The sequence below is a fragment of the Butyrivibrio sp. INlla18 genome (assembly GCF_900103635.1).
GTDB lineage: Bacteria > Bacillota > Clostridia > Lachnospirales > Lachnospiraceae > Butyrivibrio.
The window spans coordinates 1-57,671 of record NZ_FMXK01000018.1; the positions used below are offsets into that span (position 1 = coordinate 1).

Sequence of the window (57,671 nt, forward strand, 5' to 3'; positions counted from 1 at the left end):
ATGGCTTACGCCATTTACATCTGGCCAATAATAAGTAACAACTGAAGACATCTTGAAAGGGCTTCGGCCATTTCAAGGTTCGAGCTATCTACGAGCAAGCTATGTCGGCACAGAGAAATCTGTGATCCACGCCGCTAGACGGTAGAGCTCACGGCGGACCATTGACCTGTTGGTAACCAATCCACGTATATCAGAGTGGCCAATGCCGGGAACTGATACTCCGAGGCTCTTTCAAGATGCCTTCAGAAACAATTAAATACATTTGTAGTGATTCCTGTCATTTTTTACTTGACAGGAGGTCATTACATATCAGCTTGCTAAGGAAGATCGTACCTGCACTTGCTGCCTCAGACATTAGTAAATACCTAGACTCTCTTGTTATGTCTTTTTCTAGCTTTGAATCCACAATTGCAATAACGTTATCTATCTCATACCATCTATCTAATGGCTCCTCATATAAAACATCAAAAAATTCATCAAGATCAAATATTCCTGAAGGCTCTATTATTACTCTGTCATATCCATTCATCCCCATGGCAATAAGCTTTGTTTTTAATCTTCTTTGGTGTGCCTCACGTCCATCTCCGCCAACTATCATCTCCAAATTGCATTTTTCACCCGCAATATCCTGGAGAATTACCATGTCGACATTTATAGCTCCAAAATCATTTTCAATTATGCAGATTCTTTCGCCCTTATCTAATAGATACCTAGCATATTTCTTCAAAAAAGTCGTTTTTCCTGCGCCTAAAAATCCAGTTATAAGATCAATCTTTATCATTTTCATACCTCATTTGAATCTGGCCAATAGTCCTTTCATTAAAAAAGGCCGCAGCAATCGGCCTTTTTATCACTTAGCAATATCTTTTTTTATTTCCAATAACGATTTTCCTGATTTTTTTGCAGCCTGTACTAAATCATCATATTCAGGCTTTACCCTATCTACTCCATAGCCGTATGATCTCTTTACTCTAATTTCTCCATATGGAGTATCATTCTTCTTTACCTCTCTTGCCAAAACATACCTGTTGCAGACACTTTCACGTATTCCTATCGTTGTAGTGTTCTTAAATATTTCCGCCACAACTTTATCTCTATCTTGGCTTCTGCACATACAAGTTAGCAGTATCCCTGGTCTGTTCTTTTTCATCCCTATAGCTGTTGTAAACACATCCAGTGCCCCTACTTCAAAAAACCTATCCATAGCAAATCCGATTTCTTCCGGAGTCATATCATCTATATTGCAGGATAGTTCAAGCACCTGGTCCTTGTCTTCTTCGGTTTCTCCTAAGATAGTTCTTACACAGTTTACCTGTTCAAATTCTTTTTTCCCCATTCCATAGCCAATTTTACTAACTTTCATAACAGGTTGCACACCGCTATCCGTGGCAAAATACTTAACTAGAGCTGCTCCTGTTGGAGTACATAATTCTGTTTTTATTGTCTCGCTTTCATAATATGGAATACCTGCTAAAAGAACTGCTGTAGCTGGCGTTGGTACTGGTAAAATACCATGTGCTGCCTTAACCGTTCCACTTCCAACATTGATCGGTGAAACAATGATTCTATCTACAGACAGACAGTGTATAAGATAGCATGCAGCAGTAATATCTGCGATTGCATCTAAGTTTCCTACTTCATGAAAGTGAATCTCTGGCACAGCGACGCCGTGCACCTTGCTTTCAGCTTCTGCAAGAAGCTTATATACTTCTTTTATGTCTTTTTTTACATCTCTATCTATAGATAAGCCTTCGATAATCTGCTCAATATCCGAAAGGTGCCTATGATGGTGAGAATGTGCCTTAGAATCATGTTTATGATCATCCAATAGCTCTCCTTCTTCTTGACCATGAACCATCACCCTCATATGCTTACCCTTGATGCCTGCTTTGTTAGAATCTTCAAGAACATAATCCACATGAGGAATCCCCAACTTATTTAGTTCATTTACCATTTTGCTAGCATCGTCATAAAGGTCAATGAGAGCTGCCGTCAGCATATCTCCAGCAATTCCCATCTTGCATTCTATATACAAACTCTTCATAAGCGCCTCCGCTTATATAACATATATTCTTGATATATGTTATATATCTTCTATAATAATATTCTTAAGTGTTACACCCTTGCCTTCAATAATGTGCGCCTTTCTTCCACCGCAATGTGTACAGAGATATCGGTTTTCACTAGTTGGATAATATTCCTTGCCACATTCTTCGCATAATGCTTTTACTGGTACTTCTTCGCATACAAGTTCGGCCCCTTCTAAACGGGTTCCCTTTACTACATCAGGATAATACTTATACATATAATACGGCATTACACCGCTTGTTTTTCCTATTTGTACTACAATACTCTTTATCTTTACGCTTGCATCTTCCTTGACAACGTCCAATGCCATTTCAACCATTCTGGTTATATAGCTCATTTCATGCATATCTCTTACCTACATATTTTTATTAAAAATTTTAAAGGATTTTATTGATTATATATTTTTTTCTAGCATAATTAAATATATAGGAGGATATTATGGCTCACAATATCGAGAAAACATGTGTAGGATGCGGCAGAACCTTTATAGCACGAAATAGTAGCGCCCCTTTTTGCTGTAAGGCATGTAAAAAGAGGTATTCCTATCACTATACTTTTAAATGCAGTGAATGTCGTAATGCTTCTTGTGAAGTACGAAACAATTCTCTTAAAGGATGTGCTCCTAACTGTCCTAATTTAAAATGGGATCCTTAAGTATTTGCGCCAGCAAGATAATTAATAAATTGCTGCGCGCATCTTCCCGATATCCCTCCATGGTTTAATTCCCATTTATCTGCTTCAGCAAGGAGTCTTGATTCTTCAAGATCTATTCCACTCCTTTTGGCTAGTACCTTTACTATGTCGTAAAATTCCTGTCTAGACGGTTTGTAATACCCAATTGTCACACCAAATCTATTTGCAAGCGACAATTTTTCTTCCATGGTATCTGATCTATGAATATCTCCATCCTGTTCAACATCTCTTCTATCTTTCCAGGTCTCTTTTATCAGATGTCGTCTATTTGATGTTGCATAGATCAAGATATTGTCAGGTCTTGTTTCGACTCCGCCCTCAATGACAGCCTTCAAAAACTTATAATCTGACTCATCTTCTTCAAAGGATAGATCATCCATGTAAATTATAAATTTGTAATTTCTGTTTTTTATCTGTGAAATAAGCTGCGAAAGCAGTTTGAACTGATGCTTATAGATTTCAATCATCCTAAGACCATCACCATAGTATTCGTTTACAATAGCTTTTATACTTGTTGACTTTCCTGTTCCACTATCGCCAAATAATAGCACATTGTTTGCTTTTTTACCTTCAATAAAGGCCTTTGTGTTCGCTATAAGCTTTTTCTTTTGTATTTCATAACCTACGAGGTCATTTAGGACCACTTTGTCCATGTTATTTATTGGAGCAAATCCTACAGTTTCGTCATTTCTTTCTCTGATCCTGAAAGCTTTATTCAGACCAAATTCACCTACGCCTATATTTTTATAAAAAGACGTGATCACATTAAAAAATTCTTCATCAGACGAAGCGTTCTCTAGAGCTTTACTTAATTCTCTTACTTTCTCGCTTACGTTACCGTTATACATAAGCTCAGGTTTATCTATAGCCTTATAATTAGTCAAACAACTAAAGCAATCTATTCCAAGTTTTTCTTCGATTTCAGCAAAGTCGTAATCAAATAAACTTCTAAACTCATGGAAATCATTGAGCGCAAAATGATTAACACTGCCATCTTTACTTCCAACCTTCTCGCAGCACAAGCTAAAAGGATTTTCATCCATGACCAATAAATATGCGAGGTAGTTATGCCAGAGATTATTATCAAAAGCATTATCTGTTCCAAGCACTAAAAGACGCTTTACTTGTTTATACGTTCTCGATATGAGGTCTTCTTTGTTATAGTTCCCACTATGCAAATCTTCAAAAACCTCTGCTAGCTGCATTAGAATTGTATCCTTTGGACGATCTCCATAAATTAAGAGCTTTGACACAATCTTTTCCATGTTATACCTCGCATTTTACATATATGTTATATAACATATATTAGTTATCTAGTAATTGCTTTTCAAGTTCCTCGAAGTCGTAATCTGTCTTCTGTTCAAAATTATTAAATTTATTCTTAGCTTTCAAAGGTTTAGATTTGCTATTATAATACTCGTTTTTAATGCATTCTTTCATAAATGCGATTGGAACATCCACATCGTTACTATAATTTTGCATGTACTCATAAGCTTTTCTTATCTTTTCAAAATCATAGGACGCAGCTTCAGCAATTTCCCTGATTTCTTTTATCTTAAAAGTGCTATGCATAAGCTCAATAAGATCATCCAATACTTCATCCTTATTGATCTTCACTTCTTTCTCAACTTCTTTACCATTAACATCCTTTTTATCAACATAAAAACGAATACCTACAGTTTTTCTGCCACTCTTGATAGGATCATAGTCTACTATAAGACTAGTCTTCTTGTTTAGTTCTTCTTTGGCTTTTGCAAGTACATTTCTATTAAAGATTTTGTACTCTTTATATTTTGTTTGTCCTGTTTTTTCAACCAGTTCCTCTAACTTGGCATAGTCAGGATGCTTCTTTTCAAGTTCGGTTTTTATTTTGTTATCTCCACCGGAATTGATAATTCCAAGTTCAAACTTAAGATCTATCAAATTGTAGTCACAAACTTGCTCGCCTGATTGCTTTGTAATTGCCTTTCTGTAATCATATGCAGATTTAAGCATTTCATAAAGGCGCAAAGAATAGACACTCTTTAAACTAAGTGTGTCTGCTAAGCTAAGTACTGTGTAATCCTTTTGTAAATTGACGATCTTATCTGTGAGGGAGTTATTGTACCTTAGAGTAAGCGTTCCATTTTTAAAAGATGCATCTGTAACTACCTGGTGAACTTCAATCTTGCCGTTTTCCTTATCTTTCATCAGAAGATTCCAGTCAAATATAGTTGCACCCTTTATCTGCTTGTCACAAAGTGCCTCGATATGCTCGTATAGAGAACCTGATGATGACTTAAACATCTTTCTTAGCTCGGTTCCATAAATGGTTGCTACAACGTTATTAGTATCATCAACTGTAATATTCTGCATCCCTATAGCAAAAAGCTTTTGGCTAAGAGCTGTACCCTTGCCCATGGCATTTATAAGTTCATTAGACTTCTTATATGTATGTCTAACTATAAGTTGCTCACGATTTTCTTCTTTCATTGTTCCCCCATATTTTCTTCAATCTGCAAATATTCTTCCTTTTTTGTACACCTTTATATATATGAAAACTTCCCTTTTATTTCACCTTTACAAAATGTAGCCAAAATTCTATTCCCTTTTTATAAACCTTTTCTTATATTATATTCCTTTTTTTGTCACCTTCAAGTAAATTTTCGCTAGATTTAGCGGTTTTGTCAACGTTTTGGTACAATAATTAGTTGACTGTTGTGGTTAATTTTTCCGTTCCCTATTTATGCACCTTTAGAGCCCGTCATTCCCCTTTAGTATACCTTTGACTCATTTGCATTGACCACCACGGTCGTTTTTATTCCCTTTTCTGTCACTTTTATTATTAACATTTCCATAAATTATATTTTCTAAGCGTCATTTTTCATCTCTATACTTTTTCTTTTCTGCCCTATTAGACTATTCGATGATCTGATTAGATAATTTGTTGCTGCATAATAGACTTTATTCACATTCTTGTAATCTCTAACAAATATATGCGGTGTTCTTGTAGTATCATTCTTTATACATTCTTATTTACTAATTCTGTGGTAATCCCTTTTTGTTTATATCTATTCCCTTTTTAGTCACCTTTAAATTATTATCCAATTTATAAGGCCTAAGTACTTAGGTTTTCAGCTCTTTTAAAAATGTAATACTATTCTTCCCTTTTTGTTCACCTTACAATTCCCTTTTTAGTCACCTAAAGAAACACCTGCCCCAGAAGCCTTGAATTTACTGGCTTTATGGAACAGGTGTCCTGATTATAAATTAAAATGCTTAATTCCCTTTTTAGTCACTTTACAACCTTTTTTTGATGCTTTTTGTTCCCTTTCTGTACACTTTTCTTATATTTTTCAGAATCCCTTTTCTGTCACTTAACCATCCAGAAATATTTACCTTTTAATCCCTTTTATAGCACATTATAATCCCTTTTTTGTCACTTTAAATCTTGTAATACCTCATATTATCTAGCTTTATAGGTATAATTAATTAATAAACAATTGTTGTAATTAATTAATTTAACTAACAAACACTCTGGTTGTTTAATAAAAGATTTGATCTTGTTATTTAAAGCTTTAAAGCAAAATAAATATAAATATATCTATATCTTCTTTGTATTTTAATTATCAAATCTTTTTAATTTCTAACATTTTTTCTTATATTTTAATTGAAATATTTTGTTATTTTATTTTTTAACAAATAAAAAACGTATATATTATTTATATTAATTTTAGTTTTAATATAAATATATATATACGTTTCTTACATAGTATTTTAATATATTGTTTTGTATTTTATCATTTCAGACTTTATTTATTTCTTGTTTTTTCTATTTAGCGCAACTAACGTTTGTTATTTATTTCGTGAACATATTAACTATAATGATTATATGTTGTATAAAATCTATTATTCTTTTCAGTCAATTATTTTTATTGTTTGGTCATTTTTTCTATAAAATATCTATTGTTGTTATTTCTTGAATTAATTATGCTATTTCTTTCAGTATTTTTGCGTACTTATTTGCTATATAAAACCCCTTGATATTTGCCTGTTTTTTACTTATTGCAAGTCTAATTGCATTCTATGTTTATTTCCTTGCAATATATTTAGAGAATGCTGTTTTATGAAGGTTTATTATACTTGGTTAACTTGCATCTTTTTGATTTCTTTTTTTATCCTTTTTTTATTTATGCTTCATGATTTTTAATTGTTTATTTATGTGTTTCTGTTTATTGATGATATATGAAAAATTAAATATGTTCGTTTTGATTAATTTCTATACGTATATTGATTAAAATTAATGTAACTATTCTTTTGGTCCAGCGATTCTTCCTTTTTCCTTGGCTTAGGATCTAGATCCTACATTTTCGTGTTTAAGAGCTGTTTTTCTTATGTATATTTTATTGATAATATTTAAATTACATACTTATTATAGCATATTTAATATATATGTATCAAGTAGTATATATTGCTTATATTTTATATAATTCATATTGATGGCATATCAACTATATAGCGTCTATTATATATTTGATATATCTAACAAATATTACTTAAATTATATAGATAACAAATACACCATAAATAATATATATAACATATATATAATATTCTGCGCATATATGTTATCTATTAAGCATGATGATAAGTATAATAAATTAAATAAGTTATATAACAGATATAAAATAGTGAACGTAAATAGTTTATATACCTATATAGAAAATATATCATATATTTGATATATAACAATAATAACATATATTATAGATCTTATTTGGACCAAAATGCGATGCAAAAAAGAACGAGAAAAGGATATCAATTATATATGTTATATAACGATGTACAAATTAAGGCACTGCCAAGGCTTAGCGCAAGCGGAAAGTTAGGAAACATAAATTCCTGAGAATAATATATAATGTGATTTGATAATGTGTTATATAACATATATAAATACATTAATGGCGTGATTTTATTTGTAAATGAATGTTGTACAAACATTATAGATAACATAAAGAAGTGATATAAGTTATATAACATGCAAAAATATATTTATAGGTGAGAGATATATAACAAATATATAATCGATAACAGATATAGGAGATAGAACAAAAATAAAAGATATAACATATAAAGTGGATATAAACCATATTATATATTGAAATTGAATATAAATAGAATTATAATAACTAAAGACCAAATATGTTATATAACTGATATATGTTATAGGGAGGAAATATGCGAATAGTAGCATTTAGCAATCAGAAGGGTGGAGTAGCTAAAACTACATCAAGCTATGCAATGGCTGTTGGATTATCCAGAAGAGGATATAAAGTATTAGTAGTAGACGCAGATCCACAGGAAAACTTATCAATGACTGCTGGAATTGACTTAAATGAGATCGATCCCGATCCAGAAGATATCGAGCTTCTTACAGAAGAGCAACAGGAATACTTTTATAGAAATGTACCTGCTAAACTATTTGAAGTAATGGCAGGTCAGAAGGATATAAACAAAGCAATTATCCCAATAGCTGAGAATCTGGACCTTATCGTAGGTGGAATTGATCTAGCATCAGCTGATATGAATTTTGGAATGGTTGGAAGAGAACGTCTTATCAAAGAAGCATTTACAAAGCTAAAAAAGGAATATGATTTCTGCATCTTTGACTGCAGCCCTGCGCTAGGTGTAGTACTTATGAATATCTTAACAGTAGCTGATGAAGTTATCATTCCGCTTGAACCAGGTGCTTATTCTTTGCAGGGACTTTCAAGATTATATAAATTTATTGGCCAGATTCATGATTTTACTAATGATAAAGTAAAGGTTGACGGAATCCTTGTTACAAAAGTAAGAAATACAGCAAACGCCAAAATATGGATAAATGATATAGAGGAAAAAGCAGCGATTCTCGGAACTAAGGTGTTCAAATCTAAGATAAGACTTAATGTTTCTGTTGAAGAGGCACAGACTATGAAGATGGATCTATTTGAATATTCAGGTGGTTCTAGTGCAGCGAGAGATTACGATGATTTCATTGATGAATTCTTAGAGGAGGGTAAATGATGGCTAGTAAAGCAAGCATGTTAAAATCTGGAGTAAAAAAGACTGGAACAGGACTTTTTGCTGGGATGAGCCCGATCAACGATGAAAAGAATAACGTCAAATCAAAAGCGGTAGTCCAAAAAGTTGAAGAAATAGTAGAAGAAACACCAATTCCTGAGCCTATAGTAGAGACAAAGGAAGAACCAGTCAAAAAGGTAGTAGAACAAAAGACAGTTCAACCTCAGAACATTCAGCAATATGAAGAGCCTGTTCAAAGAGTTGCCCGTGAATATATTGAAAAACAGGTAGAAGAAGCCCCACTTCCAGTTGCTAAAAACGTAGAATCTAAGGCTAAGAATAGTAGATATGAAAAAGAAAAGTTCCTTTTGCTTGATATAAGAGGCTATAGAGATTATGTAGAACATATGGCTAAAGCAGCTAATACATCAGCCACTAAGTACATAAGAGAACTGATCGAAAACGATATGAAGCAAAATATGGATATCTACATTGCACATAAGCAATTAGAAGAAAGATTAAAAGAAAGAAAATAAATAAAAGCAATAAAAACGGTGGTCGTAAGACCACCGTTTAATATTTCTAAAATTATTTCTTCTTGCCGTTAACAGCATCCTTAAGAGCCTTACCAGCTTTGAACTTAGGAACTGTAGCTGCAGGAATCTTGATAGCTGCACCAGTCTGAGGATTCTTACCTGTTCTAGCTGCTCTCTTAGCAGTCTCGAATGTACCAAATCCAACAAGCTGAACCTTACCCTTTTTCTTAAGCTCCTTAGAAACAGCTTCTGTGAAAGCCTTTACAGCCTTCTCTGAATCCTTCTTTGAAAGACCAGTTTCCTTTGCAATAGCATCAACAAGTTCTGTCTTATTCATGGTATAATACCTCCCTCAAATTGAGTATTTTCACTACTAGAATAAATTTTAAACCCATTTTATGCACATTACAAGTACATAATAGCGAAAAAGTGCCAAAAATTATGATGTTTTTTAGTGCACTATTATGAAATAACGAGTATATTACAGCGTTGAAACAGTTTGCTTGTAAAGTTTCCTGAAAAATATGGTAGATAACGCAAGTGATGCAAGTTCAGCAATAGGAAATGCAAGCCAAACAAGATCAAGAATTCCAGTTTGTGAGAGCAGCCATGCAACAGGGATTAGTACAACGAGCTGACGACCTACTGACACTATAAGAGAATAGAAACTATGCGCAAAAGCCTGGAATATCGAACCCATAGCAATGCAAATACCTGCAAGAGGGAATGATAAGCAGATTATCCTAAGTGCAGGTACGCCAATCTGTATCATATCTTCAGAAGCATTAAACAAGTTAAGTAAAAGCTCAGGAACACTAAGGAATACAAATGTTCCAAAAACCATAATAGAAACAGCAAGAGTAAGAGCGAACTTTAAAGCTTCAGAAATACGCTGTTTATTACGTGCTCCATAGTTGTATGCAAGGACTGGAATAAGTCCATTATTTAAACCAAATACTGGCATAAAGAAGAAGCTTTGTAACTTAAAATAAACTCCAAATACAGCGGTTGCAGTTGATGAGAATGTACCAAGAATGCGATTCATCAGGTAAGTCATGACTGAACCAATAGACATCATAAGTATAGAAGGAACACCAACAAAGTAGATGTCTTTTACTGTATTGATATCAAGATGGAGAATCTTTTTAATAGAAAAGCAGATCTCTTTGTTAAATTTAAGGTTACAGAACAAACCGATACAAGAACCGATTATCTGACCAAGAATTGTAGCATAAGCGGCTCCTGCAATGCCAAGAGCAGGGAAAGGACCTATTCCGAAAATGAGGAGCGGATCAAAAATGATATTGATGATTGCTCCAGTACCTTGTGAGATCATGCTGTATATAGTCTTTCCAGTTGATTGAAGTAATCTTTCAAAAGTCAGCTGGAAGAATAACGCAATTGAGCAACAGTTGATAATTCTAAGATATGTTACGCCATAAGAGGCGATAACATCTGAGGTTGTCTGAGAATGAATAAATCTCTCTACAAAAAATATTCCAATTAAAAGAAACAGCAGATAATTAAAAAATGTAAGTAGAATACCGTTGTTCGCTGCTAGGTCGGATTTTTCATAGTTCTTTTCGCCAAGAGATCTAGAAAGAAGAGCATTGATACCAACGCCAGTACCTGACCCAAGAGCAATCATGAGATTCTGCATTGGAAAGGCAAGTGTAACAGCGGTAAGAGCATCCTGACCAGCGGTAGCGGTTTCTCCGACAATCTGAGAAACGAAGATACTATCTACCACGTTATATAAAGCCTGTACAAGCATAGAGATCATCATAGGCAAAGACATAGAGATGATCAGTTGTTTTACGGGCATAACACCCATTTTGTTTTCTTTATTCATAAGTAAATCCTCTTTAAAAAATTAAATTGCATACGGCATATGAGTATAACATTACTTTACGCATATGAAAAGGTACTTGTAATATGTATGATTTTTCTCTTGATCGTAAAGATTAATGAGACTGATAGAGAAAAGATCAGAACATGCGGTTAGTTTGTTTCTTTTTATATAGGAAACAATCTTCCTATAGGTCTTTTCAATATCCGGGGCATTATGGTCATGATAACATAAAACCGCTTTGGTACCAGGAAGCGGGAAAGTACCGACATTATCAGCAGGTAAGAAAGATAAACTTATAATTTTATCGTAAACGTATTTTTTATTGATCAGGTCCTCGTAAGTAATGGTGACACCTGAAGGAAAAGCAGATAATGTATCGCTTTCGGCTGCTTTGGCAAGATGAACGGAAATGTCTGAGGCTATATCAGCGGTATGAAAAGAACTATTCTTGTCAGCAATCTTTGTTTCTGCAACGCTCATGGCAGGAAGAGAGTCCATAAAAGGAACTCCAGGCTTGTGAGCTTCAAATTTCCCAAGTACCCACATTCCTAGATGTAGAGAACTGATCTTTTTATTAATAAGATAAAGTTCCTGTTGCATGGAAAGAATCTTGGAATTCACTAATTTAACGATGCCATCTTTAGTTGAATTATGAATGATATCACTTATTTCTTTAATTGAGCACCCTGCTTGTCGCATGGTGCTAATAAAGTAAAAAGAGCTGATCTGAGATGCGGAATAGTAGTGATATCCATTATCTGGGTCTACCCATGGAACAATAATGTTCTGTTCATAATAATATCTCAAAGTATCTCTTGTGGTGCCACATAGTTTTGCGAACTGGCTCACGGTAAGTGAATATTCCATTTCTTTGTTTTCAAAATTATTAAATGTAGTCATATAATTCCTCAAAAAATCGACAAAAAAAGTATTGACCTGGGGGTAAGCCCCAAGATTATTGTATCAAAGAATTCAAATTGTACAACCCGATAGAACGGGAGAAGGAGAACGAAAATGAAAGACGTAAAGGGAACAATTATCAAAATAATCGCAGAATATCTCGACAAGGAAGAAGCAGAGATTTCTTCAACAGCAACATTTTCAGAAATCGGACTTGACTCATTGGACATTATGGAGCTTGTTATGCAGATGCAGGAAGAACTTGACTGCAAGATCGAACTTTCACAAGAAATTACAACAATTGATAAACTAGTAGAACTTATTGAGAAACAGTGATTTTGGAGGAAGTTTTGATGGGCAAAAATCCAATATGTGAAATGCTTGGAATCGAATATCCGGTATTTCAAGGGGGAATGGCATGGATAGCGGATGCTGAACTTGCTTCAGCGGTATCGAATGCCGGAGGATTGGGAATAATAGCAGCAATGAACTCTAACAAAGAGCAGCTTAGGGAGCAGATAAGAAAGGCAAAAAAGCTTACAGATAAACCTTTTGGCGTCAATCTTATGCTCATGAGTCCTTATATAGAGGAAGCCGTTGATGTAGTTTGTGAAGAAAAGGTTCAGGTTGTTACAACTGGTGCTGGAAATCCTGCGAGATTCATGCAAAAACTAAAAGACTCAAACGTAAAAGTAATCTGCGTAGTAGCAAGTGTGGCGTTAGCTGTAATGGTAGAAAGAATGGGAGCATCTGCGGTGATTGCAGAAGGATGCGAATCAGGTGGCCATGTAGGAGATACAACGACGATGGCCTTAGTGCCGCAGGTTGTTGATGCTGTGAAGATACCAGTTATTGCAGCAGGAGGAATAGCAGATGGAAGAGGAATGGCAGCATCTTTTATGCTCGGAGCTAAGGCTATTCAGATGGGAACAAGATTTCTTACAGCTAAAGAGTGCAATGTTCACGAGAACTATAAAGAGAAAGTCTTAGGGGCAAAAGATAGAGACACCATCGTGACGGGTAAGTCGTTAGGACATCCAGTGAGAGCATTAAAAAACAGGATGACTAGAGAGTTTATACAAAAGGAACAAGATCCAAGTACTACGCCAGAAGAACTTGAGGCAATGGGAGCCGGAGCGCTTCGAAAGGCGGCCATTGATGGAGATGTTAAGTATGGATCATGCATGTGCGGACAGATAGCAGGATTAGTAAACAGCGAAGGAACATGTGAAGAGATAATAACAGGAATATGTAAAGAAGCATATTCTCTGCTAGGTAGTTTATAAAGGAGTGTTGATGGGAAAAATCGCATTTTTATTTGCCGGCCAAGGAAGTCAGTATCCAGGAATGGGAAAAGATTTATTTGAAGAAATAAATGAGGTTCATGACTTTTTTGGAATCGCTGAAGCTATAAGGCCGGGAACATTAAGCCAAATGCTGGTAGGGACAGAGGAAGAATTAAAAAGAACAGATAATACTCAGCCATGTCTTTTCCTAGCTGATATAGCGAGTGCCTTGGCACTTGGCGCTAATGGGATAACACCAGATGCTGTAGCAGGCTTTTCTCTTGGCGAAGTTGTTGCCTTGGCAGTTTCAGGAATTCTGTCAAAGGAAAATGCCTTTAAGCTTGTGTGTAAGCGAGGCGCTTTAATGCAAGAAGCTGCTGAAAAAGAAAAGGGAAGTATGGTAGCTGTGTTAAAGATGGATAAGGGTGAACTACAAGAATTATGTTCTGAAGTAGGTGTTTATCCGGTTAATTACAATTGTCCTGGACAGATTGTTGTATCTGGAAAGGAAGATAAAATTGAAAAACTAAAAGAAAAGCTAAGCGACAAGAAGGCAAGATTCATACCGCTTTCAGTTGGAGGGCCTTTTCATACGCCTTATATGAAGGAAGCTTCAGAAGAACTAAGAAAAGAAGCAAAGGTAAATATGTTATATAACATAAATAAACCATATATTCCTCTCTATTCTAATAGAACGGCTAAGCCTTATCCAGTGGATAAAGAGGGAATCATACAGTCTTTTACTGAGCAGATATCGAATAGTGTGAATTGGGAAGACACTATAAAGAATATGACTGAAGAAGGGATAGATACATTTATTGAGTGTGGACCAGGAAAGACTCTTACTGGATTCGTTAAGAGGATTGTTCCTCAGGCGCAAACATATAATGTATGCGATCTGGATTCGTTAAAGTCCGTGGTAGAGGAGTTAAATAAATGATACTTGATGGAAAAGTGGCAGTGATTTCAGGTGGTACAAGAGGAATTGGTAATGCAATCGCTTGGAAATTTGTTGAGCAAGGGGCAAACCTTGCAATAATCGCTACCAGAGATAATGAGAGAAATAAGAAGGCGATAAAAGAGCTTTCTGAAACCGGGAGAGATGTAAGGCTTTATATATGCGATGTAAAAGACCCTGAGCAAGTAGTATCAGTTGCAGAAGAAATACTAGCTGATTTTGGCACAGTAGACGTGTTAGTAAATAACGCAGGTATAACCAGAGACAATCTTTTGCCAAGCCTAAGCGTAATGGACATTGATGATGTAATAGATGTGAATCTTAAGGGGACCATCTATTTAACAAGGGCTTTTGTCAGAAGTTTTGTAAAACAAAGACATGGAAATATAGTGAACATCAGCTCAGTTGTAGGACTTATGGGCAACAAGGGGCAAGCAAATTATGCCGCGTCTAAAGCAGGGATAATAGGATTTACCAAGACGGTTGCCAAGGAATACGGACGTAGAAACATACGGTGCAATGCAATAGCACCCGGGTATATAGCGACAGAAATGACGGCAACACTAAATGAAGAACAGACTAATGAAATTGCAAAGCAATTACCTCTTGGAAGACTTGGCCAACCAGATGATGTGGCAGATCTTGCACTGTTTTTAGCTGGAGATAGCTCTAGATACATTACAGGAGAGGTAATAAAGGTTGATGGAGGTATGTATGTGTAGAGTAGTTGTCACCGGAATGGGGGTAATAAGCCCAATCGGTAATTCGGTAGATGTCTTTTGGAAGAATCTTACTGATGGTGTGTGTGGAGTTGATAAGATAAACAGATTCGATGCATCTAACCTAAAAGTAAGCCTGGATGCTGAAGTAAAAGATTTTGAACCAAAAGTATATTATGACACCATGCAGGAAATAAGAAAATCAGATCTTTTTATGCAGTATGCCATGGGTGCAGCAAGGCAAGCTGTAGACCAGAGTAAGATTCTTGAAAGTGATATAGATAAAGAAAGGCTTGGAGTATATGTGGGATCAGGCATTGGCGGAATCAATACAACTTTACGAGAAGCCAAGAAGCTAAGTGAAAAAGGTCCTGATATGGTCTCACCTTTCTTTGTGCCAATGATGATAAGTAATATGGCTGCAGGTGCAATTTCTATAAAGTTTGGAGCAAAGGGGCCAACACTTCCAGTGGTAACAGCCTGTGCAACGTCAACACATACTATCGGCGAAGCCTACAGGACAATAAAGCACGGATATGCAGACGCAATCATTGCAGGAGGAAGTGAAGCCTCTATTAACGAGCTTGCGATGGCAGGATTTATAAATTGTCAGGCACTCAATTTAGCTGAAGACCCATCACAGGGAAGTCTTCCTTTTGACAAGAGAAGAGGTGGATTTGTCATGGGTGAAGGAGCTGGAATTCTGGTGCTTGAGGAATATGAGCACGCAAGGAAAAGAGGTGCCAAGATCCTGGCAGAAGTGGTTGGTTATGGAAATACTTCTGATGCATACCACATAACAGCACCAGACCCAGAGGGAGATGGAGCAGTCAGAGCTATAAAAGCAGCTGTAAATGAGGCGCATATTCAGGATAGGGATGAGATTTATGTTAATGCTCATGGAACAGGAACACATTTAAATGATGCTATGGAGACAAAAGCTCTTAAAGAAGTATTTGGTAAAAGAGCTTACGACCTTCATATAAGTTCAACAAAATCCATGACGGGACATATGATGGGTGCAACAGGTGCAGTAGAAGCTATTGCCTCTGTGCTTGCGCTTTATAACGGAATAATTCCGCCAACGATAAACTACAAAGAAAAGGATGAAGAATGCGATCTTGATTATACGCCAAATAAAGCATTAGAGGCTGATATTAACTTTGCCATCAGCACCTCTTTAGGGTTTGGCGGACACAATGCATGTATAGCTTTTAAAAGGGCATAAGTGGAGAAAAATATGAGTAATTCTTTATTAGAATACGGTGAGTTATTTAAAGATCTTGGATTAACGGAACTTTCTGTAGAAGATGGGGATTTTAAGTTATGTCTTAAAAGAAAATTACAAGCTGGATCAAGCATAGGACAAATGAAATTAGAAAATGTTGATCCAGATGAAAAGACAGTTGACTTAATCGAATCCGAAAAAAAGAGTGGTGATACAGTCAAAGCACCTCTTTTAGGCATATTCTACGGAAAAGTTGGAGAAAAAGAAGCATTAAAGATTGGAGACAAGATAAAGAAAGGCGATGTTTTGTGCATCATTGAAGCTATGAAAATGATGAATGAGGTCAAAGCTTCAAAAGATGGCACCATTGCCGAAGTTCTTGCAAAAGAAGGAGATCTTGTGGAGTACAATCAGGATCTTTTCGTTATCAAGTAGAAGGGGACTTTATGAATAGAGAAGAATTAAAAACGATCTTACCCCATAGAGAACCTATGCTTTTGGTTGATGAGGTGATTCTAAATGAGGATGGGACTGCAACGGGATATTATACTGTTCGCGGAGATGAATACTTTTTGCAGGGACATTTTCCGGGTAATCCAATAGTACCAGGTGTTATTCAATGTGAAATGATGGCGCAGTCTGCATGTATTATGTTTGCAGATAACATGCGAGAGAAAGGCGTGTTACCAGTATATACAGGGCTTGATAAAGTGCGTTTTAGAAATATGATAAAGCCGGGAGATACGATAAAAATAGATACAAAGTTGGTGCGTGAATATCATCCAATGTATGTGCTTCACGGAGAACTAAGTGTTGATGGCAAGAAGTGTATGAGCGGAGATTTTTCTTTTGCCATCGTATCTGATGAGGAGAATGCTAGTGGCTGAAATGTTTTCAAAGATCTTGATAGCTAATAGAGGAGAAGTTGCGGTAAGAGTAATAAGAGCATGTAAAGAGATGGGCATTGAAACTGTAGCAGTTTTTTCTGAAGCTGATACTGATGCCCTCCATGTGGAAATGGCTGATGAAAGTTACTGTATAGGCGGCCCTTTAGCTAAGGACAGCTATCTAAAAATTGACGCGATCATTACTTTGGCAAAAAAAGTAGGAGCGAAAGCGATACATCCAGGATATGGGATGCTTTCAGAAAATCCGGAATTTGCAAAGGCCTGCGATGCCAATGGAATAGTTTTAATAGGCCCCGGGGCGGATGTTATGGAAAAAATGGGAGAGAAAGAAAGGGCGAGGGAGATAGCAATATCATCAAATGTTCCCGTGGCACCTGGAAGCGACATTTTAACTGACATTACTGATGCTGAGAAAAATGCGGAGAAAATAGGTTATCCCGTAATCCTAAAAGCAAGAGCTGGTGGAGGAGGTAAGGGCATTCGTGTTGTACGAGAAAAAAGTGAGCTTTCGGGATTGTTTTCCCAAGTCCAAAAAGAGGCACATAACTCCTTTGGTGATGATGGCATTTTTATGGAGAGATATCTTGAAAATGTTAAACATGTGGAGGTCCAGATCCTCGCTGATCATAACGGCAAAGTAATTGTTCTTGGTGACAGAGATTGCTCAGTTCAGCGCAAAAATCAAAAGCTTATTGAAGAGTGCCCTGCACCTGTATTATCGGATGAGACTAGGAAAAAAATGTATGAAGCGGCTGTCAGGCTTGCTAGTGCTGTAGGTTATGTCACTGTTGGAACTATTGAGTTTTTGGTTAAAAATGATGATTTTTATTTTATGGAGATGAATACAAGGCTTCAGGTAGAACACTCTGTAACAGAAATAGTTTGCGGAATTGATATTGTAGAATGGCAGATCAGGACTGCAGCGGGAATAGATATTCCTTTTAGTCAGGATGACATATCAAATAGCAGGCATGCTATAGAATGTAGGATTTGTGCAGAAGACTCAAAAAATTTCAGGCCTTCTACAGGCCGCGTTGAACTTCTCCATATTCCAGGTGGAGTGGATGTACGATTTGACTCAGCTTTGTATCAAAATTGTGAAGTAACCCCTTTTTACGATTCGATGCTGGGGAAGTTGGTTGTATGTTCAGATACCAGAGATGGAGCAATACGCAAGATGAAATGTGCATTGTCTGAGTTTGTGCTAGTAGGTGTTGAGAACAATCGCGAAATGCATATGAGATTTATGGAAGATAGCAAGTTTTTGATCGGTAATTATGATACCAGTATCTGTCAAAAGGTTTTACAAGCATGGAATTAAAAAAACTATTTTTAAAAGCAAATAATGAGCTGGAATATGGTGAAGTAAAAGTAAAAAGCAGGCGAGTAGTCTGCAAAAAATGCCAAAAACAGATTCCAGTATATAAGATAAGAAAAAACGACTTTGTTTGTCCAGAATGTGGGCACTATTTTCCTGTCAGAGCTAGAAGAAGAATACTAATGCTGACAGATAAAAGGAGCTTTATAGAACATGACAGAGATCTGGAATCTATTAATATTCTTAGATTTCCTGACTATGATGAGAAGCTTTCTTTGGCGAAAGAAAAAAGCCGCGAGAACGAAGGTGTAATATGCGGAGTTGCTACTATTGGTGGCTACAGAACCTGTATATTTGCCATGGATGCAAACTTTATGATGGGATCCATGGGGGCAATAGTAGGTGAAAAGATTACTCGATTATTCGAATATGCAACTAGCATGAGTCTTCCAGTAATAGGAGTAACTGTTTCTGGTGGCGCAAGGATGCAGGAGGGGATGATCTCCTTAATGCAAATGTCTAAGGTTTCAGCGGCAGTCAAGAGGCATAGTAATAATGGCAATCTGTACATAGTTCTTTTAACCAATCCTACAACAGGCGGTGTGGATGCTAGCTTTGCAATGTTAGGAGATATTACGCTTGCTGAGCCCGGAGCTAGAGTTGGATTTGCAGGGCCAAGAGTAATAGAAAAGAGCCTTAATCAGGAGTTGCCTAAGGATTTTCAGAAGGCAGAACGAGTATTAGAGTGCGGATTTGTGGATCTTATTGTTCCAAGGAACAGGCAAAAAGAGGCGCTTACAGCGATTCTTAGGCTGCATAGTTAAAAGCTTTTTTGAGAGGAAAAGAATGGAAGATTACGAGATTGTGCTTGGCGCAAGAAAAGATAACAGGTTAACGGCGATAGATTATATATCATCTATTGTACAGAATTTTATTGAGTTTCATGGAGATAGATATTACGGTGACGACAAAGCTGTTATTGCAGGAATAGGACAGATTGGCAACATTCCTGTTACAGCTATTGGAATAGAAAAAGGAAAGAACACGGAAGACAGGATAGCTCATAACTTTGGAAGTGCACATCCGGAAGGGTATAGGAAAGCCCTTAGACTGATGAAGCAAGCAGAAAAGTTTCATAGGCCTGTCATTTGCTTTGTCGATACTGCAGGGGCCTTTTGTGGTATTGATGCGGAAGAAAGAGGTCAGGGAAGAGCTATAGCTGAAAACTTGTATGAAATGTCTGATCTAAAAACGCCGATTCTTTCAATTGTTATAGGTGAAGGTGGTAGCGGAGGAGCTCTTGCCCTTTGTCATTCAGACAGGATATGGATGATGGAAGATGCGTATTTTAGCGTGGTATCTCCAGAAAGCTGTGCCAATATCTTATGGAAGAGCACAGATAAGGCAGACGAGGCAGCAAAAGCGTTGGGGCTTACTGCAGATAGGCTTTATAAGCTTGGACTAATAGATAAGGTGTACAAAAAGGGAAGACTTAAAGAGTTGAAGAAGGACATTGAGGCGGAAATAGAAGTTCTTTTATCAATGACTTCAGATCAGCTGATTGATGGAAGATATAGGCGTTTTAGAAAGGTTGGATATTAAGGACCATGGGACACATATATGAAGATTACTACAGGGAAGTAAGGGATTCAAAGGGTGAAATAGTAGAGATCAAGACGACGTGCCCTCCAAATTTCAATTTTGCTTATGATGTAGTAGATAGGTTTGCATTTGAAAATCCCGATAAATTGGCTCTTGTTCATAGAAGCGCCGAAGGAAAAGAGACAAGGCTAAGCTTTGGAGAGCTCAAAAGGCTTAGCAACAAGGCAGCGAACGCATTTAAGAAGCTTGGAATTAGTAAAAACGATTCTGTTATGCTTCTTTTGAAGCGAAGGTATGAATTTTGGATCAGCATCTTGGCACTTCACAAACTTGGAGCAATCGCTGTTCCTACCTCCCACATGGTGTCTGCCGAAGACATTAGTGAGAGAGCTGCGGTAGCTGGCACTAAGGCAATAATCTGTGTTAATTCAGAGAGTATATGTGACAAGGTAAAAGAAGCTATAGATAAGAATGATATCATTCAGATCGTGGTCGGGGATAAATATGAAGATAAAGCAGATTTTAATGAGCTTATTGCTGATGAAAGCGACGTTTTTGAGCGAGTAACTACAAGCATAGATGATAGCATGCTCTACTATTTTACGTCTGGGACAAGTGGGGCTCCAAAGGCTGTTATTCATGATTATTCTTACCCGATTGCACATATTTTTACAGCCAAAAACTGGCATGGGATGCACGATGGAGACCTTCATTTGACAGTTGCTGACTCTGGTTGGGCTAAATCTGCATGGGGAAAGCTATATGGTCAGTGGTTCTTGGGTGCAGCAATCATGGTATATGACTATGAACAGTTTTACGCTGCGGATCTTCTTAAGCTCTTAGAAGAAGAGAAAATAAACACCTTTTGTGCACCTCCTACTATATATAAATATCTAGTCTTAGAGAATCTAAGGAAATATAATTTAAATAACTTGCGTTATGCTACAACTGCAGGAGAGCCAATGCCTAAAGAGGTGTCACAGCGTTTTACTTCAGAGACAGGAATAGTTATCAGAGAAGGTTTTGGGCAGACAGAAACAGCGTTGCAGATATGCGCAACGATAGAACAAGGCTCTTTTCCTGGATCTATTGGAAAAGCATCTCCTTTATATCAGATTAAACTTATGGATGAAGATGGAAGGATTGTACCGGAAGGGGAAGAAGGAGAAATTGTTATTGTTCCTAATGGAGATAGAAAGCCTATTGGTATATTTAAAGGCTATCTTGGGGATGAAAAGATGTATGAAGAAGTGTGGAGCGGCGGAGTCTATCACACTAAAGATAAAGCGATCGTGGACAAGGACGGTAATTTCTTTTTCCTAGGAAGGAATGATGATGTTATAAAATCTAGCGGATACAGGATTGGACCATCTGAAGTTGAGGATATACTTATGAAGCATCCTGCGGTATTTGAGTGCGCAGTTACCGCGTTTCCATCTAAGAACAGAGGCGCTGTAGTAAAGGCTAGCATAATCTTAAATAAGGGGTATGAAGCTAATGCCAAGCTTGGAACGGAACTTCAGGATTTTGTAAAAAAGAGAGCTGCAATTTACAAGTATCCAAGAATAATCAAGTTTATTGATAAGTTGCCTAGAACAAGTAACGGAAAAATAAGCAGAGCTAAGATCAGGCAACAGGATTATAAAAAAGCATTGGAACACTTATAAGTGTCCCAATGCTTTTTAAAAACATATTTAAAGGGAAGTAAACTTCTGCGTTGTATCACTAAGCTGCTCAGTGATTTCATTGTTTTTATTGATCGCATCTGAGATCTTTTTGATACCGCCAACAATCTCCGAAGAATTCTCTGCGGAAGAAGAAATGGCGATAGAACTTTCCTTTATTGAATCTGTTATCATCCTTACAGATTCAACCATTTCCTGCATTGTGGAATTAAGGCTCTCAGCCTTATTATCAAATGCAGTAAGCATATCGTTCATTATATCGGCTGTGTGCTCGTATTTTTCTCCTGTCTGAACGAAATCGTCGTAGTCTCCAAGAACAGTTCCATTTATATAATCAAGAGCTTCCTGGGCATTTTCAGCAAGCCTGTTAACAGCTTCAGTTACTTCATTACTTATATCTTGGATATTAGAAGCAGTAGAGCGGCTATTTTCAGCAAGTGCACTTATCTCTGTAGCAACAACGGAGAAACCTTTACCAGCTTCGCCTGCTCTTGCAGCTTCAATTGAAGCGTTAAGGGCAAGGAGATTAGTGTGTTTTGCTATATCAAGAATTACATTTGTAAGCTCATTGATCTGGCTGACTTTTTCAGAATCCTGTACTGATTGAGTTAGTACATTAGAAAGCTGAGCAACTTGGTCGCTAGCCTGCATCTTTTTCTGAGTAACTCTTTCTTTAAGTTCGTTAGCCTCCTGCTTGATAGAAATAGCAGTTTCTGTTCCGGATTGTGCCTGCTCTGTTATTTCCTGAGCAGCAGCTTTAACTTCTTCAACCTTTGTGTTGATAGATGAAACAGTTCCAGAAACTGTTTCCATATTTGCTGAAAGCTCTTCAAGAGCTGCAGAAGTATTTGTTACGCTATCATCAGCAATCTGGAGCTGAGAGATAACTTCCCCTGAAGAACTTGTAAGGACTACGGAACCATTCTTAACATCGCGCATGATACCTTGTAAAGTCTCGATAAAGTGGTTGATACCAGTTGTAATGAACAACAACTCAGATTTTGTCTTGGTCTTTATTCTAGCTGTAAGGTCACCATTGCCTTTTTCAATGTTAGTGATCATAGTATTGACTTCAGAGCTTATGGATTTGATCTTCTTAACTATATTGATATAGCTGATAAGGAAGTTGAGTACGATGAGTACCAGAATGATAGCCATTCCGATCACTGCGACGACTACACCTGAAACCATCAGTGAATTCATCTGGTCCGTTGTTGCATTAGCCGACTTTGTGATTGCTACATCCAGGGCTTTTGTCGAATGGAAGATGGCTATTTTTTGAATTTCAGCTTTATCAAACAGGATAGAATATGCAGCTGTCTGGTCACCGGCATCACATCTTGTTATAGCGTTGTCGATAAGGGCGGAGAGTCTAGAGTATTGTTCTGAGATCTCTTTTAGCTGAGCAGTTGCTTCTTCATCATTATAACCAGCGAAGTCATCGTTTAAAGTCTTGATATCTGCGGAGATTGTTTCTTTTGCGATATTTATCTGTGGCAAAAGAGCTGCTTTAGTTTCATCAGCATCTGCTGCAATATAGCTAGTTGCCTGGTCAAACAGTGACATTACGTCTGACTTTAAGTTGGCTTCATGGGTGGTAAGGTCCATCATAGAGCCAAACATCGTGATACTGCTTGTGGTAGATGTTTGCATTGCAGACATTACCATGACCATAACTACTACGAATGCTACTAAAATAAGCAGATTCAAGGCAGAAAGCTGAAATACTATGGAATCTTTCTTTTTTACATTAACGCCAACATTTTCTTTCACGTTTCTACCTCCTTATAGTTTTGAGTACCAGTCTTTTGCAATTGACTTGATCTCTTGTATAAAACCAGCAGTATCAACTTCTCCTGCGGCAAATTTATGGAAAGCGAATGCAAGGCCTTTTTGACCTAGGCCTTCAGGCATATCCATCCAGTGCCAGCTGGAAGTCTTTCCTGCCGAGATATAATCTGAAATTACCTGCGCAAATGGATCAGAAGCCACATATTTGCAGTCCTTGAAAGGACTAATGAATCCAGCTTCTTCAACTAGGATCTTCTGTGCTGAATCCTCAGAGCACCACTGAAGGAAGTCTTTAGCGGCATCAACCTGGCCTTCTTTTGGAATAGCCCACCAAGAAGGTGCACTTGTAAGAATTGTCTCCATCCCGTCCTGGAATGCATATGGAACCATTCCTACTGGAAAACTTCCGGCTGCCTGGTATTCGCTAGCATCATCGCCTACTAAAGTTGCTCCAATCCAAGAACCTTGGGTTACGAAAGCATACTTTCCTGATGCAAATCCAAGAACCTGATCGTTGTATGTACCTGTTGTTAACAGGTCTGGATCTGAATATTGATTGAAAAGATTTATCATTTCTGCATAATCTGCGAAACGGCTGTCATCTACTTGGCCACCATCATTTAGAAGATCAATGTATGTAGTGTCAGATCTGTCGAGACCAGAGTCTATATATGCACCAAAGATGTGGTTTCCTGATGACCATCCCAAGTTTTCAGGCTCTGCGCAGTAACCTATGACTGCCTTAAGACCTAACTCTTCTTTTTTGGCATCAATGGCTTCGAAAGCAGCTTTCATGGCATCTGGTCCTGTGATAGATGCAGGATCAACTCCGCATGCTGAAAGGATGTTTGCATTATAAGCAAGACCAATAGCCTCGGTTGTATATGGAAAACCGAGGGTTCCATAGGTCGCATCTTTGTATGCTGCGTCTGTTCTGGATGCCCAGCCTTGGTCACTTAGATCCACCAAAAGACCATCCCAGTTAGCAAAGCTTGATGCTTCACAAGCGATGATATCTGGCATCTGATCAGACAGATAGTAGCCTTTTAACATAGCCTGCGCATCTGCACCTGATTCAACCCCCAGAACTTCGACTTTGATTCCGGTTTCCTGCTCGTATTTTGCAGCAAGGTCGTTTATTTGTGATGCAACCTCGCTTTTAATATTGAGGAGGGTCAGTTTTTCTACGGAAGTTGCCACTTCTTCTGGAACTTCTACTGACTCTTTCCCGCAACCATTGATTATTGCTGAGGAAACCAGTATTGCGACTAATATTAATGCTTTCCAGTTTTTCATTTTGATCGCCCTTCCCTTCAATAATAGAAACATTAAATCATACATTAATTATCGAATATATACGAATTTATGCAATTAAAAAACTATTAAATCGTATTATTTTTGTTTAATTCTTAAATAATCAATATTATAGTTGTATTAGAGGTCTTTTTACTGTCATAATATAAGTGCTACATTTCACATTATTTCAGGAGAAAAATTATGCGAAAAAAAATATTGATAGCCGATGATACAAATTTTATGAGACAAATGTTGAAATCTGCTCTGGATCCTGAGAAATATCAGATTGTAGGCGAGGCGCTTACTGGTGTGGATGCTGTAGAGCAGTATAAAGAAAAAAAGCCAGATCTGTTGATTCTTGATATCAATATGCCTAAAATGAATGGTATTGATGCCTTAACGGAAGTAATGGAGTATGATCCAAAGGCTAATGTAATCATGTGCTCAGACCAAAAGTATGAGAACATGATCATGCTTGCCCTTAAGAAGGGAGCGAAGGACTTTGTCGTAAAGCCATTTACTTCAGCAGATGTAATTAAGGCAGTCAAGAAGATTTTAGGAGATGAGTAATTTTTTTGCTAGCTTTGTTGGACAAGGGAGGATGTAATGCTTAAACAGGTATCTATTTACGCCGAGAACAAGAAAGGATGTTTACAGAACATCACAGGTATTTTATGTGAGAATGGAATCAATATTTTAGGATCAGTAACTAATGATTCTGCTGAATATGGCATTGTTAGAATGGTTGTTTCTGACCCTGAAAAGTGTATTGAAGTTCTTCAAAATAATAATTATATTTGTAAGACAACTCCAGTTCTTGCTGTAGAATGTCAGGATGAAGTAGGAGCGCTTGATAAGATACTCAAAACTCTTTATTCATCGAATATTAATGTTAATTACACATATCTTTCATTTAACCGTGAATCAGGCAGACCTATCATGGTGATCAATACAGATGATATTGAGGCGGTTGAGAATATTCTCGTTAATAAAGGATATAACTGTATCTGATAAAAGAACTTTTTAGGAGCCTTTTTATGTATGATTTTGTGACTAATCCTGTAAGTAGCGCTAAAAGTTCCTATAAGTATAAGGATATGTATGATAGAAATCCGGACGTTCCAGAAGGAATAGTACCTCTTTCTATTGCAGATATGGAATTTATCATAGCGCCCGAGATCAGAGAAGGAATCGGAAAATACTTAGCTGACCGGACTTTGGGTTATACATTTGCTTCCGAAGAATATTATGAAGCAGTCATAGAATGGATGCAGAAAAGACATTCATATCATTTAGAAAAAGAGTGGATCGCGCCATCTGATGGAGTTGTTACTGCGCTAGGAGATTTGATCCTTAGTGTAACAAAACCAGGGGATGGCGTTATTGTCTTTTCACCTTCTTATAGGCCATTTAGAATAGCAGTGGATGTAAAGAATAGAAAGCTTGTTGATATTCCATTGATTTTCGATGAAGATGGTTACAGAATTGACTTCGATGCATTCGAAGAAGCAGCAAAAGAAACAGCGAATACATTATTGATCTTTTGTAATCCTCATAATCCAGTTGGACGCGTGTGGACAAAAGAGGAACTACAGAGAGTATGTGATATCTGCCTTGCTAACGGTGTATTTATCATTGATGACGAGATCCACAATGATCTTATTATGCCAGGTATTACGCATACTGTTATGAGTACCGTTTCTGAAGAAGCAAGTATGAACATGGCAGTGTGTACTGCTCCAAGCAAAACTTTCAATTTATCTGCGCTTCAAACTTCGAACATAATAATACGAAACCCAGATGTCAGGGATAGATTTGTTAGTTCAAGATTGGATGGTTTTAGATCCGGAACCAACGCTTTAGGAATGGAAGCTTGTCGTATAGCTTATAGTAGCTGCGAAAAGTGGCTTGATGAATGCATAGCTGTTATTGCAAGTAATGCTATGTATGTGAAAGATTTTTTTGCAAAGAATATGCCAGAGATCAAAGCACTTCCCTTAGAGGGAACATATTTGTTGTGGTGTGATTTCAGGGCCTGGAGATTGTCAGATAAGGAACTAGAGGACTTTATGGTCAAAAAGGCATATATATTTGCAGATGAAGGCTATGTATTTGGCTCATCGGGAAGCGGATTTGAAAGGCTTAATCTGGCATGCCCGGAAAATGTGATCAGAGACACGATGGAACGGTTATTACGAGCTAGAAATAAATATATTTACAAATAGGAGAAAAGAAATGTCTACAAAAAAGTTTAAAAAACCAGTAGCGATAATGGCACTTATTTTGATAGCAGCAATGGTACTTGGGACTATAGCTAGCGCACTTTTATAATTGGAGCAAAAATGAACTATACGTACATAGTTGAATGTGCAGATGGTACGCTATATTGCGGCTGGACAAATGATCTTGATAAAAGGATAGCAGATCATAATGCAGGTAAAGGGGCCAAGTACACAAAACCTAGGCTTCCAGTAAAGCTTGTATATTATGAAACTGCAGATACCAAAGAAGAAGCCATGAGTAGAGAATGGCATATAAAAAGGCTAAGTAGAAAAGAGAAACTTAGGTTAATACAAGGGAAAAAGGATAGATAATTGGAAGAGAAAAAGCACAAAAGAAGAGTACATTACTCCGGTAAGTATCCCAAAAAATTCGAGGAAAAATATAAGGAGCATGATCCTGAAAAATATGGCGACACAATAGCACATGTTATTTCAAAAGGCTCCACACCTGCTGGGATGCATATTTCTATCATGGTAAAAGAGATTTTGGATTTCCTCCAGATCAAACCTGGCCAGCAAGGTCTTGATTGTACTCTTGGCTATGGCGGACACACGAGAAGAATGCTTGAAAAACTAGAAGGAAAAGGCTGTGTATATGGTCTGGATGTGGATCCGATAGAATCAAGTAAGACCGTTGAAAGGCTTAGGAACGCGGGATTTGATGAAGATCAATTTAAATTTAGATTGATCAATTTTGCAAATATCGACGAAGTTGCTAAGGAAGCTGGCAAATTTGACTTTGTATTAGCTGATCTTGGTGTCTCATCTATGCAGATAGATAATCCTGAAAGAGGCTTTTCCTATAAGATAGATGGGCCATTAGATCTAAGACTTGATCCAGCTCATGGTGAATCAGCTGCAGAGAGGCTTCGAAACATAACAAAAGAAGAATTTGTGGGAATGCTGGTAGAAAATTCCGACGAACCATATGCAGAGGAGATTGCTGACAAAGTTTTTTCACTTATGAGAAAAGGAAAAAACATTGATACCACCACTGCGCTTAGAGAGGCCATAGAGCAGGCACTATGGAAGGTTCCTAAGGAAGAAAAGGATCAGGCTATCAAAAAGAGCTGTGCAAGGGTATTTCAGGCACTCAGAATCGATGTTAATAGTGAATTTGAAGTTCTTTATTCCTTTTTAGAAAAACTGCCAACAATCTTGAATCCAGGAGGAAGGGTGGCAATCCTAACTTTTCATTCTGGAGAAGATCGATTAGTAAAAAAGGCTTTTAAAGAACATCTTAAAGAGGGAGCGTTTAGCGAGATTTCATCTGATGTTATCAGGCCCTCAGCCGAGGAATGCAGGATAAATCCTAGAAGTAAATCAACTAAAATGCGATGGGCAATAAAGTAATTTCCATTATGTGTGATTAAAGATGACAGAACAAGAATTGTACAAGAGCTGTACCTTGTGTCCAAGAAAATGTTCTATAGATAGGACTGTGACCAAGGGTTATTGCAATGAAAAAAGTGAATTACATGTAAGCAGGGCTGCTCTTCATATGTGGGAGGAGCCCTGTATTTCAGGAGAACACGGATCTGGAACCGTGTTTTTTTCTGGTTGCAACATGGGCTGTGTCTTTTGCCAGAATAAGGAGATCAGCCGTGGTGAAGTGGGTAAGGTGATAACTACTGAGAGACTGGTTGAAATTTTCTTTGAGCTTCAGGATAAAGGCGCAAATAATATAAACCTGGTCACAGGAGACATTTTTATTCCTACTATAAAAACAGCCATTGAGATAGCTAAAAATAGAAATATAAAGATACCTTTTTTACTGAATACTTCGTCATATATTGAGGTAGGCACACTTAAGATGTTAGATGGTCTTATCGACATTTATCTTCCGGATTTTAAATATATAAGGGAGCAGGATGCAGTTAGATATAGTAAAGCAAAAGGCTATGTTGATGTGGCAAGGGCTGCGATAGATGAAATGGTAAGGCAACATCCAAGATGTGAGTTTGGAGCGGATAACGGCAAAGAAAACCTTATTAAAAAAGGGGTAGTGGTTAGGCATCTGTTGATGCCTGGAATGCTTATTCAGGCCAAGATGATCGTAAAATACCTTTATGATAAATATGGTGACAATATTTTTATCAGCCTTATGAACCAATATACGCCTAATGGACAATTGCAAGATTATCCAGAGATTGATAGAAAGGTCTCAGAACGAGACTACAAGAGTCTCATTGAATACGCAGCATCTATTGGAGTTGTTAACGGATATATGCAGGTCGGAGAAACCGCCAAGGAAAGCTTCATTCCAAGCTTTGACTGTAGCGGAGTATAAATATTCTTCCAAAAAGGAAAAATATAAGATGAAAAGACGCTAAAGACGTGATTTTTATGGATGTGAGTAACATATAGAATTATCACATAAGGAACCGGTAAACAAAGTGGTTCGTTTATGTGGCACATAAAGTGCTCAGAAAGGATGATGAATATGTTATTCGACACAACAACAATTTTAATCGCAGCAGTAGTTGTTATCGCAATTATTGTAATTGCAGCGGGGTACGTAAAGGCTCCCCCAGACAGAGCGTTTATCATATCAGGTATTAGAAGAAAACCTCGAATTCTCATCGGTAGAGCCGGCGTAAAGATCCCATTCTTTGAAAGAGTCGACAAATTGTATCTTGGACAGATGACTGTAGACATCAAGACAGAACAGTCAGTTCCTACAAACGATTTCATTAACGTTAACGTTGACGCGGTTGCAAAGGTAAGGATTGGTACAACTCCTGAAGCAATTCAGCTTGCTGCCAAAAACTTCCTTAACAAGGATCCAGAGATGATCACAATGGACCTTCAGGATTCATTACAAGGTAACATGCGTGAGATCATTGGTACTCTTGCTCTTAAGACTATCAATACTGATAGAGATAGCTTCTCAGATCAGGTTATGGAAAAAGCTTCAAAGGATATGAACAAACTTGGTATTGAGATCCTTTCCTGCAACATCCAGAACGTAACTGATGAAAATGGACTTATTAGTGATCTTGGTATGGATAATACAGCTAAGATCAAGAAGGACGCAGCTATTGCAAAGGCGCAGGCTGACAGAGACGTAGCTGTTGCAAAGGCAGAAGCTGATAAAGCAGCAAATGATGCAAGAGTTCTTGCTCAGACTGAGATTGCTGAAAAGAACAATGCTCTCGCTATAAAGCAGGCAGAACTTAAAAAAGAGGCTGACACAGCAAGTGCTGTTGCGGATGCCGCTTATGAAATCCAGCAGCAGGAGCAGCAGAAGTCAATTCAGACAGCTACAGTTAATGCTCAGATCGCGAAGGCAGAACGTGAAGCAGAACTTAAGCAGAAAGAAGTAGTAGTAAAACAGCAGCAACTCGCCGCTGAAATTGAGAAACAGGCTGATGCTGAGAAGTATCAGGCTGAAAAGAAAGCTGAAGCAGAACTTGTTCAGAGACAGAAGAAGGCCGAAGCTGCTAAATATGAGCAGGAAAGAGAAGCTGATGCAAAGAAAGCACAGGCTGAAGCTCAGAAGTTCGCTGCAGAGCAGGAAGCAGCTGGTATCAAAGCAAAATATGATGCTGAAGCTGCTGGTATTGCGGCAAAAGGTAAGGCTGAAGCAGAAGCAATCAAGGCAAAAGGTATTGCAGAAGCTGAAGCAATGGAAAAGAAAGCAGAAGCTTATAAGAAGTACAACGGCGCTGCTATGGCTGAAATGATGATCAAGATCATGCCTCAGATGGCTGCTGAAATTGCTAAACCTCTTTCACAGATCGATAAGATCAATATTTATGGAACTGGTGATGGTACAAATGGCGCAAGCCAGATTTCAGGAAATATGCCAATTGTTATGAAGCAGGTTTTTGATACAATGTCAGAAGCTACAGGTGTAGATTTTACTGAGATCATGAAGGCTGGTACATATGATGCTAAGGTTAATAAGAATATTAACTTAAGCGGAGATGGTGTTAGCGTAAATGTTGATAAGGCAAACAAATAAGTAATAAATTAAATGAGCCGCTTGTTCGTATTGACATCGAACAGGCGGCTTTTTGATATAGGTCTTTAACACAAAAACATTATTGCTATGGATATAGCGATTAAAGTGGTTAGTATTGCTGTTACAGAGATGATTTTCCTTTTTAAAATGCTTGGATCCATATATTTGCCATTACAGTTAACGGCGTCAATAACCTTAGCAGGTTTTTTAACTTTGCTACTGATATCTGTGTGATTAACATCCATCGCAAACACCTCCTTGATGAATAATAATATAAGTTGAGGCAACTCTATTTTATTACTATAACTCACAAATATTTCTTTTTCCTAACTTGGTTATAAATCTTTTATAAAAATTACCAATAATACGCAAAATCCTGTATTACGAAGCTTTTTTTGCTGAGAAAAAGCATATAGACATGAGATGCACTCATAACATAAAATTGTATCGTTATGACTTATTTGACAGATGAAGAGTTTTTTGAAAGATACGGAAATAAATTAAATGATGAACAAAAAATGACAGTAAAGGCTGTTGAAGGTCCGGTACTTCTTTTGGCGGTTCCTGGAAGTGGAAAGACGACAGTTCTAGTAAACAGATTGGGCTATATGCTCTTTGTAAGTGGAATTGCACCGGATAATATACTAACTCTTACGTATACAGTTGCAGCAACAAAGGACATGAAAAACCGCTTCGTAGATATATTTGGTAACGAAGGAGCAACTAACTTAGAGTTTAGAACTATCAATGGAATTTGCGCTAAGATAATAAGCCATTATGGGCGGCTTATTGGTAAGAAATCATTTGATCTTTTAACGGATGATAAAGTTTCAGGCAAGATTCTAACAGATATTTACCTAGATGCAATGCAAGAGTATCCCACAGAGAGTGATATCAAAAATATCCGGACTCTGATAACTTACTGTAAAAACATGCTTCTTACAGAAAAAGAAATAACAGAGATTGGCAAGGATCAAGGGATAGAGCTTTTTAAGATTTATGCGGCGTACAATTCAGAGTTAAAGAATCGTAGCCTTATGGATTATGATGATCAGATGATATATGCATATAGGATGCTTAAGGGTTCCAAGGAACTTTTGGATCATTACAGAGATCAGTACAGATATATATGTGTTGATGAAGCGCAGGATACTTCCAAGATACAGCACATGATCATATCTCTTTTAGCGGGGAGAGATGGCAATCTTTTCATGGTAGGAGATGAAGATCAGAGCATATATGGTTTTAGAGCAGCTTATCCTGATGCGTTACTGAACTTTGAAAAGGATCATCCAGGAGCAAGAGTTCTTGTAATGGACAAAAATTACAGATCTAACGCTAGAATTGTGGAAATGGCAGATAAGTTCATCCAAAAGAATTTTAATCGCCATGATAAGCATATGAATGCTACAAGAGAAGCGGGCGAAGCAATCAGGTTTGATGTACTTAAGAGTAGAGAGTCGCAATATGATTATCTCTATAAGATGGCTTCCACGGTAAAAGAGCAAACGGCAGTCTTGTACAGGGATAATGAGTCTGTTTTACCACTTGTTGATATCCTTGAAAGAGGTGAAGTTCCGTATAGGATTAAAAGCGCGGATATGAGCTTCTTTTCTCATAGAGTGGTAGTAGATGTGACAAATATCTTGAGTTTTGCATTAAGTCCTATGGACCCGGAACTTTTTATGAAGGTGTTTTATAAGTTCCAGACCTATCTTAGCAAGGCTGATGCTGAGAAAATGTGTTATATAGCCGATTATAAGCACATTGGGATTCTTGATGCAGTAGAGGAACTTGAAATAAACAAAAGAATTTTAGGAAATGTTAGAGATCTGCGGATTAACTTCAGAAATATGGCATTGGAGAACCCTGTTAAAGCTATAAGTCGCATAGAAAAAATGGGATATGGAGATTATCTAAAGAGCAACAATATTGACGATAATAAGCTCTTTATCTTAAAAATGCTTGCCAAGAATGAGACCACGATAGCCGCATTTCTAGACAGACTTGTTCAGTTAAGGAACATTCTTGCTAACAAGGAAGAAGATTACACGTCCAAATTTATCTTATCTACGATTCACTCGAGTAAAGGGCTTGAATATGAGAATGTGGTTCTTATGGATGTTGTTAATGGTGTTTTTCCAAGCAAAATCATTAAATCCTTCAAGACAGCAACTGTACAAGAAAAACGAGATTATGAGGAGGAGCGCAGAATCTTTTACGTTGGAATGACTAGAGCAAAAGATACGCTTACTATCCTTAAATATAGTGATAAGCCGTCTATTTTTGTTGGAGAACTATGTAAAAAAGAGGACATGCCACTAGCAAAGAGTAAAGTAAAAGCAAAGCCTGGCGCTATTTCTTCGTATAAAAAGAAATCGCAGGCAAAGACTTCCAGCGAGAATGTTCCTGAAATCCTTAAGCTTGGTGACAAAGTTAATCAATCCAAGTATGGAGAGGGCGTAATTACTGATGTGACTCTTGATGACGACGAGATACCAACGAAGTTTGTGGTTAGATTTAATGATGGGACGGAAAAAATATTTATGTTTCCATTTGCATTCATTACAGGAATGACTATTATTAAGCAAAGATAGTCATTGATAGAAAAAAGAAAAGGTTCAGTTCCAAATAGGGAATTGAACCTTTCATAATTACTTCTTTTCAGCTTTTTCTTCTTCCATTTTCTTTATAAGTTTATCTATCTCAGCCTGAGACAGCATAACATTATCATTATTTGTTTCAGCCATATTCTCACCTCTATAAAAAAATCATTTGAGATATTTATAACATAATGAGTAAGTGAAATAAATAACAAAAGTAAAAAAATCTAGAATAAATGAAATAAAACTACAAACTGAAATCGGTTTCAATGAAGCGATTTTATTTCTTGAATTATATGGTCAAATTACAGTATTTTTTTGATCTTAAAGAAGATAAGACTTCCTACTACGATTAATACGCTAAGGAGTATTACAACAGGATATCCCATTCTTGACTCGAGTTCAGGCATATACTTGAAATTCATTCCATACCATCCAACAATCAGTGTAAGTGGCATGAAGATTGTTGTAACCACGGTAAGGACAGTCATTATCCTGTTTTGCTTAACATCAAGCTGTGATTGATATAGGTCATTTAACTGGATGGTGTAATCTCTTATGTGAGTTGCAGCTTCGTACAGTCTTTCAACTCTACTTGAAAACATCCTGAAGTATCTGAGGTTTTCTTCATTAAAAAAGCCGTTTTCGTTTTCTTCTAGCTCCTGACCAAGGTCAAGGAGCTGCTCATAATGAGTTCTAAGATCTCGTATATCGCTACGAATGTCATTGTTTCGGCTCATATCTGCAGCTTCTGTATCTGTCATTATCTCTTTTTCCAGATTATCAAGCTCCATCTCATAGCGCTGCATTGTAGAGAGGTCGTCATGTATGATAAGTTCCAAAAAGTCATAGAAAAATCTTTCAAGAGAAGGCTTTTTCCATTTTTTGAATCTTTGAATGCGCTTAACGATATTCTCTACAGTATTTCCGTTATCGATGAACACAATACCAGTCTCATCAAGTGCATATGAAAACTTTTGAGGTTCATCTGTATGGGATGATTGTATCGGAATACAGAAGGTTCCGGTTAGGGAGTCATAGTTAACTTCTGCTTTAGTAGTGAAGATTTCCTCATTGCTTATATCAAAGTCAAGTCCCATATCAAAGTTTTCACTTTGTTCTGCCCATTGTGCAGGAGTCAAGATAGCAACATATGGGGCAGCGGCATCATGACACTGTTCTGCGCTACATTCTTCTAAAGTATTATTGATCAGAAAATACATATTTTACCTCCATATGCGTTAAAATCTATGATAACAAGAATCATCAGTTTTTATTGATCTTGTTTAGCTCACTAGTTTCTATGATAACAAGTAATGTAGTGTCTTTACTAAGTTTTCTTTGAGGATCAATGAATCCCCAAGGAGTCTGGCTATCTTTAACTGCAACTACGTTTAATTTGTATTTTTTTCTGAGCTCTAATTCAATAAGATTTTTACCGATCCAATTCTCTCTAGGTTTGATCTCTACTAAAGAAAGAGTATCGTCAAGCTGGAAGTAATCCATAAATGTGTCAGAGAGCAGGATTCGAGCTGATTGATTTCCGCCAAAATCCTCAGGAATTATGATCTTGTCTGCTCCCACCTTCTTTAGTATTGAAGACATTCTTTCTGAAGAACTTTTAGCCACAACAAGAGGAACTCCAAGTTCTTTTGCTACGGCTACTACCATGATACTTGCTGACATGTTTCGTCCCATGGCACATACTACAATGTCCATGTTTTTTAGATCTAATGCCTTGATCTCTTCTTCGTTTTCTAGATCAGCAACCACAGCAACTGTGCAAAAGCCAGCCATTTCCTTTATGGTATCTTCATCTTTATCAGCAACAAGGACATCTGCCCCCATGTCATAGAGGCTCTTTGCCAAGCTGATGCCATATCTTCCAAGGCCTAAAACTGCAACTGATTTTTTCATTTTTTCTCCTTTATCCTACATAAAATTCGCCTTCAGCGAATTTGCATGAATTCTTATTAGGCTTACGATTAGCAAAAAATATTGCCATTGATATTGGTCCAATCCTTCCTAGATACATTGCTATGATAATTATAATACGACCAGCAAGATTAAGGGTTGGAGTTACATCTCTTGTGAGTCCCACAGTGGCAGAAGCACTTATTACTTCGAAAAGTGAATCTACTACCGTGATCGCGGGATTGGTTGCCAGTAATATTAGAGTAAGGATGATTACAGTAAAAGAGCTAACCGCTAGTATGACAGAAGCTTTTCTCATTAGATCTTCGGTTACTCTTTTGTGAAAAACCAGATTCTTTTCATCTCCATTTATGTAGTTGATTATATTGATGGCTGCTAGGAAGAAGGTGACAGTTTTTATACCACCTGCAGTACCTACTGGTGATCCGCCTATAAACATAAGAACATAGGATATCACGCAGGATATGTCAGTCAGTCCTTTTTGCGAAAAGCTTGCAAATCCAGCGGTTCTAAGAGTTATAGACTGAAAAAAACTGTTTAGGATCTTGTCGGAAAGTGACATGGTTCCTATTGTTGCTGGATTGTTATACTCGGCAAAGAAAATGATCAAGGCACCCAAGAATATCAGCGAAAGAGTCATCGTAAGGACTAACTTGGTATGCTCTGTGAAGCGCTTTATTATTGTTAATGGTGAATATCTTTTCTTGATACCATTTTTAATTCCGGACATCAGGTCAAACCAAACTACGTAGCCCAGACCACCAAGCACAATAAGTGTCATGGTGATCAAAAGAACTGCTGGATCTGAGTGAAATTGTCCCATACTCGTTGGACCTATGATATCCATTCCTGCGTTACAAAAGGCAGATACTGAATTAAATATTGATGCCCATATTCCTTTTGCAGGACCTAAAAGTGGTACTAGACGAATTGAATAGAGTATAGCGCCAAGAAGCTCTACGATGATTGTTCCTCGAATGATCCTGACAAGTTTTCCAAGGATACCAGATCGGGTATTAAGATTTAATGCGTCCTTAAGCATCATTCTTTCGCCCATAGTGAATTTCTTTTGGGATACTAGTAAAAATGTTGATGTGACGGTTATTATTCCAAGTCCGCCAATTTGAGCCATGACCAGGATAACTGCTTGACCAAAGGTGCTCCAGTGATTAAATGTATCTGTAACTACGAGGCCTGTAACACAGACTGATGTGGTCGCGGTGAAAAGAGCTGTGATCAAGTCAGTAGTTTCACCGGCTGCAGTAGATATAGGAAGTAAAAGGAGTATTGTTCCTACAACAATTGCTCCTAGGAAGCTTAGTGGTATTAAATGTTCAGATGAAAAATTCCACTTTTTCAATGATACTCCTCCAAATAAATTCATTAACAGTAATAATATAATAATACAGCCCTCAAAAAGCAATAAATATTGTATTTGTGGTAATTGCAGGAGTTATTTTGCTGATGCATAGAAATAAAACAGGCAGGTCATTTGACCTGCCTGTTTTGATCCCTCAAGAAACCACATCCACATTTTTATGCTTCGGTAAAGCTACGCTACCATCGCTAAAATGCATATTCCGATTTTCATAAAGAGATTATACCTTATATGTATGATTGAATGCCTAAAAAAAATAAGAAAAATTTATAACTAATTTATAAACTAAATGGTAGTATATAGAGTGATTTATTTATTTTGGAAGTATGAAAGGGAAATCTTATGAAAAAATGGGTCAGAGCAAATTATCAGCCAGCTATGCCACTTTACGGTGATACAAGGGTTACAGCAGGCGCTGAGCATATTGAGTTGTCAAAAAACGCTGCTCTTGAAGGAATGGTACTTTTGAAGAACGAAAATGGTGTTTTGCCATTATCAAAAGGCAAGAAGATAGCTCTTTTTGGAAAAGGAACCTTTGATTATGTAAAAGGTGGTGGCGGTAGTGGTGATGTTTACACCAAATATATTCATAACATCTATGATGGATTTAAGATTCTTGGAGTAGATGTATATGAGCCAGTCTGCGATTTTTATAAGGAAAATGTGGAAGATCAGTATAAAAATGGTTCAGCACCCGGAATGACAACTGAGCCAGTCATAGGGGATGAGCTCATAAAGGGGGCTAAAGCATATACAGACACAGCAATAATTAGCATCAGCAGATTTTCTGGTGAGGGCTGGGATCGTTCAGATGTAGAGTATGACGGAGAATATAATCCTTGGGGCAATGAGGTAAGCATGCCCAAAACAGCAGGAAAAATATTCCCTGAAGGAGATTTTTATCTTACAGAAAACGAAAAAAAGCTGATTAATGCGGTAAAAGAAGCCTTTGCAAATACAATAATTGTGTTAAATACAGGCGGTATTGTAGATACAAAGTGGATAAAGAACGACACTGCTATAGAAGCAGCTCTTTTAGCTTGGCAAGGTGGAATGGAAGGCGGATTAGCTGCTGCTGAGCTTCTTATGGGATATGGTAATCCATCAGGTAAGCTCCCGGACACATTTGCTGCAGATGTAGACGACTATCCATCAACAGCAGGGTTCCATGAGTCTCCAGAGTATGTTGATTATACAGAGGACATCTATGTGGGTTATAGATATTTTGAAACCCTTTCTGGTGCAAAAGATAAGGTAGTATATCCATTTGGCTATGGACTTTCTTATACAAATTTTGAAAAAGAGATTGTTAAAGTAAAAGAAAATGGTGTGGACATCATTTTTACTGTTAATGTTACAAATACTGGAAAAGTTAGTGGCAAAGAAGTTGTATCCATTTATCTTTCAGCACCACAGGGTAAGCTTGGAAAAGCGGCAAAAGTATTAGTCTCTTTTGAAAAGAGCCGACTTTTAAGAGCTGGAGAATCACAGGTAATGGAGCTTTCGGTTAATAAATATCAGTTAGCTTCATATGATGATCTTGGAAAGGTAGAGAAATCTTCTTACGTTATTGAAAAGGGAGAATATAAGTTTTTCCTTGGCGGAAGTGTAGCCGAGGCCGTGGAGATTGACTATACATATTCACAGGATGAAGATCAGGTATATGAGAAACTTTCTGAGAAGCTCAATCCAGTTTCATTAAAGAAAAGACTTCTTGCTGACGGAACTTATGAGGAACTTCCTACAGGCCCAGCTAGAGACAAGGATGAATGCATTTTTGAAAAGATGGTGCCAGGAACAGAAGAGGCAATGGTCCCAGCGGAAAAGGGAAGAGCAATGTATCTTCTCATGAATCCATATAAAGAAGGAGTTAAGCCTCTTATAGATGTATATAATGGCAAAATGTCTGTTGATGAATTTGTTGAGCAGCTTGATGATGATGACCTTATAGATATTCTTGGTGGTCAGCCTAATAGAGGTGTTGCTAATACATGGGGAATGGGCAATAAGCCTGAATATGGCATTCCAAATGTTATGACTGCAGATGGACCTGCAGGTGTGAGAATCAGCCCGGAATGCGGTGTTGCGACAACAGCATGGCCATGTGCAACCCTTCTTGCTTCTACATGGAATAAAGAGCTGCTGTATGAAGTTGGTGTTGCAGGTGGAGAAGAACTCAAAGAAAACAACCTTCAGATATGGCTTACACCAGCTGTAAATATTCACAGAAGCCCACTTTGTGGCCGTAACTTTGAATATTATTCAGAAGATCCTTATTTGGCAGGAAAACTGGCGGCACAGATGGTTAGAGGTATTCAGTCAAACAATGTAGCATGTAGCGTAAAGCATTTTGCTGCAAATAATAAAGAAACCAACAGAAAACACAGTGATTCAAGAGTTTCAGAGCGTGCGCTTAGAGAAATATACCTTAAGGTATTTGAAATCATCGTTAAGGAAGCTGATCCATGGACAATCATGTCATCATACAATGTAATAAATGGACAGAGAGCGTCAGAGTCAAAAGATCTTTTAACCGGAATTCTTCGAGATGAATGGGGATTCAAAGGCATGGTAACAAGTGACTGGTGGAATAGATCAGAGCAGTATAAAGAGATCTTGGCCGGTAATGATGTTAAGATGGCAAATGGATACCCAGAAAGAGTAAAAAAAGCTATGGAAATGGGAGCTATTACAAGAGAAGACCTAAAAAGGTGTGCTAAGCGTGTGGTTGAGATGATTCTTAAGCTGGATTGATACATTGCAAATAGAACAATCATATCTCGCAACAAAATCGAAATATGGCATATAACTTTTCTGTTATGAATATATATTTATGAAGTCCTATTAGATACAATATTTTCAACAACAGATAACATTGGTTTTTATTTTAGAAAGGATGGTGAGGATCATGTTATCAATGCTGTTTATCATATTTTTCCTTATGATCTTTGGAAGAATGCTTGGCTTCGCAATTAAAGCTACTTGGAGCATCATGAAAGTTTTGGTGTTTCTAGTATTTCTGCCACTGATATTGATAGGTTTGTTGGTGGGTGGATTAATTTACATCGCATTCCCAATTCTTATCTTGGTTGGAATTATAAGTTTAATTGCAAAAGTTGTAGTTGCTAGTTGATTTGAAAGGAGAATACAAATATGGAAATCACATTAGAAGCTGTTGAAAAGGTAATGGATCAGACAGGTGTTGAATTCAAGGTTGCAAAAGAAGCGCTTCAGAAAACTAATGGCGATGTTGACGCAGCAATCAAGCTTATTCAGCCAGATATGAAAGATATAGGAGAAGATACAAAGGCTATCATTGATAGACTTAAGAAAAAGGTTGAAGAAGGCAATGTCGATAGGATTCAGATCAAGAAGGACAACGAAGTGGTATTCAGCGTTCCTGTAAATGTAGGAGTTGTTGGTGGAATCCTTGGATTTGCCGCAGCACCATGGGCGCTTATTGCAGGCGCTGCAGCTGCATTCGGACTTGGTTGTAAGCTTGAAGTTGTAAAAAAAGATGGAACTACGGACGAAGTAAAGTAACCGCTAAAGGAAAATATGAAAAAACAGGTCAGATGGTTTAAAATGTCTGACCTGTTTTTTTTCAAGATTATTGTCTTTTTTCGTCAGCAGAGTAAATTGCTTTAAGAACAATTGGCGTCAAAATAGAGCTAACTACGATCAAAAGAATTACCGAAGTAAAATATTTACTATCGATGATCTCGGCCTTAAGCCCCCTTTGAGCAACGATTAGTGCAACTTCACCTCTTGTCATCATTCCAACGCCAATCTTAAGTGCGTCAGAGTTATTGTACTTTAAGAGTTTGGCAACTAATCCGCACCCAATTACTTTTCCCAAAAGACCGACCAAAACAAAAGCCACGGAAAAAGCTAAAATTGAAAGATCTACGGTTCTAAGGTTGGTCTGTAGTCCGACACTTGCAAAGAAAATAGGGCCAAATATCATATATGAACTAATATCCATTTTTCTGTCGATATAAGCAGAATCGTCAAGAGAACTTAGTATAATACCAGCAACATAAGCACCGGTGATATCGGCAACTCCAAAATATTTGTCAGCAACATATGCAAGAACAAAAGCCAGTGCCATTCCTATAATTGGAATTCTACGAGTATGAGGCCATCTGCGAACAAAACGTTGCATGATCTTAAAGATAATAACACCGGCAACAAGTGAAAGTGCAAAGAACGCTACAGTTTTGATGCACACAGCACCAAGATCAGCATTTGGGTCCTTAAGACCAAGAACAGCGGTAAGCACAACGATACCGATTACATCATCGATAATAGCTGCACTCATTATTGTCGTACCTACATCAGTTGATATCTTGCCGAGCTCCTTAAGGGCCGAAACAGTGATGCTAACAGAAGTAGCAGTAAGAATAGTTCCAATAAATACAGCTTCCACAAATGTAGAAGTTCCAGGAGCAGAAAATCCATAAAAGCACATATACATAATTGTTCCGAGAATCAGAGGAAAAGAAACTCCAGCAATAGCAAGTGCTGTAGCCTTTAAGCCAGATTTCTTGAGGTTGTCGATATTGGTTTCAAGACCAGCGCTGAACATTAGGAGTATTACACCAATTTCAGCCATTCCTGACCAAAAATCATTGTCAACAACTATATTAAAAAGAGAGGGTCCAATAAGTAGACCTGCGATAATTTCTCCAGCTACTTGTGGAGCCTTGAGTTTACGGGCAATAAGACCAAATAGCTTAGCGCTTATAACAATGATAGCCAGATTTCTTAATATTTCTAATGTATCCATTTTATAAACCCTTCCGAATCTAAGTAATTTAATGCAACGCACTAAATTATACTTCCGACTATTATCAATAACAAGCGGCAAAATGCAACTTTATTTTCATAAGAAATGTGTTATAACTGTAGGGTATGCCCAAAGGCATTTTATTTAACAGGAAGGGAGTTCATATTATGAAAAAAATTGTTGTATTAGCACTTACTGGTCTAATGATCATGAGCTCAATGGGATGCGCATCAGATAATAAAGAAAAGGAAGCAGACATAGAATTTGAATCGATAGAAGCTAATACGCAAATATCTTTTGATGATGATTTTACAGACGGATCTACTGAATTTGCTACAGGATCTTCTACAGAAGAATTGACAAATGAAGGGAAGAAAGCTTCCAAAGAAGGCAATGAATTATTTCAACAATTCCTCAATGATGAACTTACAGTTAATGGAAGTAAATTTACTGAGATATTTGCTGAAGGAATAGATTTTGATGGGATTCCTAGGGCATATTACATTGATCTTGACGAGGATGGAGAAGATGAACTTCTTGTAGATGGCTTCTACTATGGTTGGGAAATATATGACATTATTGATGGCGAGGTCAAGCATATTGATGGAGGCTGCGGAACAGCAGATAATGTTAGTATCAAAAAGGGAAATGGGCATTATTACGTAGCACATACAGACTTCATGCATTCAGGAAGAAAGTTCATGGAGCTTGTAAGGTTTGATGAAAAAGGCGAAGTAATTGAAACCATCTACATTATTGCAATCTATGAAGGACAGGATGACTATGACGAAAACAGTACCTTCTATTATTACGAAGGCGATATAGAGAATGCCTATGATGACGCTAATCTCATAACAATGAAGCAGTATGATGATTACATGGATAGTTATGTTTCTCTAGAAGAATCGGAATATAAATCAGCTTGGGAAGAATAAAAAAGTCATATAAATAGGATACGCCTCGAAGAGCAGTGCTCCTCGGGGCGTATTTATTAGGATTATAATTGGTTGTTTTTGATAAAAGAAATTAGATATCAGCTGCTATGTCGATGTTCTCGCCTGTGATTCCAATCCATGCGCCGTTCTTGGCTTCTGATGATTCAGCATGAGCAAGGAGCCACTTATTTGTAGCTGTCATAAGCTTGTCTTCCTGATTTGCGGGTGTGAAGCTAGGCATTCCTACGTTTGTGCCTTTTGGCAAACCAACAAGAACCTGGAAGCCTGAATCTTTGCTAGCCTGACATGGAGCATAATGAAGCGCTGTAGCGTAAACTTCGATCATTGTTCCTTTAGGGCAAAGGAAAGCCTTAACCTTACTGGAATCAATCTTGTGGTCTACAATCTCTTCTCTTTTTGCAAGAAGAAGGATGAAGTCTGTAGCACCAAGGTTGATCTCACTTGAACGATGATATTCAAGGCAGTTAAGTTTCGTGTTGTGACCATTGCACCATCCAAACTGCATTGGTGAGCCGCCAAAAAGAGAGTTAGCGATTCTGTCAGCTGCTGGAAGCTCCTGAAGAACCTTTTCCTCAGCTACATAGTCTGTTCCCTCCGGGATTGGAGTTTTATCTCTTAATGCTTCTTCAATCTGCTTTTTTTCTTCTTCGTAGCCTTCAATGATTCTTCCATAGTTTGTAAACTCTGGATCTGTTACTTTTAATATTTTCATTTTGCCCTCCTATAATAGTCAAAATACATTCTCTGATCTTAATGATACATCTTATAGATGATCATTTCTTATCATTATGTAGCGAAAACAGTTCAAATATTGCTGAGAGTTATTTCAAATATTGCTCGGCTATATAGTAGGATATATTAAATCTTCTAAATCCAAAGCATTTTTTGCTATCTATGTAAATCTCTGAGTCCCTAGAATAATGAGCAGTTTTAAAGGCAGTCATTAGTTCTTCATTATCTGCAATTGCAGGAACAGCATCATAAGATAGATTGTAGCAAATGTAACTTTTGACGGAGTCGTAATCATCAATCTGTTCTTCTGCAGCAGCAAGATCATAGCGGGCAATCTGATAATCTGGATTGCTATAAATGAAGGCTAAAAATGCGAGGGTGATCGCTACCATGCAAGCTCTGAATACAGGAAAGTTCTTGACGTACATGCTTGCAATAAGAAACGCGAGCCAAAAGCATAAAACTACGAGGAACCATAAAACAAAGAGTCTAAGGAATGTTAAATGATATACTTCAACGTAAAGGATCATTCTCATGGCAGATGAAGCGATCATTATATATGTGCAGGTTGCAATTAAGGTCAAAAGAATCTTCAACACCTTGGATTTGCTGAAGAATGCCTGGCAGATTGAGACCATTATAATGTTTAAGATACATACTGCAAGAAGCTGGTAAAAGCCTTCGTGGGCATATTCTGCGTATGTATATCCCTCGGGAAGAGCTATGCTTCCGCTAAAGAGATAGAGAAGCTGAATGGCGCAAAATAAAATATAAACAAGTCCTATAATGCTAGTAAATGTGATAGCTATTACTGGATTTGTTGTACCTTCACCTTTAACTTTGATTCTAAGCTCTTTTAAAACCATGGAAGTAATAATGGTATATGCGCTCCAAAATCCCAAAAGGGCTGTCAGAAACATCATGATTTCGTGATATACGTCTTCAGATATATCAAAGTCAAACTTAATGCTTGAAAGGAAGTTTTCAAAAACAAGGTCAGCAGAGCACAGTAGTGGAATAATAATTATCAAAAGTGGAATGGCGATAGCAATACCAAGGAGCACTGCTGTAATTGTTTTTTTCTTTTCTGCATTGACGATCTTTCCATTAGAATTTTTGTAAGCCCTATGATCTGAAATAGGGCGAACAAGATGCTCAAGGGGCTTGATAACAGTACATAACAAACTTAAGAACCACGCACCAATGTCAAAGCCTGTCGTATCAACATATAGATAAACGATAAAGCTAAAGAACAAAAGAATAATAGCAAGTCTTTCTAAAAATTCGAGAGCAGAGCTGGTTGTCATGCATCTGTGTGTAGAAAGAAGCATCAAAGAAACAACATAAAATACTCCTAAACCTTTTTTACCATGGCAATCTGCTAATAATGAAAATCCATCTTTAGCTCTAAACAGCTTGAGAATGATAAGAGCTCCAGCCATAAATATAGGATATGTAATGCTCGCGTGATTATTGTACAAGCAAAATCCGTATACTAAGCCAAATACAAGAGATAATAATCCGTACTTTTTAAAATGCTCAGCATTTCCTGTAGGTACAGATGTAGGTGGCATAGGTGTAACGTTGTTGAATTGAGGTGCCTGTGCACTAGAACCATTATTGTACTGTGGCATTTGATTATTGTTGGTTTCCATACTTATTCCTCCTGATCATCAACATATTCTAGGATATCTCCCGGTTGACAATCCAAAGCTTTACATATTGCATCAAGGGTCTCTAAACGAACCGCTTTTGCTTTGTTGTTTTTTAAAATAGATAGATTAGCCAAGGTAATTCCTACTTTACCGGCTAGCTCCGTCAGTCCTATTTTCCGTTTTGCCATCATGACATCTAAATTTATCACTATCATATTTCTACCTACTCCATTAAATGGTCAAATCATTTTCCTGTTTGTATCTCACAGCCTTATCAAATACTCTTGCCAGAACCTTGCTAAATAGCCCTGCGAAAAGAAATACTCCTGCAATTACAAAGGCTGAAGGTGTGAAATAAACAAAGCATCTAAGTAGCTTTACTACAGTTACTACAAATGCGTAGGTACCCATACGATATAAGCTTTTTACATTAGCATCAACGAAGCAGTCATCATCTATAACAGTCTTCATCATCTTGCGGAGCTCATACAAGATCATAAGTGTTGCGATTCCAACAAGCATTATTGAAACAACTGCATACCAATAGTGGTCGTTGATTGCGGCATATTCCGTTGTTTCCCCCAACACTTGTAACGCAAGCTGTACGGCGTGCTTTAACAGAATAGGAATGGCGATAACTGCCACAAGGCCAATATAAAAACAAAAATCTAAGATGGCTTTAACGAAATTATTTAGTTTGCTATCCATGTTAACCTCCAAGTACTTGTATATTGTCTTTATAACATGGATTTTTTTGATTTGCAATATAAATTTATTGTAATTCAATAAATATTTTTTGAATTACAAAAAGAACCATAAAAAAATGAAACACCTTTTGGTGTTTCATTAAGCATAATTGAAAAGACATTTATTTGTTATGTTGTCATCGAGAAGATAGCGATGTTTAATCTATCAATTCTAGAAAGATAAGTTTTATTGGTCGGTATATGAATAAACCTCTTTTTTGGCGTTACTATAATTTATTCCCGCACGCTTAAACAGTTCAGTGATCGTCACAAATTCGTATCCCTGCCTTTTAAGCTCCGGGATAATAGTATCCAAGGCTTCAACAGTAGCGTCATTACCTTCTAGATCGTGAAGCAGTACTACAGCACCATCTTTTGCGCCTTCAATAGCTTTTTTGGCGCGCTCTGCAGCTCCAACTTCAGGAACCCAATCATCGCAGCCATAGCCACTTATAAAGATAAGTGGAATTGATTCCATCATTAGATCATTTACATAGATGTAAGGTGGTCTAAAAAAGGTTGGTTCCTTACCTGAAATGGCAACTATTCTTCTGGTTGTTTCATCTATTTCAGCTTTTATTGTATCAGCGTCAAAGATTCTCATGTCAGAGTGAGTAAGAGAGTGGTTTTGTATATCACATCCGTAATCAAGTTCCTCTTTTACGATATCTTCTCTTCCAGGAATATAATCGCCAATAAGAAAAAAGCTTCCTATAACGTCATATTTCTTGAGTTTATCAAGAACTTTTCTTGTTGTTGTGTCAGATGGACCATCATCAAAAGTAAGTGCAATGTATTTTTTATCGCTCATGGTCAAAAAGCCTCCTTACGTCGAGTTATATAAACTATATAACTGTATTAAGACAAAATCTACTTAAAAAAGCATCTTCATTTATCAAAAAATGGCAATGTCCAGGGAGCCTTTCTTGCTATACAGAATATGAAAAGCTGTTTCTCCGCTTAAAATCTTGAATACGTGGTATGCAACTTATATAATGCTAGAAGAATAGTCAATATTATAAGTAATCAGGCTGCGGCTTTTGTGTAACATCAGGAGGATAGACATATGAGAATAGTATTTGTAAGACACGGGGAACCCAACTATGAAAAGAACTGCTTGACCGAAACAGGTATTGTTCAGGCTAAGCTTGCTGCTGATAGGCTAAAGGAAGAAGGAATAGAAGAAATATGGTCATCTCCTTACGGAAGAGCAATGGAAACCGCAGAAGCTACCGCTAAAGTCTTAGGACTACCAATTAAGACACTTGATTTTATGAAAGAGCTCGATTGGGGCGGAATAAATGACGTTCCAATCTTTTCAGATGGACATCCTTGGGATATAGCCGATGAAATGGCAAAACGTGGAATGGATCTAAATGATGATAATTGGGAAAAGAATGAGTTTTTTGCTCAAAACAGGGTTGTAAATTCAGTTCATCAAGTAGAAAAAGGCATTGATGAATGGCTTTCAGAACTAGGATATGATAGACGCGGCCTTTATTACGATCATAAAATTGCTGAGGATGAACACAAAACAGTGGCACTATTTAGTCACGGAGGATCGTCAAGTGCTGCACTTGCGCATATTTTGAACCTTTCATTTCCTTATATGTGCTCTCTTTTACACACAGATTTCACAGGCATTACAATAGTGCGTATGGATAAAAAACTCGGTATCGGATCGATGCCATGTCTTGAGATCGCAAGTGATTCAAGACACATTCAGAAATGATCAACGATAGGATAAATAAATGCTTACATGGATAATTGCTACAATAGCTGCATTTTTTATTAAAGGACTTTGCGGCTTTGCCAATACCTTAGTTTTCAACAGTATTTTGGCTTTTGGAAATAATAATATCAATGTTTCACCAGTTGAATTGCTGCTCGGTTACCCTACAAATATCATAATGACTATACGGGAACGTAGATCAATCAAAAAAGCCGTATTCATCCCTACGGCATTATTGGTGATTGCTGGTAGTATTCCTGGAGTTTTTTTACTAAAAAATTTAGATGCGGTCATCGTTAAGATCATTTTCGGAGTTGTTGTCGTGCTGATTGGCCTAGAAATGCTTATAAGAGAATACTCCAATAAGAAAACAAAAGGGTCAAAAGCACTTCTGACTGCTATTGGATTATTATCTGGCCTTTTGTGCGGGCTTTATGGAATAGGTGCATTACTTGGAGCTTATATCAGCCGCGTGTCAGATGATACAAAAGAATTCAAAGCCAACATATGCGCAGTTTTCATCGTGGAAAATACTTTTAGGATTGTTTTATATGCGTTGACCGGCATAATAACCTTGGAAGTGATAAAAAAAGTCATTATCCTTGTTCCATTTATGGCATTAGGATTGTTTTCAGGAATAAAATTGAGTAGTATTTTAGATGATAAAGTAATCAAAAAAATAGTAATTGTCATGCTGATCATTTCAGGGATAGCCTTGATCATCAACAATTTATAACAATTATTTAAAAACAAGCGTTATCCCAAGTTTTTTCACGCTAAAAGAAATGGGGGTCATATCTATGTTTGAAGACAAGGAACTATATGTTAAAGAATTGAAGCCATACCTTTATCTTCTGGATGAGAACCACGAGGCAAGCGCATTTGTAGTAATTGGGGAAAAGAAAGCGTGCCTCATTGACACGATGATGGGGTATCATGATTACAAGAAAGTCATCAGTGAAATCACTGATAAGCCTGTAATGGTCATTAATACTCATGGTCATCCCGATCATATCTACGGAAACATCTTCTTTGACGAAGCATATATCAATCCAAAAGACATACCAATGACAGAAATATTTATAAATGACCCTGCCTTTGCTGAACCTTGCAAGGCAATGGGCATATCAATGCCTCCATTTAAAGAAATAAAAGGCGGAGACATTGTTGATCTTGGAGGAAAAACTCTTGAAATCTATGATCTTCCAGGCCATACATATGGTGGAATACTTCTTTTGCTAAAAGAAGATAGGATCCTTTTTACCGGAGATTCTATCAATCATCATTTATGGATGCAAACACCTGGCGGGGTATCTCTTACAGACTGTGTAAAATCCATTGATAACGTACTTTTCCTAGAAAAAGAAGCTGATCTGATCTTACACGGACATGCAAGAGATTATGATGACATCTCACTTATGAGATGTGTAAGAGATGGAATACAAGAGATCATCGATGGTAAAACTCAAAATGATAAACCATATGAATGGTTCGGAGGAGTGTGCAAGCAACATGCATTTACGGTATTAGAAGGCAAGCATTATCAACAAGATGACCATGTGATCGTGTATCAAGAAAATAATATTTAAAAATTTAGGCCGGCTTTTGAATAAAAGTCGGTCTATTTATTTTATTGTGCTATAATCATAGACAATTATTAGTAAACTAAGTAGCATTACAATGAAGGTGATTAGAATGAAAAAAGTTATCATAAGTGGGGGAATCTTAATAGCTTGCTTGATAATAGGTATAGCTTCTATACTTCTTTTAAATAATAAATTAACTGATGATAATGATATAAGCGCAGAAGTGATAAGTGTCGAGGATATTTCCGATATAAGTGAAGCATCTACAACTTCTACTACAATAGCAGAGACAAGCTCGGAGGCTAGCACAGAGGCAAGCTCAATTAGTAATATATCTGTTACAGAAGCAAGTTCAAGCGATCCTCAAGCTGCAAATACTGAAGAAACTGGTGAAAAAATAAACCTTTCAGACCTTGTTAATGCTAGTAGTGTAGGCGAAAATTCTTCAGTTACATATGGAATTGACGTATCACGCTTTCAAGGAACTATCGACTGGGCTCAGGTAGCTTCCAGCGGTGTTGAATTTGCGATGATAAGAGTTGGTTATAGAGATTCATCAACTGGTGAGATCAAAGCAGACACAAATGCAAAATACAACATGCAAGAAGCTGAAAAAAACGGAATAAAGATTGGGGCATACTTCTTTTCAACAGCAGTTACTACCGATGAAGCAAAAGAAGAGGCGAACTGGGTTGCAAGTTATATTGCGCAGTACCCCATTACCTATCCAGTAGGTTATAACTGTGAAGGCTTTGAAAATACATCCAGCAGACAGTATAGTCTCACTCAGGATGAACGTAGCAACATAGCAATAGCTTTCTTAGAGCAGATCTATAATGCTGGATATACACCAATCTTCTACGCTTCAAGAAATGAATTGTCAGAAAGCGCCAAGTGGAATACATCTCAGATAGAAAAGAAATATAAGATTTGGATGGCTTGGTACAATCAGGACACTTCAAACATAGCAAAAGGCCCTGCCTATGGTGGACAGTGTGCAATGTGGCAATATACTAACAATGGCAGTGTGGCAGGAATCAGCAAACCTGTCGATGTAGATGTGGCCTATTTTGGTTACAATGGCACAGAATCAGCAAAAGACACATCTGAAAGAGAAACCGCTTCTGCCGACGTTGAAGCACTAATGAAATTTGATCCTGTAGATGAGACAGTTACTGCAAAAAACACCACAAATTTGCGAGACAAGCCAAGCCAGGGAAGCGATAGTACAGTAAAAGTAACGTTACAAAACGGGCAAACTGCCCAGAGAACAGGAATTAGCTCCAGCGGTTGGTCAAGAGTTGTATATGAAGGCAATACTTATTACGCTGTATCAAGCTTTTTGACCACAGATCTAAGTGCGCCAAAACAAGAATCATCTCAGCCTGCACAACAGACTTCTGATAATTCAGGTTTCAAAACAAAGTTTACTGATTGTAACGAAACCGTTACTGCAAAAGATGTAGTAAATCTTAGAAATAAGCCAAGTGTAACTGATGCGGATTCAGCCGTTGTGGCTACACTTAGTGCAGGTGATACGGCAGTAAGAACTGGAATTAATAATGAATATGGCTGGTCTAGAGTTGTATATAATGGAAAAACCCTGTATTGTGTTAGTAGTTATCTAAAAGTTGTTGAATAGTATAACTAGTAAATCTTATGAAAGGAGGTATGAAAATGCAGTATAAAAATTTATTGATCGACATCTATGGAGGAACAAAATATGACAGCAGAAGAATTATGGAAAGAATATTGCTCCAATAAAAATATCGATATAAATACACACTATGAAGCATGGGCTTTTGGAGATGATCCTGATGGACTGGCGAAACTTGTTCTTGAAGGAAAAAAGTTTGGAACAGCAAGTTTGTACGAGGCATATGAAATAGAAGATGCTCTCGATGAGATTCCAAAAACAGGTGACTATAGTGTCATATTAAATGCAAATGATGAGGCTCTATGCGTAATAAGAGATTATGACGTATGTGTCAGGCGTTTTGGAGACGTTTCTCCCTTTCACGCATACTCAGAAGGCGAGGGAGACCGCTCATTAAACTATTGGAGAAATGTCCATCAAAGATTTTTCGAAGAAGAGCTTAGTGAGTATGAAGACACAAAACTTACGATTAATCCAGAAACAAGGGTAATCTGTGAAAAATTCTGTGTTGAATATATTCCAGGAAAAGAGCTTGATGATGACCTGATTTATATAGAGCCTACCCTGGAACTCGCCGACGAAATAGCAGCTTACAAGCAAGAAATGCTGGATGCTGGCTCTAGTTTTGATGGTTGTTTTTCTATGAAAAGACATGACGACATCAAGGATTATATCGAGGATTGCATACATTGGGCCAACCCAAGAAGAGAAGCTGACGGCAATGGCGCATGGGGAAATGTAATCCTTGCCCTACGCAAATCTGATAACAAGATTGTAGGATGCATGCAAGTTCATAACGTTCTCACCGAAAGAATGGAGAAGTTCACTGGACATGTAGGATATTCCGTAAGACCTTCAGAACGAAGAAAAGGCTATGCCAAGAAAATGCTCGCAAAAGCCTGTGACTTCCTTTCAAGCTTTGGATTTGACGAAATAAATGTCAGCTGCCTTCCAGAAAACGAAGCCAGCAGAAAAACCATCCATGCTAATGGGGGCGAATATATAGAAACCGTCTTCTTGGAATGTGATGGAGTTAATCTTGAAAGATATAAAATAAGACTTAAATGATCAATTGAGCGCAACACTGGACTATTTTACTTAGTCCGGTGTTTTTTATTCGCAATATCTGAAGCTTAAGTGCTATAAAGTGATAAGCATAAACAAAAAGCCTAGCTTATACTTACTCAAAAGACAATGTGAAAGAAGGCATCGCGTTATGAAAAGGAAATTACTGATTGGGTTGATAACACTGGGAATAATATTGACTGGTTGTGGAAAAGGCTTTATTTCTGCCGATGAAGGAAGTTCTATAGCCTCATCTACGGCAACTGAATATGGACCTGGGATAGAAGAGGCCATTGCCTTGGAACAATCCTACACAGAGGAAGCCTCAGAAGATGCCTCACAAAGTGCCTCAACAGAAGAGCAGCATGCAGAAGTAGGTGAGATTGTACTTCCAAAGTACACAGCCATGAGAACTGGTGATGAAGGTGGCACAATAGAGCATATTACTTACACAGCGCATGATTACGCAGGTGACGGCAGCGAATATACCAAAGAAGCCAATGTTTACTTGCCAGTTGGCTATAGCACAGACAAAAAATACAACGTAATGATCATACTCCATGGAATAGGTGGTGACGAAAATGAATGGGGACTTAATAAATCAACATCTAGAGTTAAGGCAATCATGGACAACCTAGCCTACTATGGCGATATTGAACCATTTATCGTAGTTGCCGCCAACGGTCGTGCAGGAAAGGTTGGAGGGAAAGAAGGCTCTGGCGTAAATTCTTTTTACCTCTTTGGTCAAGAACTCAGAAATGATCTGATTCCATATATTGACTCTCATTACAGCACCTATGCTGACTATTCTGAGGGATATGACCTCTCAGAAGCAAGGGAACACCGTGCAATCGCAGGTCTTTCAATGGGCGGAATGCAGACCATCAATATTGGAATGGGAGAATGCATGGACATTTTCGGCTATTTTGGAGCTTTTTCAGCCGCACCTACAAGTAATACTGCTTCAAAAACAGCATCTATCCTAAAAGATAATGAATATCCTATATATTATTTTTATAATATCTGCGGACTTCAGGATAAAGTCGCTTATCCAAGTGCCTCAGCTGCCGCCAAAAACCTTCCTTCACTTTGCGATCAATTTGTAGATGGGGAGAATTTCATGTGGCAAGAAGTCGCTGGAAATCATGATTTTAGAATTTGGTATCTAGGATTTTACAATTTTGCTCAGCTAGTGTTTAATAAGTAGTGCAAATAATTAGCTGTATAAAATTGGAGTATAAGTTTTTTGATGAATGTCTTAAATGTAGAAAATGTATCTAAAACATACCTGGCAAAGCCTGTTCTTAGCGGAATTTCCGTAGGCATAAACGACACCGACAAGATTGGCGTAGTAGGTACCAATGGTACTGGTAAATCCACACTGCTTTCAATAATTGCCGGAGTGGTGGAGCCAGATGAAGGTCAGGTCGTTATCAGTAATGGTCTTAGGATTTCATATCTACCTCAGAATTCTGAATTTGATATGAATAAGACACTTTTGGAAAATATTACAGAAAAAATCTACGCCGGTAATGATCATTGGGACAAAATGGGTGAGATTAAGGCAAATCTAGCCAAATTTGGCATTAGTGACCCAGAGTGTAATCCATCAATATTATCCGGTGGACAGAAGAAAAGAGCAGCATTAGTAGCCGCCATAATGACTCCCTGCGATCTTTTGATCTTAGATGAGCCTACAAACCACCTCGATTCTGAAATGATCGAATACCTAGAAGAATTCCTTCAGCACTTTAGAGGTGCACTTCTCATGATTACCCATGACAGGTATTTCCTCGATGAAGTAACTGATCAGATTCTTGAAATTGACAAAGGCAGTGCATATCGCTATGAAGCTAACTACTCGGGCTTTTTGGAATTAAAACAGCAGCGCCTTGACTACGAGCAAGCTGCTGAGAGGAAGGCCCAATCCCTTTATAGAAAAGATCTTGCTTGGATGCTTAGAGGTGCAAGAGCCCGTTCTACCAAGCAAAAGGCCCATATTCAGAGATTCGAGTCCCTTCGTGACAGGCAGTGTCCAGAAGAGGAAAGGCAGGTAGAACTTAGCTCTCTCCCTTCAAGAATGGGTAATAAGACAATCATCCTTGATGAAATTTCCAAAACATATGGAGAAAGAGTTCTTTTTAAAAGCTTTTCATATACCTTCAACAAGCTTGACAGAATAGGAATCATTGGGCCTAATGGCTGTGGTAAATCCACTCTATTAAAGTGCATCATTGGCTCCGTTACTCCAGATTCAGGCTCTGTTGAAATCGGTCAAACTATCAAGATTGGTTACTTTGGCCAAGAAAATGAAGCTCTTGATGAGACAAAAAGAGTAATTGACTACATCAAAGACACCGCAGAATTCATAAGAACTGCAGAAGGTCTTGTTTCTGCATCAGTGATGTGTGAGAGATTTCTTTTCAGCCCAGATATGCAATATGCTCCTATTTCTAAGCTTTCTGGTGGTGAAAAAAGACGTCTATATCTTTTGCGCGTTCTAATGGAACAGCCAAACGTCATCATCTTGGATGAGCCTACTAATGACCTTGATATTCAGACATTGCGTATATTAGAGGATTATCTCGACGGTTTTGCAGGAATAATCATAACTGTAAGCCACGACAGATATTTCCTTGATAGAGTAGTAACTAGGATATTTGCCTTTGAACCAGATGGCTCGCTATTTCAGAGCGAAGGCGGATACTCAGACTATGTTTTGCATAAAAAAGATGTTGAAACACCTGATATTAAGGCATCAAACGCCAAGACTAGCACTTCACAGTCACAACCTGAAGAAACCTCTACCAAAGGAAAATATCGTGCTCCACGCGAAAAGACCAAGCTTTCCTACAATGAGCAGAAAGAATACGACAATATAGAATCTGAAATCGAAAAATTAGAAGAACGAAGTGCCGAGCTGGTTACCGCCATAACTGAAGCTGCCACAAATTATCCAAAGCTTATTGCATTAACCAAAGAAAAAGAAGAAGTCGACGCTGAAATCGAACAAAAAATGGACAGATATGTTGAGCTTCAGGAAATGGTGGACAGCTTCACGAATGGAAAATAGTTTATTTTACTGCGGAATACCCAAAGATGGTATCCTGCATCGCTTTTTCGCAAAATTGTAATTTTTCGAAAACTTATCGAAAAAATCCCCTATAAAGCCGTTCAAGTTCCAATTGAACAAATTCTTTCTTAGATACCTTAGCTTGTTTTTCAATATATTCAGTTTTCTTATCAGCCATCGATAGGATTCCGCATATTGAAGCCCAAAATGTAAATATAACTACAAATGCATCGTCTCCAAGAGCAAAAAGTTCTGAGATATAATTGTTGATTTCTTCGCCCTGAATATAAGTATCTTTTTCACTTTCAAAATACTTACCAGCAGAAAAATCTACATTTATTACATCTTGTAAAAGAGAAAAGTACATAGGATATTTCTTCTTGTAGTTAATGATTCCTTCACAGACTCCATAATAGTTTTCCTTATGCCTTGAATCTTTTGAAGTGTGTTCATATATTTCCTTTTTGAGTAAAGCCATGCTATTCAAAACAAGATAAGCCACGATTTCTTCCTTATTTTCAAAATATACATATATCGTAGCCTTGCTATATCCAGCGCTTTCAGCAATCATTGATACTGTGGTTTTTTCAATACCATATGTTATGAATAGTTTTTCTGCTGCATCTGCAATTCTTTTGCGATGAACTGAAGGTTCTTCTTTTATTCTTCTCGCCATAATTATCTTACCGATATGTAATCGGCCAAATCCCTCCTTATAGCTGCGTTTTTTCCATAATCAGCTGTATACCCTACTCTCAATATCATCTGTATATTAGCAATTCCCAGCTCTTTTTCAAGAACATTTCTGTGATTGTCGCACTCTATTGCACAGCTCATAGGCTGTACAGAAATAGAATCTTTCGTTAGATCAAGCCACAGATCAACAGTCTTCATTCCACACAAGATAAGCTCCTTTGCAGAATCACCTGAGTTAACTATAACAAAACCAGTACAACCATCCAACTGATTTTTGGTAGTTGTTATTCCTTGTTTTGCAAAGCTTTCTCCTTGAGCGCTTTCGTGGTTTGTAGACAGGTAATAAAGCGTCTTTTTGATACCGCTTATGCCTAGTTGTTCCGCTGGAAGCCCATCCTTTTGATCCAAAGCCTCTTTATCCGAAAGCCTTAGCCATGAAGACAACTCCGCCGCAACCTCTTTGTTATAGGCTTGTTCCGTGTACGCTTCTAGGGTTCCACTTTTTATAAGATCAAATTTATTATCACCTACTGAAAAGAAGTAGATTCCACGGTTATTTTCATCAATATATGAGTATTCTTTTTCGCTAATTCCTGCTGATCTGTCAAATGCCCTCTTATCTGTGTGACGCTTAGTGATAATTGAGATCAGCTCCTTATCTATCACATCCGAAGTCTTACTATACTCAAGCCTTACATAGTTTTCATCCTGGCAAATCTCATATTTAGTCTCATAACCATAAGCTGAAAAACTCTTTATCAAGGTCTCCACAAAGCAGCCTAAAGAAATGTACAATTCGCGGTCTTTTGGGTCTACTACCTTAAGCTTTCTTGATTCATCAGGACAGATAGTTAGATAACCTTTCCTTGGATAAATCTCTATCTTCCAGCTTTGAATATTGTGGGAATTTGGTGCCAATGATCCTAGATAAAGAATTTCCTGCAATTCTTCATCAAGCTCCGCTACATGCTTATTTGTTCTCACATCTACACGTTTTCCCAACAAAAACAGCACCATCAATATTATAACCACAACGACAATCACAAAATACCTCAACTTCATACTCTCCTCCGTTAATTGAACTCGTGGTTCAATTAAAACATTGAGAACTCTCTTTGTCAAGACCACAAAAAAGCTACCCATGGGGTAGCCTTTCTAAACACTGAAATATTCACTTTTTTATTAGTATCATTGCATCTTTTCCGGATATCTTTATCTCTTTTCCCTTAAAATACTCATCACCTGTTACCAGATTACAAGCATCATATGGTAAAACCAGCTCTTTGTCTTCCTGAGAGTGATTGAGCACAAATAGGAAAGCTCCATTTAAGTTCACACGCTCTGTGACCTCCAAATTCTCATCGCACTTTACTAATGGCTTCACTCCGCATTCTGTACATATGTCAGCCAAAAATTCCTTATAAAAATCGTCATTTGACAAGGTCGCACAGTAATATGCTTTACCTGATCCAAAAGAATTTACGGTAATGACTGGCGCTCCGGCGTAAAAATCTTTTTCATACTTAGTAAGCTTCCTTGCAGTTCTCAAATGGAGAACATCACAAAGAACCTGAGCTGGATACTCTTTTCCCTTGTACATAAAAAAGTTACTCTCTTCAGGAGGAAGTGCATCTAGCTCTTCTACCCATATTCCTAAAATATCCTTAAGATTTCCGGGATATCCACCTGTTACTACAAGATCATTATCATCAACATAGCCACTAAACGTGGTAGTAATAAATGTTCCTCCGTTTTCTACGAAGCTGCGAATTTTCTGATCATAGCCTTTTTTACACATATATAGCATTGGTGCGATCACTGACTTATACTTTGAAAGATCATCATCTACGCTAATGATGTCAACGTGATAATGATTTCTCCAAAGAGCATGATAGTATTTTTTTACATGATCGCAGT

General features: G+C 37.5%; 54 protein-coding genes and 1 pseudogene (1 of these 55 running past the window's edge). 32 read left to right on the forward strand and 23 right to left on the reverse strand.

What is annotated here, in order from left to right; genetic code table 11:
• Positions 1–313: 313 nt before the first annotated feature.
• The 5 genes and pseudogenes from BLS24_RS12500 to BLS24_RS12525 form a co-directional block, all read right to left on the reverse strand.
• Positions 314–781: pseudogene (locus BLS24_RS12500) on the reverse strand (GTP-binding protein); the annotation flags it as partial.
• A 69-nt stretch (positions 782–850) separates the two neighbouring features.
• Positions 851–2,044: a nickel pincer cofactor biosynthesis protein LarC gene (larC, locus tag BLS24_RS12505; protein WP_091759700.1), complete on the reverse strand. Its 1,194-nt coding sequence runs from the start codon at positions 2,042–2,044 to the stop codon at positions 851–853.
• 39 nt (positions 2,045–2,083) lie between these two features.
• On the reverse strand, positions 2,084–2,425 hold the full coding sequence (locus BLS24_RS12510) for a hydrogenase maturation nickel metallochaperone HypA/HybF (protein ID WP_091759703.1): 342 nt from the start codon (positions 2,423–2,425) through the stop codon (positions 2,084–2,086).
• A 313-nt stretch (positions 2,426–2,738) separates the two neighbouring features.
• Positions 2,739–4,046 carry an ATP-binding protein gene (locus BLS24_RS12520; protein ID WP_091759705.1) on the reverse strand — a complete coding sequence of 436 codons (1,308 nt, stop codon included), beginning with the start codon at positions 4,044–4,046 and terminating at the stop codon, positions 2,739–2,741.
• A gap of 40 nt (positions 4,047–4,086) precedes the next feature.
• Complete coding sequence (locus BLS24_RS12525; RefSeq protein ID WP_091759707.1) at positions 4,087–5,253, reverse strand: replication initiation protein; 1,167 nt, start codon at positions 5,251–5,253, stop codon at positions 4,087–4,089.
• Positions 5,254–7,998: 2,745 nt separating this feature from the next.
• Here BLS24_RS12525 and BLS24_RS12530 point away from each other — a divergent pair.
• Together BLS24_RS12530 and BLS24_RS12535 are read left to right on the forward strand one after the other, a co-directional pair.
• Complete coding sequence (locus BLS24_RS12530; RefSeq protein ID WP_091759710.1) at positions 7,999–8,826, forward strand: ParA family protein; 828 nt, start codon at positions 7,999–8,001, stop codon at positions 8,824–8,826.
• A complete protein-coding gene (locus BLS24_RS12535) occupies positions 8,823–9,359 on the forward strand; it encodes a hypothetical protein (RefSeq protein WP_143015184.1) in 537 nt (178 codons plus the stop codon). The genes BLS24_RS12530 and BLS24_RS12535 overlap by 4 nt, the downstream gene beginning before the upstream one ends.
• A gap of 52 nt (positions 9,360–9,411) precedes the next feature.
• On the opposite strand, the gene BLS24_RS12540 is transcribed toward BLS24_RS12535, so the two are convergent.
• The 3 genes from BLS24_RS12540 to BLS24_RS12550 form a co-directional block, all read right to left on the reverse strand.
• Positions 9,412–9,696, reverse strand: a complete 285-nt coding sequence (locus tag BLS24_RS12540; RefSeq protein ID WP_013282588.1) for an HU family DNA-binding protein — start codon at positions 9,694–9,696, stop codon at positions 9,412–9,414.
• A gap of 144 nt (positions 9,697–9,840) precedes the next feature.
• Positions 9,841–11,211 (reverse strand): MATE family efflux transporter, encoded by a 1,371-nt coding sequence (locus BLS24_RS12545; protein ID WP_242872296.1) that lies wholly within the window; start codon positions 11,209–11,211, stop codon positions 9,841–9,843.
• Positions 11,212–11,262: 51 nt separating this feature from the next.
• The gene (locus tag BLS24_RS12550; protein ID WP_091759715.1) at positions 11,263–12,111 is read right to left on the reverse strand and encodes a MerR family transcriptional regulator; all 849 of its coding nucleotides are present in this window, start codon (positions 12,109–12,111) and stop codon (positions 11,263–11,265) included.
• 114 nt (positions 12,112–12,225) lie between these two features.
• Between BLS24_RS12550 and BLS24_RS12555 the strand changes: the two genes are divergently transcribed.
• From BLS24_RS12555 to BLS24_RS12605, 11 genes are all read left to right on the forward strand, one after another.
• Entirely contained in the window at positions 12,226–12,447 is a 222-nt protein-coding gene (locus BLS24_RS12555; RefSeq protein WP_091759717.1) for an acyl carrier protein, read from the forward strand.
• Between the two features lie 17 nt (positions 12,448–12,464).
• A complete protein-coding gene (gene fabK / locus BLS24_RS12560) occupies positions 12,465–13,397 on the forward strand; it encodes an enoyl-[acyl-carrier-protein] reductase FabK (RefSeq protein ID WP_091759720.1) in 933 nt (310 codons plus the stop codon).
• 10 nt (positions 13,398–13,407) lie between these two features.
• On the forward strand, positions 13,408–14,337 hold the full coding sequence (fabD, locus tag BLS24_RS12565; protein ID WP_091759723.1) for an ACP S-malonyltransferase: 930 nt from the start codon (positions 13,408–13,410) through the stop codon (positions 14,335–14,337).
• Positions 14,334–15,077, forward strand: a complete 744-nt coding sequence (gene fabG / locus BLS24_RS12570; protein ID WP_091759726.1) for a 3-oxoacyl-[acyl-carrier-protein] reductase — start codon at positions 14,334–14,336, stop codon at positions 15,075–15,077. Before fabD ends, fabG begins: the two co-directional genes overlap by 4 nt.
• Positions 15,070–16,302, forward strand: coding sequence for a beta-ketoacyl-ACP synthase II (fabF, locus tag BLS24_RS12575; RefSeq protein ID WP_091759729.1), 1,233 nt, complete (start codon positions 15,070–15,072; stop codon positions 16,300–16,302). Before fabG ends, fabF begins: the two co-directional genes overlap by 8 nt.
• A gap of 12 nt (positions 16,303–16,314) precedes the next feature.
• The gene (locus BLS24_RS12580; RefSeq protein ID WP_091759732.1) at positions 16,315–16,737 is read left to right on the forward strand and encodes an acetyl-CoA carboxylase biotin carboxyl carrier protein; all 423 of its coding nucleotides are present in this window, start codon (positions 16,315–16,317) and stop codon (positions 16,735–16,737) included.
• Positions 16,738–16,748: 11 nt separating this feature from the next.
• Positions 16,749–17,189 (forward strand): 3-hydroxyacyl-ACP dehydratase FabZ, encoded by a 441-nt coding sequence (gene fabZ, locus BLS24_RS12585; RefSeq protein WP_091759735.1) that lies wholly within the window; start codon positions 16,749–16,751, stop codon positions 17,187–17,189.
• A gap of 1 nt (position 17,190) precedes the next feature.
• The gene (locus BLS24_RS12590; protein WP_091759889.1) at positions 17,191–18,531 is read left to right on the forward strand and encodes an acetyl-CoA carboxylase biotin carboxylase subunit; all 1,341 of its coding nucleotides are present in this window, start codon (positions 17,191–17,193) and stop codon (positions 18,529–18,531) included.
• 179 nt (positions 18,532–18,710) lie between these two features.
• Positions 18,711–19,352, forward strand: coding sequence for an acetyl-CoA carboxylase carboxyltransferase subunit beta (locus tag BLS24_RS12595; RefSeq protein WP_242872298.1), 642 nt, complete (start codon positions 18,711–18,713; stop codon positions 19,350–19,352).
• 22 nt (positions 19,353–19,374) lie between these two features.
• Positions 19,375–20,130 (forward strand): carboxyltransferase subunit alpha, encoded by a 756-nt coding sequence (accA, locus tag BLS24_RS12600; protein WP_091759741.1) that lies wholly within the window; start codon positions 19,375–19,377, stop codon positions 20,128–20,130.
• Positions 20,131–20,135: 5 nt separating this feature from the next.
• Positions 20,136–21,797 (forward strand): AMP-binding protein, encoded by a 1,662-nt coding sequence (locus BLS24_RS12605; protein ID WP_091759745.1) that lies wholly within the window; start codon positions 20,136–20,138, stop codon positions 21,795–21,797.
• A 27-nt stretch (positions 21,798–21,824) separates the two neighbouring features.
• On the opposite strand, the gene BLS24_RS12610 is transcribed toward BLS24_RS12605, so the two are convergent.
• Both BLS24_RS12610 and BLS24_RS12615 read right to left on the reverse strand, forming a co-directional pair.
• Positions 21,825–23,588, reverse strand: coding sequence for a methyl-accepting chemotaxis protein (locus BLS24_RS12610; protein WP_091759748.1), 1,764 nt, complete (start codon positions 23,586–23,588; stop codon positions 21,825–21,827).
• Positions 23,589–23,600: 12 nt separating this feature from the next.
• Positions 23,601–24,902 (reverse strand): ABC transporter substrate-binding protein, encoded by a 1,302-nt coding sequence (locus BLS24_RS12615; RefSeq protein ID WP_091759751.1) that lies wholly within the window; start codon positions 24,900–24,902, stop codon positions 23,601–23,603.
• 201 nt (positions 24,903–25,103) lie between these two features.
• Here BLS24_RS12615 and BLS24_RS12620 point away from each other — a divergent pair, with 201 nt between their 5' ends.
• From BLS24_RS12620 to BLS24_RS12650, 7 genes are all read left to right on the forward strand, one after another.
• Positions 25,104–25,472, forward strand: coding sequence for a response regulator (locus BLS24_RS12620; RefSeq protein WP_091759754.1), 369 nt, complete (start codon positions 25,104–25,106; stop codon positions 25,470–25,472).
• Between the two features lie 36 nt (positions 25,473–25,508).
• The gene (locus BLS24_RS12625) at positions 25,509–25,913 is read left to right on the forward strand and encodes an amino acid-binding protein (protein ID WP_091759757.1); all 405 of its coding nucleotides are present in this window, start codon (positions 25,509–25,511) and stop codon (positions 25,911–25,913) included.
• Between the two features lie 26 nt (positions 25,914–25,939).
• Complete coding sequence (locus BLS24_RS12630; RefSeq protein WP_091759759.1) at positions 25,940–27,127, forward strand: MalY/PatB family protein; 1,188 nt, start codon at positions 25,940–25,942, stop codon at positions 27,125–27,127.
• 117 nt (positions 27,128–27,244) lie between these two features.
• Entirely contained in the window at positions 27,245–27,496 is a 252-nt protein-coding gene (locus BLS24_RS12635; RefSeq protein WP_091759762.1) for a GIY-YIG nuclease family protein, read from the forward strand.
• Entirely contained in the window at positions 27,497–28,537 is a 1,041-nt protein-coding gene (gene rsmH / locus BLS24_RS12640) for a 16S rRNA (cytosine(1402)-N(4))-methyltransferase RsmH (RefSeq protein WP_091759765.1), read from the forward strand.
• Positions 28,538–28,559: 22 nt separating this feature from the next.
• On the forward strand, positions 28,560–29,474 hold the full coding sequence (locus BLS24_RS12645) for a radical SAM protein (protein WP_091759771.1): 915 nt from the start codon (positions 28,560–28,562) through the stop codon (positions 29,472–29,474).
• Between the two features lie 144 nt (positions 29,475–29,618).
• Positions 29,619–31,151, forward strand: coding sequence for a flotillin family protein (locus tag BLS24_RS12650; RefSeq protein ID WP_442857227.1), 1,533 nt, complete (start codon positions 29,619–29,621; stop codon positions 31,149–31,151).
• Positions 31,152–31,216: 65 nt separating this feature from the next.
• Here BLS24_RS12650 and BLS24_RS12655 read toward each other — a convergent pair whose 3' ends face one another.
• Positions 31,217–31,396: a hypothetical protein gene (locus BLS24_RS12655; RefSeq protein ID WP_091759774.1), complete on the reverse strand. Its 180-nt coding sequence runs from the start codon at positions 31,394–31,396 to the stop codon at positions 31,217–31,219.
• 207 nt (positions 31,397–31,603) lie between these two features.
• On the opposite strand from BLS24_RS12655, the gene BLS24_RS12660 reads away from it, so the two are divergent.
• Positions 31,604–33,748: an ATP-dependent helicase gene (locus BLS24_RS12660; protein WP_091759777.1), complete on the forward strand. Its 2,145-nt coding sequence runs from the start codon at positions 31,604–31,606 to the stop codon at positions 33,746–33,748.
• Positions 33,749–34,059: 311 nt separating this feature from the next.
• Here the strand turns inward: BLS24_RS12660 and BLS24_RS12665 are convergent, their stop codons facing one another.
• Genes BLS24_RS12665 through BLS24_RS12675 form a run of 3 tightly spaced genes read right to left on the reverse strand, consistent with a single transcriptional unit; the run spans position 34,060 to position 37,049 of the window.
• Complete coding sequence (locus BLS24_RS12665; RefSeq protein WP_091759781.1) at positions 34,060–34,977, reverse strand: magnesium transporter CorA family protein; 918 nt, start codon at positions 34,975–34,977, stop codon at positions 34,060–34,062.
• Between the two features lie 43 nt (positions 34,978–35,020).
• Entirely contained in the window at positions 35,021–35,671 is a 651-nt protein-coding gene (locus tag BLS24_RS12670) for a potassium channel family protein (protein WP_091759784.1), read from the reverse strand.
• A gap of 10 nt (positions 35,672–35,681) precedes the next feature.
• Positions 35,682–37,049, reverse strand: coding sequence for a TrkH family potassium uptake protein (locus BLS24_RS12675; RefSeq protein WP_242872300.1), 1,368 nt, complete (start codon positions 37,047–37,049; stop codon positions 35,682–35,684).
• 360 nt (positions 37,050–37,409) lie between these two features.
• Between BLS24_RS12675 and BLS24_RS12680 the strand changes: the two genes are divergently transcribed.
• The 3 genes from BLS24_RS12680 to BLS24_RS12690 all read left to right on the forward strand — a co-directional run bounded on the left by BLS24_RS12680 (position 37,410) and on the right by BLS24_RS12690 (position 40,610).
• Positions 37,410–39,821 (forward strand): glycoside hydrolase family 3 protein, encoded by a 2,412-nt coding sequence (locus BLS24_RS12680; protein WP_091759789.1) that lies wholly within the window; start codon positions 37,410–37,412, stop codon positions 39,819–39,821.
• Positions 39,822–39,975: 154 nt separating this feature from the next.
• Positions 39,976–40,200 carry a hypothetical protein gene (locus BLS24_RS12685; protein WP_091759791.1) on the forward strand — a complete coding sequence of 75 codons (225 nt, stop codon included), beginning with the start codon at positions 39,976–39,978 and terminating at the stop codon, positions 40,198–40,200.
• A gap of 20 nt (positions 40,201–40,220) precedes the next feature.
• Positions 40,221–40,610, forward strand: a complete 390-nt coding sequence (locus BLS24_RS12690) for a DUF4342 domain-containing protein (protein ID WP_091759794.1) — start codon at positions 40,221–40,223, stop codon at positions 40,608–40,610.
• A 67-nt stretch (positions 40,611–40,677) separates the two neighbouring features.
• Here BLS24_RS12690 and BLS24_RS12695 read toward each other — a convergent pair whose 3' ends face one another.
• Positions 40,678–41,856 carry a cation:proton antiporter gene (locus tag BLS24_RS12695; RefSeq protein WP_091759799.1) on the reverse strand — a complete coding sequence of 393 codons (1,179 nt, stop codon included), beginning with the start codon at positions 41,854–41,856 and terminating at the stop codon, positions 40,678–40,680.
• A 167-nt stretch (positions 41,857–42,023) separates the two neighbouring features.
• Between BLS24_RS12695 and BLS24_RS12700 the strand changes: the two genes are divergently transcribed.
• Entirely contained in the window at positions 42,024–42,791 is a 768-nt protein-coding gene (locus BLS24_RS12700) for a hypothetical protein (protein WP_091759801.1), read from the forward strand.
• A gap of 91 nt (positions 42,792–42,882) precedes the next feature.
• On the opposite strand, the gene BLS24_RS12705 is transcribed toward BLS24_RS12700, so the two are convergent.
• The 5 genes from BLS24_RS12705 to BLS24_RS12725 all read right to left on the reverse strand — a co-directional run bounded on the left by BLS24_RS12705 (position 42,883) and on the right by BLS24_RS12725 (position 46,756).
• Complete coding sequence (locus BLS24_RS12705; protein WP_072705451.1) at positions 42,883–43,524, reverse strand: DUF4867 family protein; 642 nt, start codon at positions 43,522–43,524, stop codon at positions 42,883–42,885.
• A 109-nt stretch (positions 43,525–43,633) separates the two neighbouring features.
• Entirely contained in the window at positions 43,634–45,199 is a 1,566-nt protein-coding gene (locus BLS24_RS12710) for a DUF4153 domain-containing protein (RefSeq protein ID WP_091759805.1), read from the reverse strand.
• 2 nt (positions 45,200–45,201) lie between these two features.
• On the reverse strand, positions 45,202–45,414 hold the full coding sequence (locus tag BLS24_RS12715) for a helix-turn-helix domain-containing protein (RefSeq protein WP_071174842.1): 213 nt from the start codon (positions 45,412–45,414) through the stop codon (positions 45,202–45,204).
• 16 nt (positions 45,415–45,430) lie between these two features.
• Positions 45,431–45,907, reverse strand: coding sequence for a DUF2975 domain-containing protein (locus BLS24_RS12720; protein WP_091759809.1), 477 nt, complete (start codon positions 45,905–45,907; stop codon positions 45,431–45,433).
• A 225-nt stretch (positions 45,908–46,132) separates the two neighbouring features.
• Positions 46,133–46,756 carry a polysaccharide deacetylase family protein gene (locus BLS24_RS12725; RefSeq protein ID WP_091759813.1) on the reverse strand — a complete coding sequence of 208 codons (624 nt, stop codon included), beginning with the start codon at positions 46,754–46,756 and terminating at the stop codon, positions 46,133–46,135.
• Between the two features lie 255 nt (positions 46,757–47,011).
• On the opposite strand from BLS24_RS12725, the gene BLS24_RS12730 reads away from it, so the two are divergent.
• From BLS24_RS12730 to BLS24_RS12760, 7 genes are all read left to right on the forward strand, one after another.
• Positions 47,012–47,677 (forward strand): histidine phosphatase family protein, encoded by a 666-nt coding sequence (locus tag BLS24_RS12730; protein WP_091759815.1) that lies wholly within the window; start codon positions 47,012–47,014, stop codon positions 47,675–47,677.
• A 19-nt stretch (positions 47,678–47,696) separates the two neighbouring features.
• Positions 47,697–48,413: a sulfite exporter TauE/SafE family protein gene (locus BLS24_RS12735; RefSeq protein WP_091759817.1), complete on the forward strand. Its 717-nt coding sequence runs from the start codon at positions 47,697–47,699 to the stop codon at positions 48,411–48,413.
• A 64-nt stretch (positions 48,414–48,477) separates the two neighbouring features.
• On the forward strand, positions 48,478–49,266 hold the full coding sequence (locus BLS24_RS12740) for an MBL fold metallo-hydrolase (RefSeq protein ID WP_091759820.1): 789 nt from the start codon (positions 48,478–48,480) through the stop codon (positions 49,264–49,266).
• A 106-nt stretch (positions 49,267–49,372) separates the two neighbouring features.
• Positions 49,373–50,905 (forward strand): glycoside hydrolase family 25 protein, encoded by a 1,533-nt coding sequence (locus BLS24_RS12745; protein WP_091759823.1) that lies wholly within the window; start codon positions 49,373–49,375, stop codon positions 50,903–50,905.
• Between the two features lie 81 nt (positions 50,906–50,986).
• The gene (locus BLS24_RS12750) at positions 50,987–51,988 is read left to right on the forward strand and encodes a GNAT family N-acetyltransferase (RefSeq protein WP_091759827.1); all 1,002 of its coding nucleotides are present in this window, start codon (positions 50,987–50,989) and stop codon (positions 51,986–51,988) included.
• Positions 51,989–52,136: 148 nt separating this feature from the next.
• A complete protein-coding gene (locus BLS24_RS12755) occupies positions 52,137–53,192 on the forward strand; it encodes an alpha/beta hydrolase (protein ID WP_091759830.1) in 1,056 nt (351 codons plus the stop codon).
• Positions 53,193–53,234: 42 nt separating this feature from the next.
• Entirely contained in the window at positions 53,235–55,058 is a 1,824-nt protein-coding gene (locus BLS24_RS12760) for an ABC-F family ATP-binding cassette domain-containing protein (RefSeq protein WP_091759833.1), read from the forward strand.
• A 73-nt stretch (positions 55,059–55,131) separates the two neighbouring features.
• Here BLS24_RS12760 and BLS24_RS12765 read toward each other — a convergent pair whose 3' ends face one another.
• The 3 genes from BLS24_RS12765 to BLS24_RS12775 form a co-directional block, all read right to left on the reverse strand.
• Positions 55,132–55,734, reverse strand: a complete 603-nt coding sequence (locus BLS24_RS12765; RefSeq protein WP_091759836.1) for a TetR/AcrR family transcriptional regulator — start codon at positions 55,732–55,734, stop codon at positions 55,132–55,134.
• Positions 55,735–55,736: 2 nt separating this feature from the next.
• Entirely contained in the window at positions 55,737–56,816 is a 1,080-nt protein-coding gene (locus BLS24_RS12770; RefSeq protein WP_091759840.1) for a hypothetical protein, read from the reverse strand.
• Between the two features lie 109 nt (positions 56,817–56,925).
• On the reverse strand, positions 56,926–57,671 hold the final stretch of the coding sequence (locus tag BLS24_RS12775; protein WP_091759843.1) for a beta-galactosidase. It continues 1,276 nt past the right edge of the window; 746 of the gene's 2,022 nt are visible here — the last part of the coding sequence; the start codon falls outside the window, past its right edge; its stop codon occupies positions 56,926–56,928.

Excerpts from the sequence above, each read along its gene's own strand:
- BLS24_RS12690 (WP_091759794.1), top strand. The coding sequence starts at position 40,221 with ATGGAAATCACATTAGAAGCTGTTGAAAAGGTAATGGATCAGACAGGT.
- BLS24_RS12625 (WP_091759757.1), top strand. The coding sequence starts at position 25,509 with ATGCTTAAACAGGTATCTATTTACGCCGAGAACAAGAAAGGATGTTTA.
- fabD (WP_091759723.1), top strand. The coding sequence starts at position 13,408 with ATGGGAAAAATCGCATTTTTATTTGCCGGCCAAGGAAGTCAGTATCCA.
- BLS24_RS12730 (WP_091759815.1), top strand. The coding sequence starts at position 47,012 with ATGAGAATAGTATTTGTAAGACACGGGGAACCCAACTATGAAAAGAAC.
- BLS24_RS12725 (WP_091759813.1), bottom strand. The coding sequence starts at position 46,756 with ATGAGCGATAAAAAATACATTGCACTTACTTTTGATGATGGTCCATCT.
- fabG (WP_091759726.1), top strand. The coding sequence starts at position 14,334 with ATGATACTTGATGGAAAAGTGGCAGTGATTTCAGGTGGTACAAGAGGA.
- BLS24_RS12525 (WP_091759707.1), bottom strand. The coding sequence starts at position 5,253 with ATGAAAGAAGAAAATCGTGAGCAACTTATAGTTAGACATACATATAAG.
- fabK (WP_091759720.1), top strand. The coding sequence starts at position 12,465 with ATGGGCAAAAATCCAATATGTGAAATGCTTGGAATCGAATATCCGGTA.
- BLS24_RS12670 (WP_091759784.1), bottom strand. The coding sequence starts at position 35,671 with ATGAAAAAATCAGTTGCAGTTTTAGGCCTTGGAAGATATGGCATCAGC.
- BLS24_RS12520 (WP_091759705.1), bottom strand. The coding sequence starts at position 4,046 with ATGGAAAAGATTGTGTCAAAGCTCTTAATTTATGGAGATCGTCCAAAG.
- BLS24_RS12590 (WP_091759889.1), top strand. The coding sequence starts at position 17,191 with ATGTTTTCAAAGATCTTGATAGCTAATAGAGGAGAAGTTGCGGTAAGA.
- BLS24_RS12685 (WP_091759791.1), top strand. The coding sequence starts at position 39,976 with ATGTTATCAATGCTGTTTATCATATTTTTCCTTATGATCTTTGGAAGA.
- BLS24_RS12630 (WP_091759759.1), top strand. The coding sequence starts at position 25,940 with ATGTATGATTTTGTGACTAATCCTGTAAGTAGCGCTAAAAGTTCCTAT.
- BLS24_RS12750 (WP_091759827.1), top strand. The coding sequence starts at position 50,987 with ATGACAGCAGAAGAATTATGGAAAGAATATTGCTCCAATAAAAATATC.
- BLS24_RS12510 (WP_091759703.1), bottom strand. The coding sequence starts at position 2,425 with ATGAGCTATATAACCAGAATGGTTGAAATGGCATTGGACGTTGTCAAG.
- BLS24_RS12715 (WP_071174842.1), bottom strand. The coding sequence starts at position 45,414 with ATGATAGTGATAAATTTAGATGTCATGATGGCAAAACGGAAAATAGGA.
- BLS24_RS12760 (WP_091759833.1), top strand. The coding sequence starts at position 53,235 with ATGAATGTCTTAAATGTAGAAAATGTATCTAAAACATACCTGGCAAAG.
- BLS24_RS12530 (WP_091759710.1), top strand. The coding sequence starts at position 7,999 with ATGCGAATAGTAGCATTTAGCAATCAGAAGGGTGGAGTAGCTAAAACT.
- BLS24_RS12680 (WP_091759789.1), top strand. The coding sequence starts at position 37,410 with ATGAAAAAATGGGTCAGAGCAAATTATCAGCCAGCTATGCCACTTTAC.
- BLS24_RS12720 (WP_091759809.1), bottom strand. The coding sequence starts at position 45,907 with ATGGATAGCAAACTAAATAATTTCGTTAAAGCCATCTTAGATTTTTGT.
- BLS24_RS12595 (WP_242872298.1), top strand. The coding sequence starts at position 18,711 with ATGCTGACAGATAAAAGGAGCTTTATAGAACATGACAGAGATCTGGAA.
- BLS24_RS12540 (WP_013282588.1), bottom strand. The coding sequence starts at position 9,696 with ATGAATAAGACAGAACTTGTTGATGCTATTGCAAAGGAAACTGGTCTT.
- accA (WP_091759741.1), top strand. The coding sequence starts at position 19,375 with ATGGAAGATTACGAGATTGTGCTTGGCGCAAGAAAAGATAACAGGTTA.
- BLS24_RS12545 (WP_242872296.1), bottom strand. The coding sequence starts at position 11,211 with ATGAATAAAGAAAACAAAATGGGTGTTATGCCCGTAAAACAACTGATC.
- BLS24_RS12605 (WP_091759745.1), top strand. The coding sequence starts at position 20,136 with ATGGGACACATATATGAAGATTACTACAGGGAAGTAAGGGATTCAAAG.
- BLS24_RS12705 (WP_072705451.1), bottom strand. The coding sequence starts at position 43,524 with ATGAAAATATTAAAAGTAACAGATCCAGAGTTTACAAACTATGGAAGA.
- BLS24_RS12765 (WP_091759836.1), bottom strand. The coding sequence starts at position 55,734 with ATGGCGAGAAGAATAAAAGAAGAACCTTCAGTTCATCGCAAAAGAATT.
- BLS24_RS12620 (WP_091759754.1), top strand. The coding sequence starts at position 25,104 with ATGCGAAAAAAAATATTGATAGCCGATGATACAAATTTTATGAGACAA.
- fabF (WP_091759729.1), top strand. The coding sequence starts at position 15,070 with ATGTGTAGAGTAGTTGTCACCGGAATGGGGGTAATAAGCCCAATCGGT.
- BLS24_RS12655 (WP_091759774.1), bottom strand. The coding sequence starts at position 31,396 with ATGGATGTTAATCACACAGATATCAGTAGCAAAGTTAAAAAACCTGCT.
- BLS24_RS12635 (WP_091759762.1), top strand. The coding sequence starts at position 27,245 with ATGAACTATACGTACATAGTTGAATGTGCAGATGGTACGCTATATTGC.
- BLS24_RS12695 (WP_091759799.1), bottom strand. The coding sequence starts at position 41,856 with ATGGATACATTAGAAATATTAAGAAATCTGGCTATCATTGTTATAAGC.
- BLS24_RS12740 (WP_091759820.1), top strand. The coding sequence starts at position 48,478 with ATGTTTGAAGACAAGGAACTATATGTTAAAGAATTGAAGCCATACCTT.
- BLS24_RS12735 (WP_091759817.1), top strand. The coding sequence starts at position 47,697 with ATGCTTACATGGATAATTGCTACAATAGCTGCATTTTTTATTAAAGGA.
- BLS24_RS12555 (WP_091759717.1), top strand. The coding sequence starts at position 12,226 with ATGAAAGACGTAAAGGGAACAATTATCAAAATAATCGCAGAATATCTC.
- larC (WP_091759700.1), bottom strand. The coding sequence starts at position 2,044 with ATGAAGAGTTTGTATATAGAATGCAAGATGGGAATTGCTGGAGATATG.
- BLS24_RS12535 (WP_143015184.1), top strand. The coding sequence starts at position 8,823 with ATGATGGCTAGTAAAGCAAGCATGTTAAAATCTGGAGTAAAAAAGACT.
- BLS24_RS12745 (WP_091759823.1), top strand. The coding sequence starts at position 49,373 with ATGAAAAAAGTTATCATAAGTGGGGGAATCTTAATAGCTTGCTTGATA.
- BLS24_RS12580 (WP_091759732.1), top strand. The coding sequence starts at position 16,315 with ATGAGTAATTCTTTATTAGAATACGGTGAGTTATTTAAAGATCTTGGA.
- BLS24_RS12650 (WP_442857227.1), top strand. The coding sequence starts at position 29,619 with ATGATGAATATGTTATTCGACACAACAACAATTTTAATCGCAGCAGTA.
- BLS24_RS12645 (WP_091759771.1), top strand. The coding sequence starts at position 28,560 with ATGACAGAACAAGAATTGTACAAGAGCTGTACCTTGTGTCCAAGAAAA.
- BLS24_RS12755 (WP_091759830.1), top strand. The coding sequence starts at position 52,137 with ATGAAAAGGAAATTACTGATTGGGTTGATAACACTGGGAATAATATTG.
- BLS24_RS12615 (WP_091759751.1), bottom strand. The coding sequence starts at position 24,902 with ATGAAAAACTGGAAAGCATTAATATTAGTCGCAATACTGGTTTCCTCA.
- BLS24_RS12550 (WP_091759715.1), bottom strand. The coding sequence starts at position 12,111 with ATGACTACATTTAATAATTTTGAAAACAAAGAAATGGAATATTCACTT.
- BLS24_RS12770 (WP_091759840.1), bottom strand. The coding sequence starts at position 56,816 with ATGAAGTTGAGGTATTTTGTGATTGTCGTTGTGGTTATAATATTGATG.
- BLS24_RS12710 (WP_091759805.1), bottom strand. The coding sequence starts at position 45,199 with ATGGAAACCAACAATAATCAAATGCCACAGTACAATAATGGTTCTAGT.
- fabZ (WP_091759735.1), top strand. The coding sequence starts at position 16,749 with ATGAATAGAGAAGAATTAAAAACGATCTTACCCCATAGAGAACCTATG.
- BLS24_RS12665 (WP_091759781.1), bottom strand. The coding sequence starts at position 34,977 with ATGTATTTTCTGATCAATAATACTTTAGAAGAATGTAGCGCAGAACAG.
- BLS24_RS12700 (WP_091759801.1), top strand. The coding sequence starts at position 42,024 with ATGAAAAAAATTGTTGTATTAGCACTTACTGGTCTAATGATCATGAGC.
- BLS24_RS12660 (WP_091759777.1), top strand. The coding sequence starts at position 31,604 with ATGACTTATTTGACAGATGAAGAGTTTTTTGAAAGATACGGAAATAAA.